Source organism: Fictibacillus sp. WQ 8-8 (genome assembly GCF_024494405.1).
GTDB classification, from domain to species: domain Bacteria; phylum Bacillota; class Bacilli; order Bacillales; family Fictibacillaceae; genus Fictibacillus_C; species Fictibacillus_C marinisediminis.
Genome location: NZ_JAMXKG010000003.1, coordinates 685,156 through 742,826, shown reverse-complemented (window position 1 = coordinate 742,826; position 57,671 = coordinate 685,156). Strand labels below are relative to the sequence as shown.

At 44.3% G+C, this 57,671-nt stretch carries 60 protein-coding genes (1 of these 60 running past the window's edge); all 60 read right to left on the bottom strand.

The genetic code is table 11. The annotated features are described in order from the left end of the window. Positions 1–307, bottom strand: the start of a protein-coding gene (locus M1K46_RS09215) for a polysaccharide deacetylase family protein (protein ID WP_256225796.1). The gene continues 677 nt to the left of window position 1, outside the view; only the first 307 of its 984 coding nucleotides appear in the window; the start codon lies at positions 305–307; the stop codon falls past the left edge of the window. A gap of 99 nt (positions 308–406) precedes the next feature. Then, a complete protein-coding gene (gene pnp, locus M1K46_RS09210) occupies positions 407–2,527 on the bottom strand; it encodes a polyribonucleotide nucleotidyltransferase (RefSeq protein ID WP_256225795.1) in 2,121 nt (706 codons plus the stop codon). A 172-nt stretch (positions 2,528–2,699) separates the two neighbouring features. Next, entirely contained in the window at positions 2,700–2,969 is a 270-nt protein-coding gene (gene rpsO, locus M1K46_RS09205; protein WP_053354452.1) for a 30S ribosomal protein S15, read from the bottom strand. Positions 2,970–3,111: 142 nt separating this feature from the next. Then, positions 3,112–4,050, bottom strand: coding sequence for a bifunctional riboflavin kinase/FAD synthetase (ribF, locus tag M1K46_RS09200; protein WP_062231806.1), 939 nt, complete (start codon positions 4,048–4,050; stop codon positions 3,112–3,114). 24 nt (positions 4,051–4,074) lie between these two features. Beyond that, a complete protein-coding gene (gene truB / locus M1K46_RS09195; RefSeq protein ID WP_256225794.1) occupies positions 4,075–4,998 on the bottom strand; it encodes a tRNA pseudouridine(55) synthase TruB in 924 nt (307 codons plus the stop codon). A 73-nt stretch (positions 4,999–5,071) separates the two neighbouring features. Then, on the bottom strand, positions 5,072–5,425 hold the full coding sequence (gene rbfA, locus M1K46_RS09190; protein ID WP_053354455.1) for a 30S ribosome-binding factor RbfA: 354 nt from the start codon (positions 5,423–5,425) through the stop codon (positions 5,072–5,074). 26 nt (positions 5,426–5,451) lie between these two features. Continuing rightward, positions 5,452–5,730 (bottom strand): DUF503 domain-containing protein, encoded by a 279-nt coding sequence (locus tag M1K46_RS09185; protein ID WP_053354456.1) that lies wholly within the window; start codon positions 5,728–5,730, stop codon positions 5,452–5,454. Further along, positions 5,727–8,015, bottom strand: a complete 2,289-nt coding sequence (gene infB, locus M1K46_RS09180) for a translation initiation factor IF-2 (RefSeq protein WP_256225793.1) — start codon at positions 8,013–8,015, stop codon at positions 5,727–5,729. The genes M1K46_RS09185 and infB overlap by 4 nt, the downstream gene beginning before the upstream one ends. Before the next feature lie 19 nt (positions 8,016–8,034). Then, on the bottom strand, positions 8,035–8,337 hold the full coding sequence (locus M1K46_RS09175; RefSeq protein WP_369795759.1) for a YlxQ family RNA-binding protein: 303 nt from the start codon (positions 8,335–8,337) through the stop codon (positions 8,035–8,037). 1 nt (position 8,338) lies between these two features. Continuing rightward, positions 8,339–8,599, bottom strand: a complete 261-nt coding sequence (gene rnpM, locus M1K46_RS09170; RefSeq protein ID WP_062231800.1) for an RNase P modulator RnpM — start codon at positions 8,597–8,599, stop codon at positions 8,339–8,341. Between the two features lie 27 nt (positions 8,600–8,626). After that, a complete protein-coding gene (gene nusA / locus M1K46_RS09165; RefSeq protein ID WP_256225792.1) occupies positions 8,627–9,718 on the bottom strand; it encodes a transcription termination factor NusA in 1,092 nt (363 codons plus the stop codon). Positions 9,719–9,735: 17 nt separating this feature from the next. After that, positions 9,736–10,209 (bottom strand): ribosome maturation factor RimP, encoded by a 474-nt coding sequence (gene rimP, locus M1K46_RS09160; RefSeq protein WP_053354460.1) that lies wholly within the window; start codon positions 10,207–10,209, stop codon positions 9,736–9,738. A 161-nt stretch (positions 10,210–10,370) separates the two neighbouring features. Next, a complete protein-coding gene (locus tag M1K46_RS09155; RefSeq protein WP_256225790.1) occupies positions 10,371–14,666 on the bottom strand; it encodes a PolC-type DNA polymerase III in 4,296 nt (1,431 codons plus the stop codon). A gap of 100 nt (positions 14,667–14,766) precedes the next feature. Beyond that, positions 14,767–16,479 (bottom strand): proline--tRNA ligase, encoded by a 1,713-nt coding sequence (locus M1K46_RS09150; protein WP_091005467.1) that lies wholly within the window; start codon positions 16,477–16,479, stop codon positions 14,767–14,769. Between the two features lie 20 nt (positions 16,480–16,499). Beyond that, on the bottom strand, positions 16,500–17,777 hold the full coding sequence (gene rseP, locus M1K46_RS09145; protein WP_053354463.1) for an RIP metalloprotease RseP: 1,278 nt from the start codon (positions 17,775–17,777) through the stop codon (positions 16,500–16,502). Positions 17,778–17,793: 16 nt separating this feature from the next. Further along, positions 17,794–18,942, bottom strand: a complete 1,149-nt coding sequence (locus tag M1K46_RS09140) for a 1-deoxy-D-xylulose-5-phosphate reductoisomerase (protein WP_256225787.1) — start codon at positions 18,940–18,942, stop codon at positions 17,794–17,796. Positions 18,943–18,965: 23 nt separating this feature from the next. Next, positions 18,966–19,760, bottom strand: coding sequence for a phosphatidate cytidylyltransferase (locus M1K46_RS09135; RefSeq protein ID WP_053354465.1), 795 nt, complete (start codon positions 19,758–19,760; stop codon positions 18,966–18,968). A gap of 15 nt (positions 19,761–19,775) precedes the next feature. Then, the gene (locus tag M1K46_RS09130; RefSeq protein ID WP_256225785.1) at positions 19,776–20,534 is read right to left on the bottom strand and encodes an isoprenyl transferase; all 759 of its coding nucleotides are present in this window, start codon (positions 20,532–20,534) and stop codon (positions 19,776–19,778) included. Positions 20,535–20,620: 86 nt separating this feature from the next. Continuing rightward, positions 20,621–21,178: a ribosome recycling factor gene (gene frr / locus M1K46_RS09125; RefSeq protein WP_053354467.1), complete on the bottom strand. Its 558-nt coding sequence runs from the start codon at positions 21,176–21,178 to the stop codon at positions 20,621–20,623. After that, positions 21,178–21,903, bottom strand: a complete 726-nt coding sequence (gene pyrH / locus M1K46_RS09120) for a UMP kinase (RefSeq protein ID WP_053358273.1) — start codon at positions 21,901–21,903, stop codon at positions 21,178–21,180. Before pyrH ends, frr begins: the two co-directional genes overlap by 1 nt. Positions 21,904–21,998: 95 nt before the next feature. After that, complete coding sequence (gene tsf, locus M1K46_RS09115; RefSeq protein WP_256225784.1) at positions 21,999–22,883, bottom strand: translation elongation factor Ts; 885 nt, start codon at positions 22,881–22,883, stop codon at positions 21,999–22,001. 102 nt (positions 22,884–22,985) lie between these two features. Beyond that, positions 22,986–23,711: a 30S ribosomal protein S2 gene (gene rpsB, locus M1K46_RS09110; RefSeq protein ID WP_053354469.1), complete on the bottom strand. Its 726-nt coding sequence runs from the start codon at positions 23,709–23,711 to the stop codon at positions 22,986–22,988. A gap of 175 nt (positions 23,712–23,886) precedes the next feature. Beyond that, positions 23,887–24,315, bottom strand: a complete 429-nt coding sequence (locus M1K46_RS09105; RefSeq protein WP_256225783.1) for a DUF6115 domain-containing protein — start codon at positions 24,313–24,315, stop codon at positions 23,887–23,889. Positions 24,316–24,343: 28 nt separating this feature from the next. Further along, positions 24,344–25,111, bottom strand: a complete 768-nt coding sequence (locus M1K46_RS09100) for a FliA/WhiG family RNA polymerase sigma factor (protein WP_256225782.1) — start codon at positions 25,109–25,111, stop codon at positions 24,344–24,346. Positions 25,112–25,137: 26 nt separating this feature from the next. Next, positions 25,138–25,626 (bottom strand): chemotaxis protein CheD, encoded by a 489-nt coding sequence (locus M1K46_RS09095; RefSeq protein ID WP_256225781.1) that lies wholly within the window; start codon positions 25,624–25,626, stop codon positions 25,138–25,140. Next, the gene (locus tag M1K46_RS09090) at positions 25,619–26,260 is read right to left on the bottom strand and encodes a chemotaxis protein CheC (protein ID WP_053354473.1); all 642 of its coding nucleotides are present in this window, start codon (positions 26,258–26,260) and stop codon (positions 25,619–25,621) included. The genes M1K46_RS09095 and M1K46_RS09090 overlap by 8 nt, the downstream gene beginning before the upstream one ends. Further along, positions 26,260–26,727 carry a chemotaxis protein CheW gene (locus M1K46_RS09085; RefSeq protein ID WP_091005455.1) on the bottom strand — a complete coding sequence of 156 codons (468 nt, stop codon included), beginning with the start codon at positions 26,725–26,727 and terminating at the stop codon, positions 26,260–26,262. Before M1K46_RS09085 ends, M1K46_RS09090 begins: the two co-directional genes overlap by 1 nt. 22 nt (positions 26,728–26,749) lie before the next feature. Further along, on the bottom strand, positions 26,750–28,750 hold the full coding sequence (locus M1K46_RS09080) for a chemotaxis protein CheA (RefSeq protein ID WP_256225777.1): 2,001 nt from the start codon (positions 28,748–28,750) through the stop codon (positions 26,750–26,752). Between the two features lie 15 nt (positions 28,751–28,765). Then, on the bottom strand, positions 28,766–29,818 hold the full coding sequence (locus M1K46_RS09075) for a protein-glutamate methylesterase/protein-glutamine glutaminase (protein WP_305584588.1): 1,053 nt from the start codon (positions 29,816–29,818) through the stop codon (positions 28,766–28,768). After that, positions 29,806–30,690 carry a MinD/ParA family protein gene (locus M1K46_RS09070; RefSeq protein WP_091005449.1) on the bottom strand — a complete coding sequence of 295 codons (885 nt, stop codon included), beginning with the start codon at positions 30,688–30,690 and terminating at the stop codon, positions 29,806–29,808. The genes M1K46_RS09075 and M1K46_RS09070 overlap by 13 nt, the downstream gene beginning before the upstream one ends. Next, on the bottom strand, positions 30,683–31,807 hold the full coding sequence (gene flhF / locus M1K46_RS09065) for a flagellar biosynthesis protein FlhF (protein ID WP_256225776.1): 1,125 nt from the start codon (positions 31,805–31,807) through the stop codon (positions 30,683–30,685). The genes M1K46_RS09070 and flhF overlap by 8 nt, the downstream gene beginning before the upstream one ends. Beyond that, positions 31,804–33,837, bottom strand: coding sequence for a flagellar biosynthesis protein FlhA (flhA, locus tag M1K46_RS09060; RefSeq protein ID WP_053354479.1), 2,034 nt, complete (start codon positions 33,835–33,837; stop codon positions 31,804–31,806). The genes flhF and flhA overlap by 4 nt, the downstream gene beginning before the upstream one ends. Positions 33,838–33,867: 30 nt before the next feature. After that, positions 33,868–34,941 carry a flagellar biosynthesis protein FlhB gene (gene flhB / locus M1K46_RS09055; protein WP_175501852.1) on the bottom strand — a complete coding sequence of 358 codons (1,074 nt, stop codon included), beginning with the start codon at positions 34,939–34,941 and terminating at the stop codon, positions 33,868–33,870. Between the two features lie 5 nt (positions 34,942–34,946). Beyond that, the gene (gene fliR / locus M1K46_RS09050) at positions 34,947–35,717 is read right to left on the bottom strand and encodes a flagellar biosynthetic protein FliR (RefSeq protein ID WP_053354480.1); all 771 of its coding nucleotides are present in this window, start codon (positions 35,715–35,717) and stop codon (positions 34,947–34,949) included. Positions 35,718–35,721: 4 nt separating this feature from the next. Further along, complete coding sequence (fliQ, locus tag M1K46_RS09045; RefSeq protein WP_053354481.1) at positions 35,722–35,994, bottom strand: flagellar biosynthesis protein FliQ; 273 nt, start codon at positions 35,992–35,994, stop codon at positions 35,722–35,724. Positions 35,995–36,011: 17 nt separating this feature from the next. After that, complete coding sequence (gene fliP, locus M1K46_RS09040) at positions 36,012–36,632, bottom strand: flagellar type III secretion system pore protein FliP (RefSeq protein ID WP_231689253.1); 621 nt, start codon at positions 36,630–36,632, stop codon at positions 36,012–36,014. A gap of 52 nt (positions 36,633–36,684) precedes the next feature. Continuing rightward, positions 36,685–37,362 carry a flagellar biosynthetic protein FliO gene (locus tag M1K46_RS09035; protein WP_256225775.1) on the bottom strand — a complete coding sequence of 226 codons (678 nt, stop codon included), beginning with the start codon at positions 37,360–37,362 and terminating at the stop codon, positions 36,685–36,687. Positions 37,363–37,380: 18 nt separating this feature from the next. After that, positions 37,381–37,743 carry a response regulator gene (locus M1K46_RS09030; RefSeq protein WP_256225773.1) on the bottom strand — a complete coding sequence of 121 codons (363 nt, stop codon included), beginning with the start codon at positions 37,741–37,743 and terminating at the stop codon, positions 37,381–37,383. Between the two features lie 18 nt (positions 37,744–37,761). Next, positions 37,762–38,904, bottom strand: coding sequence for a flagellar motor switch phosphatase FliY (gene fliY, locus M1K46_RS09025; RefSeq protein ID WP_256225772.1), 1,143 nt, complete (start codon positions 38,902–38,904; stop codon positions 37,762–37,764). A gap of 1 nt (position 38,905) precedes the next feature. Next, entirely contained in the window at positions 38,906–39,892 is a 987-nt protein-coding gene (gene fliM, locus M1K46_RS09020; RefSeq protein WP_256225850.1) for a flagellar motor switch protein FliM, read from the bottom strand. 30 nt (positions 39,893–39,922) lie between these two features. Further along, on the bottom strand, positions 39,923–40,366 hold the full coding sequence (gene fliL / locus M1K46_RS09015; protein WP_256225771.1) for a flagellar basal body-associated protein FliL: 444 nt from the start codon (positions 40,364–40,366) through the stop codon (positions 39,923–39,925). Next, positions 40,367–40,582: a flagellar FlbD family protein gene (locus tag M1K46_RS09010; RefSeq protein WP_062231759.1), complete on the bottom strand. Its 216-nt coding sequence runs from the start codon at positions 40,580–40,582 to the stop codon at positions 40,367–40,369. Positions 40,583–40,631: 49 nt separating this feature from the next. Next, a complete protein-coding gene (flgG, locus tag M1K46_RS09005; RefSeq protein ID WP_062231757.1) occupies positions 40,632–41,423 on the bottom strand; it encodes a flagellar basal body rod protein FlgG in 792 nt (263 codons plus the stop codon). A 33-nt stretch (positions 41,424–41,456) separates the two neighbouring features. Beyond that, positions 41,457–41,924, bottom strand: coding sequence for a flagellar hook assembly protein FlgD (gene flgD, locus M1K46_RS09000; RefSeq protein ID WP_256225769.1), 468 nt, complete (start codon positions 41,922–41,924; stop codon positions 41,457–41,459). A 3-nt stretch (positions 41,925–41,927) separates the two neighbouring features. Continuing rightward, entirely contained in the window at positions 41,928–43,145 is a 1,218-nt protein-coding gene (locus M1K46_RS25740) for a flagellar hook-length control protein FliK (RefSeq protein ID WP_256225768.1), read from the bottom strand. Between the two features lie 19 nt (positions 43,146–43,164). Further along, positions 43,165–43,782 carry a MotE family protein gene (locus M1K46_RS08990; protein WP_256225767.1) on the bottom strand — a complete coding sequence of 206 codons (618 nt, stop codon included), beginning with the start codon at positions 43,780–43,782 and terminating at the stop codon, positions 43,165–43,167. A 15-nt stretch (positions 43,783–43,797) separates the two neighbouring features. Further along, complete coding sequence (fliJ, locus tag M1K46_RS08985) at positions 43,798–44,235, bottom strand: flagellar export protein FliJ (protein WP_053354493.1); 438 nt, start codon at positions 44,233–44,235, stop codon at positions 43,798–43,800. Position 44,236: 1 nt separating this feature from the next. After that, complete coding sequence (gene fliI, locus M1K46_RS08980) at positions 44,237–45,553, bottom strand: flagellar protein export ATPase FliI (protein ID WP_256225766.1); 1,317 nt, start codon at positions 45,551–45,553, stop codon at positions 44,237–44,239. Then, entirely contained in the window at positions 45,543–46,325 is a 783-nt protein-coding gene (gene fliH / locus M1K46_RS08975; RefSeq protein WP_197275462.1) for a flagellar assembly protein FliH, read from the bottom strand. The genes fliI and fliH overlap by 11 nt, the downstream gene beginning before the upstream one ends. Beyond that, entirely contained in the window at positions 46,318–47,331 is a 1,014-nt protein-coding gene (gene fliG / locus M1K46_RS08970) for a flagellar motor switch protein FliG (RefSeq protein WP_256225765.1), read from the bottom strand. The genes fliH and fliG overlap by 8 nt, the downstream gene beginning before the upstream one ends. Positions 47,332–47,341: 10 nt before the next feature. Further along, complete coding sequence (fliF, locus tag M1K46_RS08965) at positions 47,342–48,931, bottom strand: flagellar basal-body MS-ring/collar protein FliF (protein WP_256225764.1); 1,590 nt, start codon at positions 48,929–48,931, stop codon at positions 47,342–47,344. Between the two features lie 115 nt (positions 48,932–49,046). Then, positions 49,047–49,349, bottom strand: coding sequence for a flagellar hook-basal body complex protein FliE (gene fliE / locus M1K46_RS08960; RefSeq protein ID WP_091005427.1), 303 nt, complete (start codon positions 49,347–49,349; stop codon positions 49,047–49,049). Between the two features lie 17 nt (positions 49,350–49,366). After that, a complete protein-coding gene (gene flgC / locus M1K46_RS08955; protein WP_256225849.1) occupies positions 49,367–49,822 on the bottom strand; it encodes a flagellar basal body rod protein FlgC in 456 nt (151 codons plus the stop codon). A 3-nt stretch (positions 49,823–49,825) separates the two neighbouring features. After that, positions 49,826–50,212, bottom strand: a complete 387-nt coding sequence (gene flgB, locus M1K46_RS08950) for a flagellar basal body rod protein FlgB (protein WP_256225848.1) — start codon at positions 50,210–50,212, stop codon at positions 49,826–49,828. 301 nt (positions 50,213–50,513) lie between these two features. Further along, on the bottom strand, positions 50,514–51,293 hold the full coding sequence (codY, locus tag M1K46_RS08945; RefSeq protein WP_053354500.1) for a GTP-sensing pleiotropic transcriptional regulator CodY: 780 nt from the start codon (positions 51,291–51,293) through the stop codon (positions 50,514–50,516). Positions 51,294–51,306: 13 nt separating this feature from the next. Next, positions 51,307–52,704 carry an HslU--HslV peptidase ATPase subunit gene (gene hslU / locus M1K46_RS08940; RefSeq protein WP_053354501.1) on the bottom strand — a complete coding sequence of 466 codons (1,398 nt, stop codon included), beginning with the start codon at positions 52,702–52,704 and terminating at the stop codon, positions 51,307–51,309. 17 nt (positions 52,705–52,721) lie between these two features. Further along, on the bottom strand, positions 52,722–53,264 hold the full coding sequence (gene hslV / locus M1K46_RS08935) for an ATP-dependent protease subunit HslV (protein WP_062231737.1): 543 nt from the start codon (positions 53,262–53,264) through the stop codon (positions 52,722–52,724). 24 nt (positions 53,265–53,288) lie between these two features. Continuing rightward, positions 53,289–54,191 carry a tyrosine recombinase XerC gene (gene xerC, locus M1K46_RS08930; RefSeq protein ID WP_256225762.1) on the bottom strand — a complete coding sequence of 301 codons (903 nt, stop codon included), beginning with the start codon at positions 54,189–54,191 and terminating at the stop codon, positions 53,289–53,291. Positions 54,192–54,251: 60 nt separating this feature from the next. Then, positions 54,252–55,556, bottom strand: coding sequence for an FADH(2)-oxidizing methylenetetrahydrofolate--tRNA-(uracil(54)-C(5))-methyltransferase TrmFO (trmFO, locus tag M1K46_RS08925; RefSeq protein WP_256225761.1), 1,305 nt, complete (start codon positions 55,554–55,556; stop codon positions 54,252–54,254). Positions 55,557–55,574: 18 nt separating this feature from the next. Then, positions 55,575–57,650 carry a type I DNA topoisomerase gene (gene topA, locus M1K46_RS08920; protein WP_256225760.1) on the bottom strand — a complete coding sequence of 692 codons (2,076 nt, stop codon included), beginning with the start codon at positions 57,648–57,650 and terminating at the stop codon, positions 55,575–55,577. Positions 57,651–57,671 lie beyond the last annotated feature (21 nt).

The following is a 57,671-nucleotide window of genomic DNA, read 5'->3' as shown; positions in this document are numbered from 1 at the left end:
TCTTATCATCAATTGTTTTTAAACCTCTCATCTTTTTATAAGAAGCATCGACATCCAGTTCAACTCCGTTGTATCCCGGTACAGCCTTCCACACTCTGTCCACGGCTGCATTGATCGGCGGTTTGTTTACTTCACCGGCTTTTTTTTGCAGCTGCTCAAATAAACTGTTGTCCTGCATTTTAGACACCATTGTTGTCTGTGCTTTCATACTATCTAAATAGGTGGAGGTAAACGGGTTTTGCACCGTCCCGACAGTTACTCCAATTATTAGAATGAACATACTCACATGCAGCAGATTTCTTTTCATTGAACTCCCCTCCTGTAAAAAGGGTATGTCCAGCAATGGCTTGTTAGAACATCGCCAAATCGGTGAAAGCCATAAAAAAAAACCGGTTAAACCGGTTTTTTATTGCTCGCTGTTCTTTTGTTCTTGTTCTTTTTTCTGTTCTTTTAAAACGACTTTTCGGGAAATGTTGACACGTCCCTGGTTATCAATCTCTGTAACCTTGACGCGGATCACATCGCCTAATTTCACAACGTCTTCCACTTTTCCGATTCTTTCTTCTGCAAGTTCTGAAATATGAACCAGTCCATCTTTGCCAGCGAACAATTCAACGAAAGCACCGAACTTTTCAATTCGTTTTACTTTACCGTCATAGTACTCGCCGACTTGAACTTCACGGACCAGATCAGCAATAATTTTTTGTGCTTTCTCGTTCATGGTCTGATCAGCAGAAGCAATGAATACCGTACCATCTTGTTCGATATCTATTTTTACGCCGGTTTCTTCAATAATCTTATTAATGACTTTTCCGCTCGGCCCGATAACATCTCTGATCTTATCAGGATTGATTTTCATTGTAATAATCTTAGGTGCGTAAGCAGATAGCTCATTTCTAGGCTGATTCAGTGTTTCCATCATGGAAGAAAGAATATGCAGACGGCCATCTTTTGCTTGCGTTAACGCCTGTTCCAAAATTTCACGGTTGATACCAGAGATCTTAATATCCATTTGCAGTGCCGTTACACCTTTTGACGTACCGGCAACTTTAAAGTCCATATCTCCCAGATGGTCTTCCATTCCCTGAATATCAGTAAGAACGGTCACATCTTCTCCGTCGCTGACCAATCCCATAGCGATTCCAGCAACCGGTGCTTTAATCGGAACACCTGCATCCATCATCGCCAGGGTGCTGGCACAGATGCTCGCTTGTGAAGTTGATCCATTGGATTCAAGGACTTCAGACACAAGACGAATTGTATATGGAAAGGATTCTTCAGAAGGAATGACAGCCTCAAGTGCACGTTCCCCAAGTGCTCCATGTCCGATTTCTCTTCGACCTGGGCCCCTCATAAAGCCTGTCTCGCCGACACTGAATGGAGGGAAGTTATATTGGTGCATGAAGCGTTTTGATTCTTCAACTCCCAATCCGTCAAGCACCTGAACATCACCAAGCGCTCCAAGTGTACATACACTTAATGCTTGAGTTTGTCCGCGGGTGAACAAACCGGATCCGTGCGTGCGTGCCAGAAGGCTGACATCTGAAGACAATGGGCGGATCTCGTTGCTCTTTCTGCCGTCCGGACGAATTTTTTCCTTGAGAATTAAGCGGCGGACTTCTCCTTTAATGAGAAGCTGAAGAACTTCTTTCGCTTCATCTACTTTTTCCTCGTCAGTTTCTTCGTAATGAGCGACAACTCTATTTTTCAATTCATCAAGAGCAGTCTGTCTTTCCTGTTTATCAAAAACACTGACAGCCGCTGTTAAATCTGCAGCAATAAAGCTGCGGACTTCATCAACCAATTCCTGATCGACCTGGTGAAGCTGTATTTCCATCTTTTCTTTCCCAAGTTCCTCTACAATCTTTTCTTGGAAAGCAATCAGCTTTTTAATTTCTTCATGTGCGAACATGATTGCTTCGAGCATCACTTCCTCAGGAACTTCTTTCGCTCCTGCTTCAACCATGTTGATGGCTTCTTTCGTACCTGCCACGATTAAGTTGATATCACTTTTTTCATTTTCTTCGATTGTTGGGTTCACAACAAATTGGCCGTTAATGCGTCCGATGGTCACACCTGCAATCGGTCCTTCAAAAGGAATGTTAGATATAGATAACGCGAGAGATGATCCGATCATCGCTGCCATTTCAGAAGAACAATTCTGATCCACGCTCATTACCGTGCTCACTACTTGAACTTCATTTCTGAAGCCGTCGGCAAACAGCGGACGGATTGGACGGTCAATGAGGCGGCTGGCTAGAATCGCTTTCTCACTAGGCCTTCCTTCACGTTTAATAAACCCTCCAGGAATCTTACCAACTGCATAAAGGCGTTCTTCGTAGTTGACAGTCAGCGGGAAAAAGCTTAAATTTTTAGGCTCTTTAGAAGCTACTGCTGTAGAAAGCACAGCTGTATCTCCGTAACGTACGAATACCGCTCCGTTAGCTTGCTTTGCAAGGTTTCCAATTTCGAATGACAGTTCTCTGCCTGCCCAGTCCATAGAAAAAATACGTTTCTCTTGTTCCATTTCTTTTGGTACTCCTCTCGACAATAAAACAAATAATTTATGTCTATATTATATCCTAAACACATCTTTCCTAAAAAGGAAAACTAGGCTTCTTCTTTCAGTATACAGCCAATCTATTATGTATGGGTTTTTTTACAGAAAAAAAGCGGGAAAATTTTCCCGCTTTTTCCGATTAACGACGTAATCCAAGCTTATTGATAAGCTCACGATAACGCGTAATATCTTTGTTACGAAGATATGTTAGCAAGTTACGGCGCTTACCTACCATTTTCAAAAGACCACGGCGTGAGTGGTGATCTTTTTTATGGGTACGTAAATGGTCATTAAGAGTGTTAATCTGCTCTGTAAGGATAGCGATCTGAACTTCCGGAGATCCTGTATCAAGATCATGAGTTTTGTACTCGCCAATAAGTTCATTTTTACGTTCTTGAGAAATTGCCATCCTGTTCACCTCCTTTGAAATATAAACCCCGGCAACCGAGCATGCGTCGGTGAAATCGCGATGCCAAGCAGCGGTTTTTTTAGTGTACAATGAAGTACAAATATTAGATTACCTCTTTTTTAAGGATATTGCAAGAGTAACCCTATTTTTCATAAAAAAAATCCAAGGCAGCCTGTTTGTCAGCAGCTATTTGCTTTACAAGACTGTCAACTGAGTCAAACTTTCTTTCATCACGGATCCGTGACAGCCATGAAACTTCAACCATTTTCCCATAAATGTTAGAAGAGAAATCAAACAGATGAACTTCAATCGACGCTTCACGGTCTTCATGGAAAGTCGGCTTCTTGCCAATGTTCGCCACTCCGTTATAAACCGTATCTCCGATCTTGACCTGCACAATATATACTCCATTCGCAGGAATGAGGAAATCTGCGCTGCTGCTGATGTTCGCAGTGGGAAATCCGATGGAAGTCCCCCTGCTCTCACCGTGGATTACCATACCTGTGATGGAATAAGGCCTGCCAAGATATTCAGGGATCTGATCAACCGTACCTTCCTTTAGAAGGTTTCGAATCAAGGTCGAACTTATTTTCTGGCCATTGATCTGCATTTTTCCAATGACTGTCTGTGAAAATTGGCCGTTGGCATACTCCGCCATCTTGGCCATATCTCCTTTTCCGAACTTTCCGTACGTATAATCGAAGCCTGCGACTACATGGCTGACGTTAAGGCCGATCAAGTATTCCTGTATGAACGTCAGCGGTGCGAGTGAAGCAAATTCTTCATTGAACTCCACCAGATAGAAGATGTCAATGCCCATATTACGAAGCAGGGCTTCTTTCTTCTCCAGAGGCGTTAAATAGGATACATGTGCTTCTTTCTTCCCTAAAACAACAGAGGGGTGCGGATGAAACGACATCACTGATGATACCGCCTTTTTCTCTTTGGCAATTTCAGCCGCAGTTCCGATCACTTTCTGATGTCCTTTATGAATACCGTCGAAATACCCTAAAGCCATGACTGTAGGGGGAAGTTCGTTCTTATTCAGCTGATGAGGATGTGACAGTGTAATTGTTTTCAAAAATCCACCTTCTAACTCTTTGCCTTACTCTACGGCTAAAATTTTTTCTGGTTTCATTAAATGAGGTTTATCGGGATGCTGTTTATAAATCGCAAGGCACAGCCCTTTTTCATTATAAACGGCAAACCTGTTATTTTGCACATCTTTTGCCATAGGCAGTACGGATCCGTGCTTGATCCTGCGTTCCATCTCTTCATCAGCGACGATGGACTCAAAGTGGCCTATCGCCTTTTCAATGGGCAGGAACAGCTCGGCGACCGTCCCGTTTTCTGCGGCTGTCTCTATTTCCTCAAAGGTATAGCAGTCCTTTAGCTGAAACGGACCTGAAGCTACTCGCACCAATTTGGACATATGTGCAGGATAGCCCAATTTTCTGCCCATATCTACCGCCAGGGTTCTGATATAGGTTCCTTTGCTGCATCTTACAAAAAACGAGAAGGCAGGGTAAGGTCCCGGAAATTGACGATCATGTGAGAGAAGCTTGAGTTCGTAAATGTTTGCTTCACGGACAGGACGCTCCACTTCGATCCCTTCACGGGCATATTGATAAAGCTTTTTACCATTAACTTTTACAGCAGAAAACATGGGAGGAACCTGCTGGATAATCCCCTTAAAAGACTGTAAGACTGTTTCAACCTGCTCAGCACTGATCTCTCCGGGAACTTCTTTTGTTTCAACGGTTTCTCCATAAGCATCTTCAGTAGCCGTTGCTTTGCCTATCGTAGCTTCCGCTTCGTATGCTTTCGGATAATCGGTCATATATTGGGCTATCTTTGTGCCTCTTCCGACACAGACCGGAAGAACCCCAGTCACCTCAGGGTCTAAGGTTCCTGTATGCCCTACTTTTTTTGTTTTTAAAATTTTTCTTAACTTTGCCACACAGTCATGAGATGTCATTCCTGCAGGCTTTAATAAAGGCAAAACGCCCTCTGGCTGGTGTGCCGGCATATCCTTACCACCTATCTGCATGAAAAAAGAAGAGACAGACAAACCACTGCCTGTCTATCTCTTTTTGTAATCACTATTCCTCATCAGAACCTTTTATATCAGTCAGCAATGTTTCAATTCGGCTTCCATATTCGATGGATTCATCGAATTTAAAAGAAATTTCCGGCGTTTTGCGCAATCGGATTCGTTTGCCGATCTCTGTTCGGATAAAACCTGATGCTTTTGCCAGACCACGAAGTGTCTGTTCTTTTTGTGCATCATCTCCAAACACGGAAATATAAACAGTTGCCTGCTGTAAATCTCCCGTTACTTCAACACCTGTTACAGTTACAAAGCCAATGCGGGGATCTTTTAGCTTCCGGCCAATAATATCGCCAAGTTCTTTCTTCATTTGTTCTCCAATGCGATTGGATCGGATTTTGCTCATTCTTCCACCCCGTTTCTATCTGTACATTATAACCACTCTATTGCAGTTGTTGTCACTTCCAGCTCAGGAATGCTGCTGATCAGCTTGATCGCTTTCTGAAGTTCCTGTTCTACAATTAGTTTGTCCTTAGAGATGGTTACAATTCCAAGTTCAGCTCTCTGCCATAAATCATGAAAGTCGGTCTCGGAGACAGCAAGATTAAATTGCTGCCTTAACCGAGTAACGATCTTTTTAACTACCGAGCGTTTATCCTTTAGTGAATGCGATTCATAGATGAAACATTCAACCGTCAGGAAACCAATCATGCCCGTTTAATTTCTTCCATGATGTACGCTTCGATGACATCTCCCTCTTTGATGTCATTGAACTTTTCTAATGTTATTCCACATTCATACCCTGCACTAACTTCTTTTGCATCATCTTTGAAACGCTTTAACGCATCGATTTTACCTTCATAGATCACGACACCGTCACGGATGAGCCTAACAGTTGAATCACGTGTTATTTTTCCATCGGTAACGTAACAGCCTGCGATCGTTCCTACTTTTGAAACTTTAAAGGTTGTTCGGATCTCAACTTGGCCGATTACTTTTTCTGCAAACTCAGGATCAAGCATCCCTTTCATCGCAGATTCGATTTCTTCGATAACGTTGTAAATGATACGGTGAAGACGAACATCGACTTTCTCCGCTTCAGCTGTACGTTTGGCATTATTATCAGGGCGAACATTAAAACCGATAATGATCGCGTTAGAAGCAGAGGCTAAAATAATATCAGATTCAGTAATTGCACCCACTCCGGTATGAAGGATCTTAACCTTTACGCCTTCTACATCGATCTTTTGAAGGGAGCCGGCAAGCGCTTCTGCAGATCCTTGTACGTCAGCTTTAATGATCACGTTGATCTCTTTAATGTCGCCTTCTTTGATCTGGTTGAACAGATCTTCAAGATTTAGCTTCGATGATTCTTTACGCTGTGCTTCAACCTGTTTCTTGGAGCGAGCTTCACCAATCTGGCGAGCCTTTTTCTCATCAACAAATACCATAAACTGGTCCCCGGCTTGAGGAACTTCGTTTAGGCCCGTGATTTCTACAGGAGTTGAAGGGCCTGCCACTTTTACACGGCGCCCAATATCGTTAACCATCGCTCTTACACGTCCGAATGTGTTTCCGACAACAATCGGGTCACCGACATTCAATGTTCCGTTTTGAACGAGAAGGGTAGCCACTGATCCGCGGCCTTTATCAAGCTGTGCTTCGATAACGGTACCTTGTGCGGCACGCTTCGGATTCGCTTTTAGCTCTTCTACTTCAGCAACAAGCTGGATCATTTCGATCAGGTCATCAATTCCTTCACCTTTTAGCGCGGAAACATTGACGAAAATGGTATCGCCGCCCCAGTCTTCTGGAACAAGTGCATGCTCGGTTAATTCCTGCATGACGCGGTCAGGGTTCGCCGCCTCTTTATCCATTTTGTTAACAGCAACAATGATCGGAACTTGGGCAGCCTTCGCATGATTGATCGCTTCCACAGTCTGTGGCATAACACCATCATCAGCCGCAACGACAAGAATCGTGATGTCTGTAACCTGTGCTCCCCTTGCACGCATTGTTGTAAACGCGGCATGTCCAGGAGTATCAAGGAAAGTGATTTTCTTTCCTTTGTCTTCGATTTGATAAGCGCCGATATGCTGCGTGATGCCTCCAGCTTCACTTGCAGTTACTTTCGTATCACGAATAGAGTCTAACAGCGTTGTTTTACCATGGTCAACGTGCCCCATGATCGTTACAACTGGAGGACGGACTTGAAGATCTTCTTCTTTATCTGCGTTGTCAAAATTTTCGAATTCAGTTTCGTCGATGATGATCTCTTCTTCTACTTCAACGTTGTAGTCGCTCGCAATCAGCTCGATAGTTTCTTTGTCAAGTTCCTGGTTAATTGTTGCCATAACACCTAGGAACATTAATTTTTTAATGATTTCAGATGGCTCTTTTGCCAGTTTTTTAGCCAGTTCACTTACGGTCAGAGAACCTGAGAAGGTAATCTTCTCTGGAGTGACGGGTAATGGTTTTGGTTGTGGTGCAGGTGCAGATTTGCCTCGGTTGTTGTTATTCTTGTTGTTTCTGTTCTTATTATTATGATTGCTGTTATTATTTTTGTTTCCAGGCTTGAAGTTGCTGCCGCCTTTTTGTCCCGGCTTGGCATTCTGGCTGTTGTTCCCGCTTTTCGGGGCTGGCTTGCTGTTCTGGCTATTGTTTCCGCTCTTTGGAGCCGGTTTGTTGTTTTGGCTGCTGTTTGGCTTTTTAGGTGTTTCGTCTTTTTTTATTTTCATAGTATTCTCTTTTTTACTTTCATTTTTATTTTCTACCTTGTTCACATTGGATGTATTCTTTTTCTGTTCTATTTTATGTTTCTCCTCTGTCATCTTATTTTTGGGCTGATATGCATCGTTTAATTTACGGATCGCGTCTTCATCAATCATTGACATATGATTGGATACATCGACGTTCATCGTTTTTAATTTATCAATGATATCCTTGCTTTGAACATTTTGTTTTTTTGCATATTCATACACACGCATCTTACTCATATGTTCACCCCCGATTGGTTTAATCAAGTAAAGCAGTTAACTTTTTCGTAAAACCAACATCTGTCACGGCAACCACTACCCGCTGGTCTTTGCCGATAGCACTGCCGAGACTATAGCGGTCATCTACCCATCTTACTTCTACTTTATAGTAAGCGCATTTATCGGTAACTTTCTTCCTTGTGTTTGCCGATGCATCCTGTGAGAGGATAACAAGCTTTGCGTTCTGCCGCTGTACAGCTTTAACAACAAGCTCCTCTCCGGAAATGCATTTACCTGCCCGGTTTGCCAACCCCAGCAGTGAAGCCCATTTAGATGCAGTCAAATTAGAGGACTCCTTTTTCGAGTTCTGAAAACACATCATCCGTAACAGGAGCTTTCAGTTGATTGCTCAAGCTTCCTTTTTTTTTCGCAAGTGCAAAACAGGACGCCTGGTTGCATAAATACGCGCCTCTGCCCGATTTCTTTCCGGTTCGATCAACGAAAACTTCGCCTTCAGGAGAACGGACCACACGCACTAACTCTTTCTTGGGTTTCATTTCCTGGCAAGCCACGCATTTACGCATAGGAATTTTACGGGTTTTCATCCAGCCCCACCCCCATCTTCATTAAAACTATTCTTCGGAAACTTCGAAATTCCCCTCTGCTTCTTCACCGTTATAAAGCCCTGATTCTTCAGCATCAGACTGGCTTTTAATATCAATCTTCCAGCCCGTCAATTTCGCTGCAAGCCTCGCATTTTGTCCACGCTTGCCGATTGCAAGAGACAGCTGATAATCAGGAACGATGACAGTTGTCATCTTTTCTTCTTCATTGACAAGCACTTCAAGCACCTTTGCGGGGCTTAGAGCATTTGCCACATAAACGACCGGATCTTCAGACCAGCGGACGATGTCGATCTTTTCACCATTAAGCTCATTTACGATAGTTTGGACACGGCCGCCTTTTTGTCCAACACATGAACCCACTGGATCCACTTCGGGGTCAGCAGCATGGACGGCAATCTTGGAACGGTCTCCTGCTTCCCTCGCAATGGATTTCACTTCTACTGTTCCATCATAGATTTCAGGAACCTCAAGTTCAAATAGGCGCTTCAGCAATCCCGGATGTGTTCTTGAAACAAGGATCTGCGGCCCTTTCGTTGTTTTTTCAACTTTTGTAATAAAAACTTTAATTCGGTCATTCGTCGTGTGTTTTTCACCCGGCATCTGTTCTGTTGCAGGAAGCAATGCTTCAACTCGGCCAAGGTTCACATAGATGTATCGGTGGTCTTGTCTTTGAACCACTCCTGTAATGATATCTTCCTCGCGGTCGATGAATTCAGAGAAAATAATGCCGCGTTCAGCTTCGCGGACTCTCTGGGTAACAACCTGTTTTGCCGTCTGTGCAGCAATTCTTCCAAAATCACGCGGAGTGACTTCCAGCTCCACAATATCTTCAAGCTCATACTGCGGATTGATCTTTTGAGCTTCTTCAACTGAAAGTTCCTGCCTTGGATCCGTTACTTCTTCAACAACGTTCTTTCGGGCAAAAACCCTGATGCTTCCAGTCGTTGTATTAAAATCAACTCTTACATTCTGTGCTTGGTGAAAGTTTCTTTTATAAGCTGAAATCAGTGCAGCTTCGATCGCTTCAATTAATATATCCTTGCTGATTCCTTTTTCTTTCTCCAAAAACGTCAGTGCATCTAATAGCTCGCTACTCATCCATCTTCTCCCCTTTATTAATTGAACACAACCGCAAGTCTGGCACTTGCTATCTTGTTATATGGCAGTTCTACCTCGGTATTCCGGGTTTTAACTTTTACCTGCAGTTTTATAGTTTCTCCGTCAAATCCTAGCAGTTTGCCCTCAAACTCCTTTACACCATCAACCTGCTCATACATTTTAATGTGGACATTTTTCCCTATCGCTTTTGCAATGTCTTCCGGTTTTTTCAAAGGCCGTTCAACGCCGGGTGAAGAAACTTCCAAAAAGTATGCCTGTTCAATCGGATCAGAAGCGTCCAGCTTTTCGCTGAGCCGTTCACTTACCGTCCCGCAATCCTCAATGTCTACACCTGTTTCATTATCAATAAATACGCGAAGGAACCAGTTTTTTCCTTCTTTTACAAACTCGATATCTACCAGCTCAAGGTTCAACTCATCAAGTATCGGCACCACAAGCTCTTCGGTAGTTTCAGTGATTTTCTTACTCATTAGAATCCTCCCTTCTACCAAAAAAATCCTTTTCCAAAACGAAACGAAAGAGTGGGTTTCCCCACTCTTTTCCCGAAAGGTATTCATAAGTATTTCCAAATTTACTATATCATAATCTAAGGGTTTATGCAACTTGCCTTACCATCAGCGCTATGCTCATTTTAGAAGAGAGAGAGCTGGTTGGCTTCAGGCATGCCTGCAAGACAGCCCTGTTCATCCAGATAGTCGATGATCGTTTTAGATAGGCGAGCCCTCTGCTGAAGATCCTCTTTCGAGAGGAACTCACCGTCTTCGCGCGACTTCACGATATTGAGAGCCGCATTGGTACCAAGGCCGGCAATGGAGTTGAACGGCGGGATAAGCTGGTTTCCTTCCACCAAAAACTCGGTTGCGCTTGAGCGGTAAAGATCCACTTTTCCAAAAGAGAATCCTCGTTCGCACATTTCCAACGCCAGTTCGAGAACTGTCTGCAAGTTCTTTTCCTTTGTAGAGGCATCCAGCCCTTTAGAAGAGATCTCTTCAATTTTAGCTTTGATGGCGCTTGAGCCTCTTACCATGGCGGTGATGTCAAAATCGTCGGCACGGACCGTAAAATAAGCAGCATAGAAAAGAATGGGATAATGCACTTTAAAGTAAGCGATTCTAACAGCCATCATAACATAGGCTGCAGCATGGGCTTTCGGGAACATATACTTGATCTTCAAGCATGAACCTATATACCAGTCCGGCACATCATTCTTTTTCATCTCTTCTACCCATTCAGGGATGAGTCCTTTTCCTTTACGAACGCTCTCCATTATCTTAAAGGCGAGTGAAGGATCAAGGCCTTTATAGATCAGATACACCATGATATCGTCACGGCAGCCGATTACGTCTTTCAGTTCGCACGTTCCATCAGCGATAAGCTCATTGGCATTATTGAGCCATACATCCGTTCCGTGAGAGAGGCCAGAGATCTGCACAAGCTCTGAGAACGTGCTCGGCTTCGTCTCTTCAAGCATCTGCCGGACGAACTTTGTCCCAAATTCCGGGATCCCTAGAGTACCGGTCTTACATAGAATCTGATCTTCTGTTACACCGAGTACTTCAGGCCCGGAAAATATTTTCATAACTTCCTGGTCAGATGCTGGAATCGTCTTCGGATCAATGCCGCTTAAATCCTGGAGCATCCGGATGACGGTCGGATCATCGTGTCCCAGTATATCGAGTTTCAAAAGGTTGTCATGGATGGAATGGAAGTCAAAATGCGTCGTCTTCCACTCGGAGTTCTTATCATCAGCAGGAAACTGGATCGGACAGAAGTCATAGATATCCATGTAATCCGGAACAACGATTATTCCGCCAGGATGCTGGCCGGTCGTCCGTTTTACACCGGTACAGCCAGAAACCAGCCTGTCCACTTCTGCAGAACGGAGATTGATGTTATGGTCAGATGCGTATCCTTTTACATAGCCATACGCTGTTTTCTCAGCAACTGTGCCAATTGTCCCCGCTCGATATACATACTCTTCTCCAAAAAGTTCCTTCGTATAGTTATGGGCTCGCGGCTGGTATTCACCTGAAAAGTTTAGATCGATATCTGGTACCTTATCCCCTTTGAAGCCAAGGAACGTTTCAAATGGAATATCCTGCCCGTCTTTTCTGTAGAGCACAAGGCATTGCGGGCATTCTTTGTCGGGAAGGTCGAAGCCTGATCCGACAGAACCATCATCAAAAAAGATCGATTCCTTACATTCCGGACAAACATAATGTGGCGGAAGGGGATTAACTTCCGTAATTTCTGTCATCGTCGCCACAAAGGATGACCCGACTGACCCCCTCGAACCAACAAGATATCCGTCAATCAGTGATTTTTTAACGAGCTTATGAGAAATGAGATAGATAACAGCGAACCCATGCCCAATGATGCTGTTCAGTTCTTTTTCCAGCCGTTTTTCCACGATATCAGGCAGTTTCTCGCCATAGATGCTGCGAGCCATCGAATAACTCATGTTCCGCACGTCATCTTCAGCACCAGGAATTTTTGGCGTGTACAAGTCATCAGGTATCGGCTTGATCTCTTCGATCTGGGCGGCAACTTTTTGGGTATTCGCTACAACAACCTCAAACGCCTTCTCTTCTCCCAGGAACGAGAAACAATCGAGCATTTCGTCTGTTGTCCGAAAATGGACTTCAGGCAAGCTTTGCCTATTAAGCGGGTTTGCCCCACCCTGGCTTGAAATAAGAATTTTTCGGTAGATGGCATCATTTTGTTCCAGATAATGGACATTACCTGCAGCAACTACAGGCTTTCCAAGCTTTTCACCAAGTTTGACGATATTCCCGATAATCTCCCTTAACGCCAGCTCATCTTGTATCAGCTCTCGTTCGATCAGATGATAGTAGTTGGATGGAGGCTGGATCTCAAGATAATCATAAAACTTTGCGATTTCTTCCACTTCTGCCGGAGCTTTCTGCATCATGCCCTCGAAGACTTCTCCCTTGTCACAGCCTGAACCGATAAGCAGTCCTTCCCGGTATTTCGCCAGACGTGAGCGAGGAATCCTTGGTGTTCTGTAAAAATAATTCAAATGAGACTCAGATACGAGCTGGTATAAATTTTTCAATCCCTGCTGGGTTTGGGCGAACAGAATACAATGAGAAGGCCGGCTCCTCATATAGCCACCCTGCCCCATGTTTTCATTCAGCTGGTCATGAAACTCTATCCCTTTTTGGAATGATTCTTTTAATAGTTTCCATAATAGATACCCGGTAGCTTCTGCATCGTAAATGGCCCTGTGGTGCTGGGTCAGTTCAATATCAAACTTTTTACAAAGTGTGTTCAGTCTGTGATTTTTCAGTTCGGGCAGAATAAAACGCGCAAGTTCCAAGGTATCAATGACCGGATTACGAGCCTCCTGGATTCCGATTTTACGAAATCCTTCGTTCAAGAATCCCATGTCGAAGCTGGCATTGTGAGCTACAAGAATATCATTGCCCATGAACGTTTCAAAACGCCTTAAAACTTCCTCGATCTCTGGAGCGTCTCTCACCATATCGTCGGTGATTCCCGTCAGATTGATCGTAGTGTCTGAAAGCGGCTCATGCGGATTCGCAAACGACTCAAACCGATCAATAATCTCCCCGTTTAGCACCTTAACGGCAGCAAGCTCAATGATCTTATTGTAAACGGCCGATAAACCTGTCGTCTCTACGTCAAAAACGATATAGGACTCATCGGCGAGTTTACGATGCTGCTCATTGTATGCGATCGGCACTCCGTCATCCACTAGATTTGCTTCCACACCATACAGGACTTTAATTCCATTCTTCTTCCCGGCAGAGTAAGCCTCCGGAAAGGATTGAACGCCAGCATGGTCGGTTATCGCTACTGCTTCATGGCCCCATTTGCTCGCTTGGCCGATCAGCCTGGATGCCGATGTTACGGCGTCCATCTGGCTCATTGGGGTATGAAGATGAAGTTCTACCCTTTTCTTTCCTTCTTCAGCAAGATCTTTCCTTGTTTCAGGTTTGATCTCGTTGATGTCGTTAGCGATCATTACTAGATCACGAACGAACGTATCATTTTGGATTCCGCCCCGGACCTTCACCCAGATTCCTTTTTTAACAGCTTGTAAAATCGGTATATCCTCTTTATCTCTTGAGAAGATCTTCACCATGATTGAATCGGTGTAATCGGTAATCTTAAACGTAAGCAGCGTTCGGCCGCTTCTAAGTTCCCGTGTCTCCGCATCAAAAACGAATCCCTGCAGAGTAACCTTCCGTTCTTCATCTTGAATCGTTTCAATGGAAACAGGGTCATCGGGAATCTTGTAACCTATCATGATCTCTGATGGAGCAGAAGAAGCATCTCGTTTATCTGCTTTCTCCTTCTCAATAAGCGCAGCGAGCACTTTATCTGCGTCTTCCTGCTTTTTCTGATCAACGAACTTTTGAAATTCCTCTTCACTGTGTTTTACTTCGATCTCGAGAGACACCGATTCCATACCGAACGAGCGGTAGACTTCTGTCATCGCTGAAGAAAGCTTTCTTTTGATGAGCAAGCCTTCAGCCTCGTTTCTTACCGTAACTTTTATTTTGTTCCCCGTCACTTCTGGTGTCTGCCCTAAGAGGCCAGGTATAAGAGAGCTCGCTGTTGTTTTAAGCTTCTCACAGCATATCTCCCAATATTGGCTCAATAATGCTTCTTCGCAGTCTTTCGTTTCGCAGCGGACGGAAAACGATACTTTTGCAATATGTTTAAACGCCTGAGTTAATTTCGCGGTAAAAAACGTATAAACATTGGCAGGCATTGGCTTAGGCAATGAAAAATAAAAATGCCAGCTTCTGTCGTTCTTATCGATGGCGAGCTTTTGAACGCTGCCTTCGCCAAGGTGCTGGCGCAGTTCGTCCGGGATGCCAATCTGGTCCAACAGCAGAGCGAAGCGTTCTTTTCTTACCTGATCGTCACTGTTCATGATGCCCTCCTTCCATAAATAAGAGGATGACTTAGGTTGGAAAGCCCAATTCCCCAAAGAATTCCTTCGGGTGTCAGGCACATAAGTCATCCCCTGGATGCTAGCGCGCTAGTATTTCGCGGCGGCTTTTAACGGCCTCCACTAGTTCTGAAACATGTATCTCGGCAACTTCACCGGTTTTTCTGATTTTCAATTCCACAATTCCTTCGCCTGCTTTTTTTCCTGCAGTAATGCGGATTGGAATTCCGATTAGATCAGCATCGGCGAATTTGACACCTGCACGCTCTTTTCGGTCATCATAAAGACAATCATAGCCTGCATCCTTTAACTCATCATACAGCTTTTCGCTGAGACTTGCCTGAATGTCGTCCTTGCTGTTGGCCGCAATGAGATGCACATCAAACGGAGCAAGTGAAACTGGCCAGATGAGCCCTCTTTCATCGTTGTTCTCTTCCGCTACAGCAGCAAGTGTACGTGAAACCCCAATCCCATAGCAGCCCATTGTCATGATCTGATTTTTTCCGTTCTCATCAAGAAATGCTGCGTTTAATGGTTCACTATAGACTTGTCCGAGCTTGAAGACATGCCCCACTTCAATTCCTTTTGCGAACCGGATCGTTCCATTTCCGTCCGGTGAAGCATCACCTTCCTGGATGAAACGGAGATCAGCATATTGAGAAACACTGAAATCTTTACCCGGATTCACATTTTTATAGTGATAGCCTTCTTCATTAGCACCAATGACGGCGTTCACCATATACTCAACTGCTTCATCTGCGATGACCTTCACATTCTCAGGTGCTGAAACAGGGCCGATATTGCCCGGCTTGCAGCCCATCATAGCTTCTGTCTGCTCAGCAGCTGCCAGTTCCACTTGTTCTGCACCAAGCGTATTTTTAACCTTGATATCATTTACCTCATGATCTCCGCGGACGAGAACGAGTACAGGTTCATCGTCTGCCATAAACAGAACAGATTTGATGATTTGACCTGATTCTACATTTAAATAGGCAGCCACTTCTTCAATGGTTTTTGCATTATCGGTTTGAATTTTTTCCGATTCTTTTTTTGCTTCATCAGATGTTTCATAAACCTCGCTGACAGGAGCCATTTCAATGTTCGCTGCAAAATCGGATTCGGTAGAATAAGCAATCAAGTCTTCACCAATCTCAGAAAGTACCATAAATTCATGATTGTCTTTTCCGCCAATCGCTCCTGAATCTGCAAGGACCGCTCTAAAGTTTAAGCCGCATCGGCTGAAAATAGCTTTATAAGCTTCTTTCATTCCTTCATAGGTATCATCCAGGCTTTCCTTGTCAGCATGGAAAGAATAGGCATCTTTCATGATGAACTCGCGGCCTCTAAGAAGCCCGAAACGAGGACGTTTTTCATCTCTGTATTTTGTTTGGATCTGAAAAAGATTAAGTGGCAGCTTTTTATAAGACTTTACTTCATCGCGAATCAGGCTCGTGATGACTTCCTCATGGGTTGGACCAAGCGCAAATTCACGCCCGTGACGGTCTTTTAAACGCATAAGTTCCGGGCCATAGGAATACCATCTTCCTGATTCCTGCCATAGTTCAGCAAGCTGAAGCGCCGGCATGCCAAGCTCATTGGAGCCTGCATTCTCCATTTCTTCGCGAATGATTGCTTCTACTTTATGAAGTACCTTTTTCCCTAAAGGCAAAAACGAATAGATTCCAGCTGCATTCTGACGGATAAAACCCGCTCTGAGCAGCAGCTGATGGCTGACAACATCGGCATCTGCCGGAACTTCTCTTAATGTTGGTGCGAACAACCTGCTTTGCTTCATCTCTCCACCTCAACTAAAACTTATTGATCAATTTTATCTAAAAAGAATTTATGAATATCATTCCATGTAACGACCAGCATCAGGAGCATCAGAAACGCAAATCCGATAAAGTGGACGAGCCCTTCTTTCTGCGGATCGATAGGCTTTCCTCTTAATGCTTCAAGTGCCAGGAATAGGAGTCTTCCGCCGTCTAGTGCGGGCAGCGGCAATAGATTAAAGATGGCCAGGTTGATGCTAAGTACAGCCGCCCACTGCAGGAGCATAGGAATTCCGCCCTCTGTTGCTTTATTCGTATACTCGTAAATTCCAACCGGTCCGGAAAGCTGATCAAATCCATGTTTTCCTGTAATCAGGTCACCTAGGCCAATAAAGATCATCTTCGTCATGAACCATGTCTGTTTTGCTCCGTAGGAGACAGAACCCAATAAAGAAAACTCAGTGGACGGATAAGCCCCGATAAACCCTTCCTTGTTCCCTTTGTTATCCATATCCCTTTCGCCTGGAGTGACTGGCTTTTTAAGAGTCTGTCCGTTCCGGTCAATTTCGAAGGTCAGTTCTTCTCCCGGATTCTGTTGTATGAATGAAACCAGCTCTTCCCAGTTACTGACTTTATCACCGTTGACCGAAACGATCTTATCACCCTTCTGCAGGCCAGATTTTATGGCAGCTCCATCCGGTGCCAGATTACCCAGCCTCGCTTCTTTCGTCGGGATGCCCTGAAACAGTGAAAAACTCATCAATACGATGAACGCAAGCAGCACATTCATGAACGGACCGGCAAAGATTGCAAGCGTCCTCTGCATTAGCGTCTTGGAACCAAACTGTCTGTCATACGGTGCGATCTGCATTTCCTGGTGGTCAGCTGCATACATCGCTTGCGGATCTACTTTATAGATAAGACGTTCGCCTTCCTCATTTTCAAATCCGCGGATAATCAGATCCCTTTCCAGATCGGCACTTTCTACGGTAATGACTTTTTGAATCTCATATTTTTCTTTATGGTTCACGATAATCTTCTGTACATTGCCTTCCGGGTTAAAAATCAAACCAACCCTGTAGCCCGGTTTAAGCTCGATGCCTTCAGGATCTTCCCCAGCCATTCTTACAAATCCACCAAGGGGGAGAAGGCGAACCGTGTATGTCGTTTCGTTCTTCTTGAATGCAAAAATTTTAGGACCGAACCCGATGGCAAATTCTCTGCATAGAATACCTGCTCTTTTGGCAAGAAGCAAATGGCCAAGTTCATGAAAGAACACAAGTGCACCCAGGATAATAACGATGGCAATGACTGTATTCATAACCTTTTACCCACCTTTAATTTAGTAATGACTGAACATACTGCCTTGTAAGTCTATCGATTGCCTGTATCTCTTCCAGCGTTGGCCGTTCGATGAACTCATGCTGCTCCATAGCCTTTTCAATAAAATCTTCAATCCTTAAGAAAGGAATCTTCCGGTCTAGAAAAAGTTGAACAGCTTCTTCGTTTGCAGCATTCATGGCTGTTGTCATCGTACCGCCCTTCTCACCGGCAATGTATGCCAGCTTCAGGCAGCGGAACCGTTCCTGATCCATCTTTCCAAAGTGAAGTTTGCTTATTTCCCATAAGTTTAACCTTTTGGATGAAGGCAGTTCAAGTCTGTCGGGATACGTAAGAGCATATTGGATAGGAACCCTCATATCAGGGTTTCCAAGGTGAGCCAGTGTGCTGCCGTCCTTGTACTCTACCATAGAGTGTATGATACTTTCTTTGTGTAAGATGACGTCTATTTTTGAATACGGGATATTAAACAGCCAATGTGCTTCAATAACTTCTAATCCTTTATTCATCATCGTAGCAGAATCAATGGTGATTTTGGCACCCATCGACCAGTTTGGATGGTTCAGCGCTTGATCTACTGTTACATCAGCCAGCTGGTTTCTCGTATAATCACGGAAACTTCCGCCGGAGGCCGTCAAGATCAGGCGTTCGATCTGCTTGGGATTTTCTCCATTCAAACATTGGAAGATCGCTGAATGCTCACTGTCCACGGGCAGAATTCGGACACCATGCTTTTCTGCGAGTTCCATCACGATATGCCCCGCCGTCACTAGTGTTTCTTTATTAGCGATCGCAATGTCTTTGCCGGCTTTTATTGCATGGATGGTAGGCAGGAGCCCTACACTCCCCATCACAGCGCTGACGACGATGTCTGCTTCGGTCGCAGCAGCCGCTTCGATTAAGCCTTCTTCTCCAAAAACGATGCGGAAGCTGTTCCCCAGCTTCAACCGAAGCCGGTCAGCATCCTCCTTTTTCTGGACAGCAATCACTTCTGGCTCAAACTTTTGGATGATCTCCAAGCCTTTTTCCATATTCTTCCCAAAAGAAATGGCTGTTAACCGAAACTGCTCAGGGTGCTGCTCGATCACATCAAGAGTCTGTACTCCTATTGAACCTGTAGCACCCAACAAACTGATTTTTTTCATAGATTACTCCTTGTCCTTTTCTCTTAAGCAAGCAAGTGCAGAATATGCAGGAGAGGAAGAACGAACAGCCAGCTGTCCGTACGGTCTAAAATCCCGCCATGCCCCGGCAGCAGATTGCCAGAGTCCTTCACCCCGTAATGCCGTTTAAATGCAGACTGCGCAAGATCCCCGATTTGTCCAAAAATACCCGCGATAACCGCCATTAAAATGACTACTGAGAGCGTAAAAGGAATAAAGTTAAACGCATAGCACAGCAAACCTACAGCAATGCTGGTGATAATTCCGCCTACAGCCCCTTCCACGGTCTTATTCGGGCTGATTACAGGCCATAGTTTTGTTTTCCCTATCGATTTCCCTGTAAAATAAGCTCCCGAATCTGCACCCCAGATCATGAATAGGATGAAGAATAAGATCGGCAGGCCTTGATCCATCAGCCTCGTTTCAAGAATATAGTGAAATCCATATCCGACATATAAAGAAGAGAGAATGACGAATCCAGCATCATCAAATGTAAATCTGTTCTTCGTTATAACCGTTACCACCAGGATCAGCAGCAAAGCAAGAACAATCGGTTCAGCACCTGAGAAATAGCCAAGATACGTTTCTTTCCAATTTTCAGGAATAACGGTCGCCAGAGTCAGCAGCAGCCCGATGAGCCCCTGAACAGACAGAATCGTTATCTTTTTCATTCTAAGCAATTCATGCAAACCAATCACTGCCAATGCGATGATAACGAGAGTAAAGGGCAATTTGCCATAAACGGTAACTCCTATAAAAAGAAGAGCGGCAATAATACCCGTGATGATACGTTCCTTCATAAATCCTCCTTCTTATTATACACCGCCATAACGCCGACCGCGATTTTGATAGTCGTAAATGGCTTTTTTTAAATGTTCCTCAGTAAAATCGGGCCAATTGATGTCGGTAAACCAAAATTCACTGTAAGCCAGCTGCCACAGCATAAAATTGCTGAGACGGATTTCTCCGCTTGTTCTGATGAGCAAATCAGGATCAGGCAGGCTTGCACTCATCAAATACTGGCTGATCAGTTCTTCGCTGACGTCCTCCTGATCCACTGCACCTTTGCCGATGTCTTGGATAATTTGAGTAAGAGCGGTTGTAATTTCGTTTCTGCTTCCGTAATTCAAGGCAAAATTCAAAACGAGTCCCGTGTTGCTCTTTGTTTTTTCAATCGCCTCGTCAACAGCCTGGATGGTATGTATCGGCAATACTTCTTTATGCCCCATGATCGTAACGCGCACATTCTGTTCAATCAGTTCAGGCAAGAAGCTATTCAAGAATTCACCGGGCAGCTTCATAAGAAAATCCACTTCATCCCGCGGACGCTTCCAGTTCTCTGTTGAAAAAGCATAAAGTGTAAGAACTTTTACGCCAAGATCACTTGCGTGCTTGACCACTTTTTTAACAACCTTCATTCCTTCATGATGTCCGGCAATCCTTGGGAGACCGCGCCGTTTTGCCCAGCGTCCGTTGCCGTCCATAATAATAGCGACATGGGCGGGTATTAAATCATCTTTTATATCCATCACAGATTTTTCGTCTTTTTTCCAGAATGTAATTCTGTCAAGCATGGCAGAGCCCCCATTTAGTCCAGACTTAACAAAAAAACCCCCTGTATAAAGAGGGCTTTTCTTATTTTATTTTACATGGAAATCAATTATACTTCCATAATTTCTTTCTCTTTATTTACAGCGACAGAATCTACTTCGCTAATGTATTTGTCTGTAAGCTTTTGTACGTCCTCGCTGTAGCGGCGCAGTTCGTCTTCTGTGATCTCACCGTCTTTTTCTGATTTTTTCAAATCATCGTTGGCATCACGGCGAACGTTTCGAAGAGCTACCTTTGCTTCTTCACCGTATTTTTTAACGAGCTTAACGAGTTCTTTGCGTCTTTCTTCTGTCAGAGGAGGAATCGCAATCCTGATCACTTGGCCATCATTAGAAGTCGTCAGCCCAAGATCAGATTTTTGAATCGCTTTTTCAACATCATTCAAGGCGGATTTGTCATAAGGCTGAATGACCAATAAACGGGCCTCCGGCACAGATATTCCCGCTAATTGGTTAATCGGAGTCTGTGCTCCGTAATAATCGACATGAATACGATCCAAAAGCGCAGGGTTAGCTCGGCCGGCACGTATAGTTGAAAGTTCACGCTGAAAAGATGAAATGCCTTTTTTCATTCGGTCTTCTGCGTTTGTCAAAATTTCCTTTGCCATTAATTATTCCCCCTAATCGTCGTTCCGATTTCTTCACCTATAACTACACGCTTAATGTTGCCCTCTTCCATGATGGAGAATACGATAAGCGGTATATCATTGTCCATACATAAAGAAGAAGCTGTTGTATCCATTACTGCAAGTCCTTCTTTCAGAAGATCAAGGTAGGATAAAGTATTGTATTTTACAGCTGTTTGATCAATCGTCGGATCAGCAGAATATACGCCATCCACATTGTTTTTAGCCATCAGTATGACTTCAGCCTCAATTTCCGCAGCGCGTAGAGCAGCTGTCGTATCCGTTGAAAAATATGGATTTCCCGTTCCTGCTGCAAAAATAACAACACGTTTCTTTTCAAGGTGACGAATAGCTTTTCTGCGAATATACGGTTCAGCTACCTGACGCATTTCAATTGAAGTCTGTACCCTTGTCTGAACACCGATGTTCTCCAGGCTGTCCTGCAACGCCAGGGAGTTCATGACGGTCGCAAGCATTCCCATGTAATCAGCGGAAGCACGATCCATTCCCATTTCACTTCCCGCTTTGCCTCTCCATAGATTACCGCCGCCAACAACTACAGCAACTTCTACACCAAGCTCAACGATGTCTTTGACTTGGTTGGCTATGGACTGAATGACAGCCGGGTCAATTCCGCTGCCTTTTCCGCCGGCAAGTGCTTCTCCGCTTAGTTTTAGGACTACTCGTTTGTATTTTGAAGTACTCATAATTCCCTCCGTATCCATCACCTTATTATAGCTTGCTTCTTCCGTTCTGAAAAAAAGGGAACACACTGTGCTCCCTCATTCTGCTTTTTACTGCATTACTTTTTAACTTGAGACATTACTTCTTCAGCGAAGTTATCTTCGCGTTTTTCCATTCCTTCTCCAACTTCAAAACGAACGAATGCTTTTACAGTTCCGCCTTTAGAAGCCACATATTTACCTACTTTTTGATCTGGGTCTTTGACGAAAGACTGGTCGTTCAAGCAGATCTCTTCGAAGAACTTGCCAAGGCGTCCTTCTACCATTTTAGCAACGATATTTTCCGGCTTTCCTTCGTTTAGAGCTTGTTGAGTAAGAACTTCACGCTCACGCGCTACTTCTTCTTCGCTTACCGCATCACGGGAGATGTAGCGAGGGTTGACTGCAGCTACATGCATAGCTACGTCTTTTGCAACTGCTTCGTCAGTAGTTCCTTCTACTACAGAAAGTACGCCGATGCGTCCGCCCATGTGAAGGTAAGCTCCAAATACAGCATTTTCGCCTTTTTCAATGATTTGGAAACGGCGAAGAGAGATTTTCTCTCCAATTTTAGCGATCGCATTGTTTAGGTAATCGTTAACGGAAATGCCTTCACTTTTGATTTCTGAAGAAAGTGCTTCTTCTACAGAAGAAACGTTCGCTTCAAGAAGGTGCTTAGCAAGCACAGAGATCAATGCTGTGAAGTTTTCGTTTTTCGCAACAAAGTCAGTTTCTGAGTTCACTTCAAGGATTACAGCTTTGTTTCCGTCTACAACAACAGAAGTTAAACCTTCTGCAGCGATACGGTCAGCTTTTTTAGCTGCTTTCGCGATTCCTTTTTCACGAAGGAAGTCGATTGCTTTTTCCATGTCACCGTTTGTTTCTGTCAAAGCTTTTTTGCAATCCATCATCCCCGCGCCTGTTTTTTCGCGCAATTCTTTTACCATTTGAGCTGTTACTGCCATAATGTAATTCCTCCTTTGGTTTATGTAAAGCATGGTTGACTTTAGCATTAAAAAAGGGCGTGAAAGGGCTTATCCCCTCCATCACCCTTCTGTTTATATTGCTTATGCAGATGTTTCTTCGTCGTTTTGAGCTTCTTGCTCTTCTCCGCCTTGGTTAGCTTCGATAATAGCATCAGCCATTTTTCCAGTAAGAAGTTTTACTGCACGAATCGCATCATCGTTACCAGGAATCACGTGATCAACTTCGTCAGGATCACAGTTTGTATCCACGATAGCGATAATAGGAATGTTCAGCTTGCGAGCTTCTGCTACAGCGATTCGCTCTTTGCGAGGATCTACGATGAATAGCGCATCTGGAAGGCTGTTCATTTCTTTGATTCCGCCCAAGAACTTTTCAAGACGATCCATTTCCTTTTTAAGAAGGATAACTTCTTTTTTAGGAAGAACATCAAAAGTCCCGTCTTCTTGCATTCTTTCAAGTTCTTTTAAACGGTTGATACGTTTGCGGATAGTTCCGAAGTTTGTTAATGTTCCACCTAACCAGCGTTGGTTGATGAAGTACATGCCAGAACGAGCTGCTTCTTCTTTAACAGAATCCTGAGCTTGTTTTTTAGTACCTACGAAAAGAATTTTACCGCCGTTTGCAGCGATGTCTTTCATTACGTTGTAGCACTCTTCAACCTTTTTCACTGTTTTTTGAAGATCGATGATGTAAATGCCGTTACGCTCAGTGAAGATGTAACGAGACATTTTCGGATTCCAGCGACGTGTTTGATGTCCAAAGTGTACGCCGGCTTCCAATAGTTGTTTCATTGAAATGACTGCCATGATGGCACCTCCTGATGGTTTTGTTTTCCTCCGCCTGCTTCGCCTTTAGCCAAAACTGCAAATATGCAGCACCAATGGTTAAATCCGCAGACGTGTGTGATTAACACCGAAAGTAAATATACCATACTTCGGCACAGAGTAGCAAGATAAAATATAATTTCTTGTCGATAAATCCTTATCTAGCTCCATGAAACTTTAGGATCAGCTCGATCTCACCCTTGCCCCTGTCAAGCATTTTCGCAATCTCATCTGCAGTATAGCCACTTTCCGCATAATTTAAAACATCTTGATGCAAAATGGCGTCCTGAATGTCTTCTGTTGCGGCAGCTGGATTGCCATTCTCGGCATCCTCTATATGATTTTCAGCAGCAGGCTCGGTTTTTACAGGGCCTGTGCCGCAGTTTTCTTTGATCAGGTTCATGATCTCATCGTTCTGTTCTTTCATCTCGCTGGCATAGGCAAGGAGCAGATCTTCAAGCTCTCTTTTTACCTGTTCATCCTGAAGAGCAGCTCCACCGCCGCTCTGTTTCTGCCATAACACGGCAATCAAATAAAAACATAATACATTCAGCACTAAACTGACAGTGGTTAGAAAATACAGCATGTGATCCCCGCATTCTGAAAAAGAAATTTTATAAATACCGTTTTAACACCTGTCTTAGCCGGAAAAGAGCCTTGGAATGAATTTGTGATATCCGTGAAGTTGATAATCCGAGCACTTGGCCGATCTCTGTGAAAGTCAGTTCTTCGAAATAGAATAAACTGACCACAAGCTGTTCTTTTTCATTCAATTCCGTAATGACTTCTGCCAATTCCTTATGCAGTTCGGACTGTACGATCTCTGACTCTGGAGACAGACCCTTTTTATCTTCTATTGTATAGCCGATCTTTTCTTTGTTCTCACTATCCCTGTTATCTTCATCGATGGAAAGTACATTCGCAAAAAAACTTTCGGAGATGACGGAATTCACTTCGTCTTCTTCAATTCCAAGTTCTTCAGCCACTTCAAAAGAACTCACCGTCCTGAGATTCTGCTGTTCGAGCTTCTCGATGGCCGTTTCAATTCTTTTTGTTTTTTCCCTCAGCGACCGCGGAAGCCAGTCCTCTTTTCTCAACCCGTCAAGTATTGCTCCTCTGATTCGAAAGGAAGCATACGTATCAAATTTAAGATCCCTCTCGGGCTCGAATTTTTCCAGAGCATCAAACAAGCCGAGCATGCCCAGGCTCTTTAACTCGTCACGGTTAACGTTCTTTGGCAGACCGACTGAGATTCGCTGCACATGGTATTGAACCAGCGGAATATACGCTCTTAAAAGTATATCTCCGGCTTCGCTGTCCCTGTCTTCATGCCATTTTTTCCACGTTTCCTGCTCTTCTACAACAGAAGATGAAGATGTCATGCCTACTCCCCCTGAATTTCAGTTTTTTAAATGATGAACTCTTTTTGGTGTACGGTTTTGATCATCAGCTCAAATGTGTCTGTGTTAAACTCAATCGTTCTTCCTTTGTTTCCGCCCGTATCCTCAGCGACCAGCGGTATCCCTAAATCCGCCAGTCCGCTCTTCACAGCTTCCACATTCCTCGGGCCGATCCGTATGGATTCCTGGCCTGAAGAAAATTGAAACATCTGTGCCCCGCCTGCTATTTTAGCTTTCAGCCGGATCTTCTTGACACCTTGTGTCTCCAGATTTTTCACAAGAGCTTTTACAGCCGTATCTGCAAACTTCCCTTCATTAACTTCAGGTGTTCTTGACATTGATGAATCCGGCAGCATGACATGTGCCATACCTGCCATCCTTGTTATCGGATCATAAAGGATAATGCCTACACAAGATCCAAGGCCGGTTGTCCGGATAAACGCGGCCGGTCCTCCATAGGAGATTTCTGCTATGCCAACTTTAATCACTTCACTCATGCAAAGGCACTCCAAGCGCATCAAATATTTTTTCAAACGAATCAGGATCAGGCAGCAGAAAAAAGTATCCGTGTATACTGTCCGAGTGCATGTTTTCCGGTTCGGTAAGTGACGTGTTAATAATAATTGCGTAATCACTTGATTTCGATATTTCAATCAATCCATAGCCCAGGATAGCACCTGCCATATCTATACTCAGTGATGGAACAGATGGCTGTATGTTCATTCCTGTAAGATCGGATAAGGCCGACAAGTAAGATCCGGAAAGGATATTGCCCGCCTCTTGCAGGGCAGACAGGGTCAGTTCGGAATACACACCTTCAGCCGGGTCATATGGTTCTCCGGCTAACAGATGGCTGACAAGCTTTTTTGACTGATTCAGGGGAAGCATGAAGAACATCGATCCTGGAGCGTCACCAAGCATCCGCAGGTAGACTGCAGCCACAACCGTTTCTGTTCCTCCAAGGAGTTCTGTCATCTCCTGAAGGGAGACAATATTCACTGAAGGTACCCTCATATCTACGGTTTTCCCGAGAAGTTCTGAGAGAGCGGTAGCCGCATGCCCTGCGCCTATGTTTCCGACTTCCCTCAGTACATCCAAATGAAAACCCGTCAAGCGTGCATATCCGGCCATTATCCCTGATTACCGATTAAATGTAATTGTGTGACTTCTTCTTTGTTCAGCACTTTGTCTAACTGGAGTAGAATCAGCAGTCTATCCCCAATCTTAGCAACACCGTCCAGATATTCTGCGTTTATTCCGCCTGCCACCTCTGGTGTAGGCTCAATATCCGCAGTAGGAATGTCAAGCACATCATTTGCGGAGTCAACGATCAGGCCGACTTCCATCTCATCCGTATTTACAATAATAATTCTCGTGTTCTCATCCGTTTGTTTTTCTTCCATTCCGAATCGGCTGCGAAGATCAATAATCGGGGTTACAATTCCTCTAAGATTAATCACACCTTTTACAAACCCGGGAGTTCTTGGAATTCTTGTAATATGAGAAACTCGCTCGATCGATTTCACCTGGTGTACATCTACGCCGTATTCTTCGTTTTCTAATTGAAATACAATGACTTTTATCTCTTGTCCGTTCATGTCAGACTACCTCCGTATATGGTTATTTTATAAGTGCGTTACAATCTAGAATAAGAGCAACTTGACCATCACCCAGAATGGTTGCGCCCGAAACTGCAAAGACGGATGCCAGGTAATTCCCAAGCGATTTCAAAACAATCTCCTGCTGGCCGATCAGGGAATCCACAGCAAGCCCCGCCATCTTGTCTCCTTTTTTAACAATGACTACAGAACTTCTGTCCTTTTCATCCCAGCCCGGTCCAGGCACTTCAAACAGTTCGCTCAACGAAATAAGCGGAACTACTTTGCCCCTGAAATCAATCATTGGCTGATGATGGACGGTCATGATATCGCTCTGTTTTATCAGCGCCGTTTCTATAATAGAGGAAAGAGGAATGGCATACGTTTCTTCCCCTGCCTTCACGAGCATGGAAGAAATGATGGAAAGCGTCAGGGGAAGCTGGATTGAAAATAAAGAAGAACCGCTGCCTTCCCTTGAATCTACAGTGACGAAACCGCCTAACGATTCAATTTTATTTTTCACTGCATCTAAGCCGACCCCTCTTCCAGATATGTCAGAGATAACGTCCGCTGTTGAAAAGCCAGATGCGAACAATAATTCAAAAACTTGTTTATCTGTGAAATCTTCTGATAATTCCCGGTTTACAATTCCTCTCTCAATGGCGCGTTCGAGTACTTTGTGCCTGTTAATTCCTGCTCCATCATCTTGAATTTCGATAAACACATGATTTCCGCTATGGTACGCCCTAAGATGGATCGTACCGATCTCGCTTTTCCCCGCTTCAGCCCTCTTTTCGGGTTTCTCGATTCCATGGTCAATGGAATTTCGCAGCAGGTGAACAAGCGGGTCACCGATCTCATCGATCACCGTCCGGTCAAGTTCTGTTTCTGCCCCCGTTATCTCAAGAGAAACTGATTTTCCAAGGTCTTTTGCCAATCCCCGTATCATACGCGGAAAGCGGTTAAACACCTGGTCTACAGGCACCATTCTCATGTTTAAAATGATGTCCTGCAGATCAGATGAAATTCTCGACATCCTTTCGACCGTTTCATTCAAGTCATTGCTTTTCAAGTCTTTTGATATCTTCTCAAGGCGTCCCCTGTCGATGACCAGTTCCTCAAAAAGGTTCATCAGGCGGTCCAGCCGGTCTATGCTAACTCTGATTGTTTTACTTCCGGCCGATGCGGAAGATGTTTTTTGAGCGGGCTCGCCCTTCATATCAGTTCCAGTCTTTTCTTCCTCCGGATCCGCCTCTTCTGCTTCGTTCTGAACAATGTGTTCTGCCATAATACTTTCTATTGAAACCTTATCAATCTCAGACACCTTCAAAAGGTTGTTTTGAATGGTCTCAGGCTGTTCTTTTGAAATGAGGGTTACTTGAAATTCCCGTTCGAATTTTTCCTGTTCGATAAGATCTACCGAAGGGACTGATTTCACCACTTCACCCATCTGCTCCAATGTTTCAAATGCCATGTACGCCCTTACGGCTTTTAGCAGACAATCATCGCGAAGTTCGACAGATATTTGGTATACGTGGAAGTTTTGCTCAAGTGACTGTTTCATGATCGTCAATTCATATTCATCAAATATCGCTTGTCCTGCCTTGCTCTGTTCTTGTTTATTTTGAGGAGGCTCCTCGCTCTTTCCGGACTCGATGGCATGAAGAAGGCGTACGATATCTTCCACGTCTTTTTTTCCATCTCCTCCGTTGCCAATGGATAACACCATCTCTTCCAGGTGATCAATGGAAACGAACAAAGCATCCAGGAGGTCCTGCGTAACGGTCAGCTTGTGATTCCTTATGCCATCGAGCACGTTTTCCATAATATGAGTCAGGTTCGCTAGATCTTCATAACCCATTGAAGCAGACATTCCTTTCAGCGTGTGGGCTGAACGGAAAATTTCCTGAACGATCGATAATTCATCAGGCTGTTTTTCCAAAAGCAGAACCTGTTCATTCATTGATTGTAAATGTTCTTTACTTTCTTCAATAAAAATATCCAAGTATTGACTCATTTCCATCTGGTTTCACCCTGCCTAAACAAAATTTAAAATACTGTCAGCAATATCTTTAATATGAACAACTTGATCTACTACACCGGTAGCAGCGGCTGCTTTTGGCATGCCGTATACGACGGAAGACTCTTCAGACTCCGCAATGATCAGCGATGGCCCTGCTTTTTTTATTGCTAAAATGCCGGAAGAACCATCCGAACCCATACCCGTTAACACAACAGCCATCGCATGGCACCTTACAGCAGATGCACTGTTAAACAGAACATCCACAGAAGGCCGGTGTCCTCTTACGGGATCACTCGTATTTAATGATATAGCCAGTCCTTCTCTATCCTGCCTCAGTTCCACATGATACCCTCCTGGTGCCAGATAAGCTGTTCCCGCCCTTAACATCTCGCCGTCCACTGCTTCTTTTACCTTCACTTTTGATATGGAATCAAGCCTGTCGGCAAGCGAAGCCGTAAATCCTTTCGGCATATGCTGGACGATAACGATAGGCAGGGATAAGTTACCCGGCAGCTTGGAAAACACGTGGTGAAGAGCTTTAGGGCCCCCGGTAGAAACACCGATTAAGATCACCTTTTGGCCGGCCGGCTTATGTAATGTTGAAATCATCTTTCCGGTATTGAAACAATGATTTGAATGTCTATCCGTTGAGCTGTCGCCAATTTTTCTATTCTTGAGCGCCGACCTTACTTTAAGAATCAGTTCCACCTTCACTTTTTCGATATCCAAGGAAATCGCTCCCGAAGGCTTTTCAATAAAGTCAAACGCCCCGGCCTCCATTGCAAGAATCGTATTGTCTGCCCCAGTTTTTGTTGTGCTGCTGAGCATGATGATCGGTATCTCTTTCAAGGCTGTAATTTTTTTTACCGCCTCTATTCCGGTAAGCACCGGCATCTCGACATCCATTGTTATGACGTCCGGATTAAGATCCATCGCCTTGCTGAACGCTTCTTCCCCGTTTCTTGCTGAGCCGACAACCTCAATGCCTTCTGCAGAATTCAGCATATCTCTGATCATCTTTCGCATAAAAGCAGAGTCGTCAGCCACCAAAACTTTTATCTTTTCCAAGATTCATCTCTGCCTTTCTTAAAAAAAGCCGTGAGCCTTTCAATAAAACGCTGATAGCTAATAGACTGTTCTTCTTTCACATTCCCTGAGAACTGATGTGCCGCTCTGATGATCCCAGCACTTGCTGGTGACCGGGGCTGGTGCAGCAGAAACGGTTTCTGCCGCTTTACAGCGAGCTGAACGGAAGGATCAAAAGGAACAGATCCAAGATTCTTAATCTCTTTGTTAAGAAACTCACTTGTAACCTTTGCCAAACGCTGATGAACTTCCATTGCCTCCCGGGTACTCCGGCATTGATTGACTACCGTAAAAACCGGAAGTTCAGGGCATCTGGCATGAAGCATTTTGATCATAGAGTAGGCATCGGTAACAGACGTAATCTCCGGGGTTGTAACAAGGATAGCTTCATGCCCGGCCATGATAAAATTCAGGCTTGTCTCTGAAACACCCGCCCCGATGTCAAAAACGATATATTCATAGATACTGGAAAGGTCCTGGAGCTGCGCAGCAAAGAATGCTGATTTTCTTTCGTCCATATCAACCATCCGGGTGAGGCCGCTCCCCCCGGCAATAAAGCTTAGATTGCCAGGGCCCTTTTCAATGATTTCCCAGATAGAAAGCCGCTGGTCCAGAAGGTCAACGATCGTTCTACGAGAAGGGGACCCTAGCAGAAGATTGACATTTCCCATCCCGATATCAAGGTCAACCAGCAGCACCCTCTTTCCCAGCTTGCTAAGTGCCAGCGAAAAATTCACCGCTACGTTGGACTTGCCGACTCCGCCCTTTCCGCTCAAAACGGAAAATACTTTCGTCGGCTGATCAGATGAAGCCGCTTCTATCTTCAAACGCAGAATTTCAGCTTGATCACGCATTCACTTTTGCCTCTAAGAACATTTCAATGATATCTTCCGGTTTTGGTTCAAATATATCGTCAGGAACATTTTGTCCATTTGTAATATAAGCGGCTGATATACGCTCCTCGATCAAGAGGTTCATCAAGGAACCGAGCGATGACGTTTCATCCTTTTTTGTAAAAATATATCGATCAATACCCGCTTCTTTAAATTGCTCGATCGTCTTTTTCATATCTTCAAATTTGGAAGTTAATGATAAGACCAAATAGTTCGTCATCTCAACTTTTGATTCCAGAAGGCCCTGAAGTTCATGGACGTACGTGCTGTTCAGAAAATTGCGGCCCGCACTGTCGGTCAATACCAAATCACACTCGCTGAACTCCCGTTTTGCCAGCTGAAAATCTTCTGCACTGTGCGCTACTTTTATCGGCACATCTAAAATGGCGGCATAAGTTTTCAACTGCTCAATCGCAGCGATCCGGTAAGTGTCTGTTGTGATAAAAGCAACCTTTTTCCCATCATTCAGCTTGGCTTTTGCTGCCAGCTTCGCCAAGGTAGTCGTCTTGCCAACTCCCGTCGGTCCCATGACGTTTAAATATTTTGTTTCATAGTTAAAACCGTTCCATCCATCATTCGTGATCCGGCTGAGCATCCAATCTGAAATCCAGGGAAACCAATCAATGTCTTTCTTTTCGCTGCCATGCAGCAAGTCACACTTCTCTGCCATCTCTGAAACGATTGAGGCAATCACAGATTCACTCAGACCGCGATTCCGTAAGAAACCTTCCCAGAACTGGATGGATTCATGGATGACAGGGCCGGAATCCCCAGATGACAATCGTTTTACCATCTGTTTCAATTCATTGATGTCTTGGGTTAAACTCTTCGCAATTTTGTCTGGTTCATTCTGCAACGGAGGACTATCTTGCCTGTTCACCGGATGTTTTTTGGTGGCAGGCACCGGTTCTGCATCAAGAAGAGCAACTACTTCAATGCTCGTCTTTGTAAAGAACCCCATAAAACCACCGGTCTGGACCTCCCGGCTTTGCAAAATGACCGCTTCACTTCCAAGCTCTCCCCGAATTTTTTTCATAGCTTCCTGAATGGTAGGAGCGCTGTATTTTTTCACCTTCATATATTCACTACTCCTATGCTTTGAACCTCCAGCTCCGGCTCCAGCTCGTTATACGATAAGATGACAAGATCAGGCATGTACCGTTCGAGCAGCTGCCTTACATACATGCGCACTGCGGGCGAACAGAGGAGGACCGGCGTTTGCCCAAAACTCCTGCTTTGTTCAAGCTCTTTTGAGATATGGTCAAAAATAAGCTGAGAATCTTGCGGATCTAGCGACAGATAATTGCCATGCTCTGTCTGCTGTACGTGATCTGCTATTCTTTTCTCGACCGATCCGCCCAGCGTAATGACTTTTAATGGCTGATTATCCTGTCCGTATTGTTTTGATATCTGTCTTGAAAGGGCCTGCCTTGCATATTCAGTCAATAGATCAATATCTCTGGACATTTTTCCGAAATCAGCCAGCGTCTCAAAAATAACAGGGAGATTTCGGATGGATATTTTTTCTTTTAATAATTTAGACAGTACTTTCTGAATTTCCCCGACAGAAAGCGGATCAGGTGTTACTTCCTCGATCAGTGTAGGATAGCTTTCTTTCATATGGTCGATGAGCTGCTTTGTCTCCTGGCGGCCGATCAGTTCATGAGCGAACTTCTTAATGATTTCGGTCAGATGGGTAGAAACGACGGACGGGGGATCCACTACGGTATATCCCGACATTTCTGCCCGTTCCTTCATGTCTTCGGAGATCCATTGGGCTGGGAGTCCAAACGCGGGCTCCACTGTATCTATCCCTTGAATCGCTTCATCTTCAATTCCCGGGCTCATCGCCAGGTAATGATCCAGAAGCAGTTCCCCTTGCGCCACTTCATTGCCCTTGATCTTAATTCTGTATTCATTCGGCTGAAGCTGAATATTGTCACGAATCCGGACAACCGGAACAATCATGCCAAGTTCAAGTGCCAGCTGCCTTCTGATCATGACGACCCGGTCCAGCAGGTCCCCGCCCTGATTGGTATCTGCCAGAGGAATCAGGCTATACCCAAACTCAAATTCAATCGGGTCGACCTGCAGCAGGCTGATGACACTTTCCGGACTTTTAAGCTGTTCTGTTTGAATGTCTTCTTCGATGACTTCATTCATTTCCTTTTGTTGATTTTCTGCTTTTATCAGCAGATATCCGCCAATCGCGATAAGGCCTCCAATGGAGATGGTAACAAAATCGTTAATCGGTGTGAAAAGCCCTAAGGCGATGATGGTAGCTGCTGCCACGATGAGCATATGAGGATAGGCTAGAATCTGTCTTGAAATATCATATCCCAGATTTCCTTCAGAAGCGGCTCTTGTAACGATGATCCCGGTGGCGGTAGAAATAATCAATGCCGGAATCTGGCTCACAAGCCCGTCACCCACCGTCAGCAATGTAAACGTGTGCGCGCTTTCGGCAAAACTTAATCCCATCTGCGTCATGCCGATAATAATACCGAACAGCATGTTGATCAGGACGATAATGATCCCGGCAATGGCATCTCCTTTTACAAACTTACTTGCACCGTCCATCGCCCCGTAGAAATCTGATTCCCGCTCTACCTTTTCTCGTCTTTCTTTCGCTTCACGGTCTGAGATCATCCCTGCGTTCAAGTCAGCATCGATACTCATCTGTTTCCCAGGCATCGCATCCAAAGTAAACCTGGCCGCCACTTCAGAAACACGTTCTGATCCTTTTGTGATAACGATAAATTGAATGACTACTAGTATAAAGAAGACGACAATTCCGACTAAAATATTGCCTCCTACCACAAACTCTCCGAATGTATGGACCACGTTCCCCGCTTTTCCGTACCCCAGAATAGACCTCGTCGTCGATACATTCAGACCGAGCCGAAAAAGTGTTACGAGCAGCAGCAATGAAGGAAAAATGGAAAACTGCAGCGGCTCCTGCATATTCATAGAAATTAATATGATGATAAGCGCCAATGTGATGTTGATGATGATAAAGAAATCGAGCAGCCATGTAGGCAAAGGAATGATCAACATGGCGATGATCATGATTACCCCGACTAAAATGCTAATATCTCTTGCTTTCATTTTTTCCTTCTCTCCTTACATTTGCTGCACTTATTTCTTTAAATGGTAGACATAAGCCAATATTTCAGCGACTGCCTTAAACAGATCTTCAGGTATAACATCACCGATCTCAGCCCGGCTGTAGAGGGTTCTGGCGAGCGGCCTGTTCTCGACTAAAGCCACCCGGTTCTCCGCACCTATTTTTTTTATTTTTTGCGCGATCAAATCTACTCCTTTAGCTACGACGACAGGAGCTTCCATTCTCTGATCGTCATATTTTAATGCGATTGCATAGTGGGTAGGATTGGTGATGATCACATCGGCTTTTGGCACTTCCTGCATCATCCTTCTCATGGCCATCTGTCTCTGTTTCTCTTTAATCTTTGACTTGATTTTCGGGTCACCCTCTGATTTTTTGTATTCATCCTTGATGTCCTGCTTGGACATCCGGATGCTCTTCTCAAAATCAAATTTCTGGTACATAAAATCAAGCAAAGAAAGAAAGAGAAGAACGAGAGAAGCATAAAACCCCATTTGAAAAGCCAAACCGCCAAAGATGCCAAGTGCAGATTCCAGGCTGACCTGCGATAATTTCATCAGCTGGTCTTTTTTATTCCAGATCACCAGAAAGGTAACTGTACCGATAATGGAAATCTTCAATATGGATTTAATTAGTTCGACCACTGCTCTCATGGAATAGATTTTTTTAAACCCTTGCAGCGGATTGAGCCTTTCAAGCTTCATCTGGACAGCTTCTGCCGAGAACAAAAATCCGGTCTGGATAAAACTCGCAAAAACACCAGCGGCTAGAACAGTCAGCAATACAGGAAGAACGATGCCTGCTGACTCCTCGACGAGATGGACAAACAGCATTTGAACATTTTCTTCTGTCGGCTCGAGCGACAAACCGTTCTGCAGCGAATAGTTCACGAGGTGAAGCAGTTTCCCGGCGGCCGTCTTGCCGGTGAACCAAAGCATTAAAAAAGCGGCGAATAAGGTAACCGCAGTGTTCACGTCCGCGCTTTTGGCAACCTGTCCTTTTTTCTTGCTTTCTTCTTTTTTCTTTGGAGTGGCTTTTTCGGTTTTCTCGCCTGAAAAGTACTGCAAATCAATGTGTAATGGCATGGGTATCACTCCTGAAGCAACATGAGCAGCTTCCTCATGGCCTGTGACATCTCATCACTCAAGTACTGTACGCTCATAAAAAACGCCGGCATGATGACGAACAAGATGCAGAATGCTGCAATAATTTTTATCGGAAGGCCAACTGCAAAAATATTGACCTGAGGAACAGTCCGCGCAACTACTCCTAAAGCGAGATCGACGAGAAACAACGAGCCTACGATCGGGAGCGCCATCTGAAATGCGATAACAAACATGGCAGAAAACACGGAGACTGCGTGCCTTGCAACTTCTCCATCTCCCCATCCAAAATGCATGTCAGTGAGAGGTACAAAAGAATAGCTGTAAAATAATCCGTCGATCAGCATGTGATGGCCGTTCAGTGCAAATAGAAACAAGATGGCCAGATTGTATAAAAATTTACCAATCAGCGGTGTCTGAACTCCTGTTTGCGGATCAAACACCCCGGCGATGGCGAACCCCATCTGCAGATCGATGAATCCCCCTGCAACCTGAATCGAAAAGAGCAGGATGGAGGCGATCAGACCAAGCGACAGGCCGACAAGCGCTTCCTTAAAGATCAGGACGATGAAGTCGCTGTTAACTGAAACTTCAGGGGATCCAAGGGCGTAAAGCATGATCCAGGAAAGGAAAACAGCCAGCCCTGCCTTATGTACGTTCGGTATGTTTCTATAAGAGAAAATCGGTACGGTTGCAAAAAAGGAACCGACTCTGACTAAGATTAATAGAAAAGCAGGGAACGAATTCAAAAAATCCATGCTGTTACAAGCCTACAAAGTGATTTAAATTATTAAATATTTCATACGTGAACGTTACCATTTGAGAAAGCATCCACGGCCCGAAAAATATGAGTGCGATCAGCACCGCTGCTATTTTAGGGATAAAAGCCAGTGTCTGCTCCTGAATCTGGGTGGTCGCCTGAAAGATACTGACGATGAGACCGACAACCAGGGCGATTACGAGGAGCGGACCACATAACAGGAGTGTCGTGTAGACCCCTTTTTCAGCAATGGATATAACAAATTCTGAATTCATACGATACACCTACTTGTTTAATAGCTTAATAATAGAGATTTCACAATCAAGTACCAGCCGTCAACGAGAATAAACAGCAGGATTTTAAAAGGGAGCGAGATCATGACCGGCGGAAGCATCATCATACCCATCGCCATCAGAACACTTGCCACTACCATATCGATAACAAGAAATGGAACAAAGATCATGAATCCCATCTGGAAGGCCGATTTCAATTCACTGATCGCATAGGCAGGGACGAGGGCCAATAACGATATATCCTTTATTTTTTCTGGCTTCTTCGCACCGGAGTAATTCAAGAAAAGCTGGAGATCCTTTTCCCTCGTATGCTTTGTCATGAATTCCTTTAAAGGCAGAGTCCCTTTATCAAAGGCTTCCTCCTGTGTAATCTTTCCTTTTATGAGCGGGCCGATCGCATCATGGTTGATCTCCTGAAAGGTGGGGGCCATGATGAAAAATGTCAGGAAGAGTGCGATGCCGACAAGTACCTGGTTGGGAGGCATCTGCTGGGTCGCCAGTGACGTTCTTACAAAAGACAGAACGATTACGATTCTAGTAAAACACGTCATGAGAATTAAGATGCTGGGTGCCAGTGATAAAACCGTCAGCAGAAGCAATAACTGTATCGTGGTTTCCATGCCGCCAGAGCTATGATTGTTTAATAGATCCAGGTTGAGTCCTGGCAGTAGATCACTCATCCGCTTTTCCTTTCTTGCCAAGCATTTTTAACACTGATTTCCTCTCGGTTGTCATTTCTTCAAGCTGCGCTTTCATGACACTGGAAAAATCAGCGGAAGGTGAAGCCGACTGTCTTTTTTTCTTAAGGCTGTTCCACATTTCTCCCGCCCTCATCGGCAGTTTCGGCGTTTCTGCCGGATCCTGCCTTAGCAGTTTCTCAACTTCCTCCTCGTCGGTTACTTCCTTCAAAAGAGTGACCGATTCACCGACCCCGACAATAAGGACACTTGAGCCGACTTTGACAGCCTGTATGGATCGGTTGGCACCGACACCGATACCGGCAACAGACTGCAGAGCCTTTCCTTCTTGAAAGTTCTTCGTTCTGCGCTGAATAAATTTCAGTAAATAAATCAATAGAAACAGTACAAATCCCAGGGCGATAATAACCTTAACAAACGTGAGAAAACTGCTTCCTCCGCTCGTAAGGGAAGACTGTTCCTGAACATTTTCCTGCTTCTTACCGCTTTCGCTTTTTTCTGCCTTCTTATCCAGACATTCATAAACGGTCTTGCATTCTGCAGAAGAGGCTCGGGAACTTCCTCCTTCTTCTGCAGAAACAGCTTGATATCCGTTAAAAAGGAGCAGGAAGGAGAAAAGTACGATTGTCGTGCACCTTATAAACTTGCTCAATTGCTGCACCACCTGATGTTAACTTAATGTTTTATTGATCGCTTCAATAACCCTGTCAGCCTGAAACGGTTTGACGATAAAATCTTTTGCCCCAGCTTGGATTGCATCGATGACCATCGCTTGCTGTCCCATGGCTGAGCACATAATCACTTTCGCGTTCGGATTGATCTTCTTAATTTCTTTTAAGGCTGTGATGCCGTCCATCTCAGGCATTGTGATGTCAAGAGTAACAAGGTCAGGAGCCAGTTCTTTAAAGCTTTCAACCGCCTGCAGCCCGTCTCCAGCCTCTCCGCAAACCTCAAAACCGTTCTTGACAAGAATGTCCTTTACCATCATTCGCATAAATGCTGCGTCATCTACTACTAAAATACGTTTAGCCATTATTTTGCCTCCTTGTTATTATCTTAAATTTTGAAGTCTGTCTCTTCTGCTTACGATTTCGGTGACTCTCACCCCGAAGTTTTCATCAATGACGACCACTTCACCCTTGGCGATCAGCTTCTGATTCACAAGAATATCAACCGGTTCTCCTGCAAGCTTGTCCAATTCCAGAATAGAACCTGGTGATAATTCCAGAATATCCTTTATGCTTTTCTTCGTTCTTCCCAGCTCGACTGTTACCTGAAGCGGGATATCCAGCAGCATATCAAGGTTTTTCGTTTCTGTGAACGTGCTGCCGCTTTCTTCAAAGTCAGAAAAGATGGCCGGCTGTACTGAAACGGTTCTTTGCTGAGGTGCTGGTTCAACAGCCTGCTCTGCTCTTGGAACTTCGTTGGCCACAGGCTGCTCATTATGGATGGAAACTTGCTCTTCCATTACTGGATGCGCCACCGGAACACTCTCCGGAATATCAGACGGACCAGCTGCCATCGGCTCAGGATTCATGAGCTCTTTTACTAGATTTTGTGCAAAATCTGTATGTACGAGCTGCATAATATTCGAGTCGATGAGGCCACCTACTTTCAGGCGGAACGAAACTTTTATAAGGATGTCTTCATTCGAAATGACAGGAGCGGGGGAATCGATGTCTAAAAAGTCAATTGTAGGCGGTGAAATATCCACCCGCTTATTAAAAATCGTAGAAAGCGACGTGGAAGCTGATCCCATCATCTGATTCATCGCTTCACCCACCGCACTGAGCTGCAGCTCCCCAAAGTCAGGTGAAGGATTTGTTCCGTCTCCTCCAAGCATGAGGTCTGCGATGATCTGAGCATCAGAAGTCTTGATCACAAGGAGGTTTGCTCCCTGAATGCCTTCCACATATTCCACCTGTACTGCCACGTGGGGAATCGGGAATTCATCCTTTAATTTTTCTTTCGTTACAATCGAAACAGCCGGAGTTGTAATCTGCACTTTCTGGTTCAGCAAGGTTGAAAGCGCTGTTGAGGCACTGCCAAAAGATATATTTCCGATCTCTCCTAGTGCATCCTGTTCCATTGGACTCAGGTAATCTTCTATCGAGACATCGTCTTCTGAAGAAGAGTCTCCTCCGTTCAGCAATGCATCAATTTCATCTTGCGAGAGCATATTTCCGCCTACCATGTCACTCTTCCCCCTCTAATTGCTCTATGATCTGCACAGCCATCCGGTTTTTCGATTTACCGGGCTGGGCTAAGAATTTCTTGTTGTTTTCCACAAAAACGTCCAATGGTTCATGGATTCCTTTGTTTAGCTGGATGATGTCACCTGAGTCAAGCTGTAAAAACTCCTCCACCTTCATATTTGCAGAACCAAGTTCTACTACCATCGGCAGCGGTGTCTGCCTGATTTTCTGTTCGATCAGTGCTGCCTCTTCCGGCATGCTGGCTTTTTGATTGTTCTGCATCCAATAATGAACAGAAAGCTTCGGTATGATCGGCTCCAATACGACATGAGGAAGACAGACGTTCATCATCCCGCTCGTTTCTCCGATCGTTGTTGTCAACGAGATAACAACCACTGTTTCATTAGGCGAGACCATCTGCAGGAACTGAGGATTCACTTCAAAATCCAGTACAACGGGATCGATTTCCATCACATTGTTCCAGGCTTCCTTGTAATTCGCCAGTGCACGTTCAAAAAGCTGAGAGATGATCTTCGTTTCTATTTCTGTCAGGCTGTCTACCTTGTTCATGCTTGCCCCGTAGCCGCCCATCAGTCTGTCAAGCATCGAATAAGCGATGTTGGGGTTGACCTCAACGAGCAGCCTGCCCTCGAGCGGATGGGCTTCAAAAATATTTAAGATTGTCATCCGCGGAATGGAGCGTATAAATTCTTCATAAGGCAGCTGATCGACTGACGCCACTGATATTTGCACATAGGTTCTGAGCTGAGCTGAGAAATATGTCGTCAGCAGCCGGGCAAAGTTTTCATGAACCCTCGTGATGCTTCTAATCTGATCTTTTGAAAAGCGCAGTGCCCGTTTAAAATCATACGTTCTGACTTTTTGTTCTTTCTCTTTTCTCTTCAGCTCTTCCGCATCCATTTCACCTGTGGAAATTGCAGAAAGCAGCGCATCAATCTCATTCTGGGAAAGTACTTCCGCCAACAGCCTCACCCCTTTTCTATGATGAATTTTTTTCTATTGAATAATCTTTTCAATCGTATAAACTCTTTTAATCTTGCCTTCCTGCATCAGTTTACTAACCTTGCCTTTCAAGGTCCCTTCAAGATGGTTGATCCCTTTTTGGCCTTGCAGGTCACCGGTTTTCATTCCAGACAATTCATAGATAATAATGTTGTTTACTTGGAACAGCCTTTTTTCCAGCTCAGCTTTTGCATCTTCAGTGTCAGCCTGAATTCTGAACTTGATCTTGATGAAGGATTGGTCAGCCAGATTCGTCGTGATCTCTTCCGTCTCAACTGTTACCTTATCCAATTCTTCAGCTGAAGGTTCGGCAACCGCTACGGTTTTTGATGGCATCTGGAAGAAAACATAATAGCCGATCCCCCCCATGATGACCAAAGCGGCCAGCATGGCGATAAGAATTGATTTGCCCTTAGACTTTTTAACTTCTTGTTCCATTTACAAATCCTCCTTCTTCAACCCCTGAAGGTGAAACGGAGAAATCTTCCGGTAAAAGGAGACGGCTTTTTCTGCAACCTCAGTTTCTGATTCTTTCACCACAAACTTTTTTCCAGAAGTCAGTGTAATGGTCGTATCAGGAAAAGACTGGACTTGTTCAATAAAGACAGCGTTTAAAGTAAATGTCTCTCCGTTTAATTTAGTTAACATAATCATATTATGGGATATAAGTAAGAGGTTATCTTACTCCATCCTCCCTTCCAGCTTATCGTTTGAGATTGACTAGCTCCTGTAAGATCTCATCAGATGTTGTAATAATCTTTGTATTTGCCTGGAATCCCCTTTGGGCGACAATCATCTCCGTGAACTCTTCTGACAAATCAACGTTGGACATTTCAAGAGCACCAGATACGAGGTCACCAGCTCCATCAATACCTGGTCCCGAAAAAGATGCAGGCAATGAGCCTGAATTGGTTGATGTGCGATATAAATTACTACCTGCCTTTTCAAGCCCTGCTGGATTAGAAACTTTAGCAATAGCAATCGTATTAACAGTCGACGATGTACCATCACTTTGAACGACATTAACGGAACCATCTGCTCCAACGCTAAAACTCTTTGCAGTGGATTCAATCGTAATCGGTAAATTATCTGTTCCTAACAATTCATAGCCGTCTGCATTCACGATTTTACTCTCTGTATCTGAAGTTGGTGTTAAATAAAAGTTACCCGCACGTGTCAAAAACTGCTGAGATCCGTTTTGTACAACAAAATACCCATCTCCAGAAATCCCTAGATCAAGTGCTCTCCCTGTTGTCTGCAAGCTTCCTTGTGTGTCAACCGTGTCGATTGAAGCCAACTGAGAGCCAAGACCCACCTGCTTAGGGTTCGTTCCGGCACCCGCTCCGGAAATCTGCTGGCTTACAAGATCTTTGAACGTCGTCCGGCCTTTTTTGAAGCCATATGTATTAACGTTGGCAATATTGTTGCCGATCACATCTAGTTTGGTTTGAAAGTTTTTCATTCCGCTGATTCCTGAATACATTGAACGTAGCATTATTTGTTCCTCCCCTTAATTAACGGATTGCCTTTATTTACTTGCCTGTACATCTTCATTCGAGACTTTGGTGATCGAATTACTTCCGATTACGTTTCCGTCGGCCAGCTGGAATTTAGCTTCTCCGTTTTCAAACAAGACGGCTTTTACCTTACTTTCTTTTGATTCTGTTTTTACCGCCCCTGACTCATCCTGTGTTTCTTGCAGATACGTAATGTTCTTACCGATTAAACTGCTCTGCTGGATGAAAAGATTGTCATACTGCTGAGCGATAAATTTATCGAAGCTGCTGCTCATATTGGTCATCTGCTCCAGAGAAGAAAAGGTCGCCATCTGCGAGATAAACTCTTTATCTTCCATAGGGCTCGAAGGATCCTGATTCTGCAGCTGCGTCATCAATATTTTCATGAAATCGTCTTTCCCCAAAATGTTCGAACCCGTTTGGCGCTCTTTTTTTTGAAGGTTTGACAGGTAAAGATCATTGCTGATTGATGATGCCATCTTTTATTCCCCGCTCTCTAATTCATCCAACAGGTCACTGAACAGTTCATCCTGTACACCGTCATCCTGCGGCTGTTGCTGATGTTGATGCTGCTGATGAGGCTGCGGATTCGTATCCTGCTGCTGAAATTTTTGTTCCTGCGGCTGTTCCAGGACAGCGATCCGGTCCAGCTGAATGCTGTTTCCATGCAACGCGTTCTTTAATACATGAATTTGGGATTCCATCATTTCTTTTGCACCGACGCTGCTCGTAAGAATTCTGGCTGAAAGCTCACCATTCTTTGAGATGAGCTCAATGTTCAATGTGCCTAAATGCTCCGGAGTCAGCCTGATGTTCAGCTTTGCCATACCGTTTGAAGAAGCCGCAAACTTCCCTGACAAAATAATGTTTTGAAACTCTTTTACAAATTGCTGCTGAGCTGCCTCACTGTTTCCTGATCTCGGCGCGTGCAGAACAAATTGTTCCAGAGGCGGCATATAAGCAGGGGTCTGAGCAGCTGAGAAAACCGGTCGGTCGGTTTGTTTAGTTGCCGTACTATTCCATTGAAACGGAATAACCGGCAGTTCTTTTTTCAGAACAGCACGTTCCATTTTATCGAAAAAGGTTTGAGGATCCAGCGCCTTAAATGGTTTGCCACCGTTTTTCGTCTCCTGTTTATGCAGTTGTTCTATGAGCCCTATTAAAATAGCTTTTGCTGACTTTACTTCCTTTTGGTCTCGTAAAATCGGAAACAGATGCTCAATGCTTTTTTTAATTTCAGTTATTTCAAATTTAACAGGGTCACTCGTCTTGATTGGATCTGTATTCTGTGTTTCTTTGCTGAACTGATGAATCAGTACCGTGATAGCTTTTACTGCAGGCGGAGATTCACTCTTTATCATTTCTGCAACACTCGTTCCGCTTTGGAAGAGCTGTTCGATCTGATGTACGAGGTCCGAAGGCAGCTTCGCTAATAAAGCCTGTACGTCCGGTAAAACCAGGTCCCCTTTCTGAAGAGGCTGATCCTCTTTGTCCAGTGCATGAAGAATGGTTTTAAGCAAACTTTCTAACGATACATTCTCCTGCTTATGCGGAACAGCTGATGCTAAAGCTTGCAGCGCGCTTTCTGACTGTGCAAGACTCATAGAAAACAGAGAAGCCTCCATCTTTTTTCCAGGTTGTTGAGAACCAGACTGCTGTATAACAGATCGATTTCCTAGTAAAGCAATGGGTAAATTCACGTTGAATCACCTCCTCTAATTACTTTGTTTTCAGCATGAGAGTAAGCTCAGCAGCCTTGGAAGGGTCCATTTTCGCAAGAATGCTTCCTGTCACTTCGTCATCAAGCATCTGCAAGATTTCCACTGCATCTTTACTTTTCATTTTAGAGAGGATATCGGCTGAATTTTTTGGTGACATCGTGTTATACCATGCCGCTATTTTCTTTTTATCCGGATTCTGCTGTGAGGAACCTGCCCCTGTATTGCTTGAGTTCTGTGTCTCGCTTGAACTTTGTGCAATTCCTGATTCCGATTGCTTTTGTGCGGCAGCAAGATCTGATTTCAGGCCCTCTGCCTCGGTTTCTTTCTTATCAACATCACGCTGCAGAAGCTTGATCATTCGGTCGCGGTCGCTCACCTTCTTTTTCCAGTACGCCTCCGATTGTGCGTTCTGATCAGCTGGATTTACGGAGCTGTCACCTTTATCGATGAGGGATGACACAACAGGGATGCCGCTTCCGATCTCTTTCGCTTTATCACCGATATTCACACCCATGAACAAGAGGATCAGTGCCAGGATGACGATAACAAATATCACGGGCACTACGATGACGAGCAGGATCCAGGAGAACCGGTTTGTCTTTTCTTTTCTTTCCAACGAGTTCACCTAATTTCATTGGTTAATGTAGCGCAGAATGGAAAACTCATCATTTTGCTGATTTTCTATTCCAGTCACGAACCGCTGGTAATCAGCATGTTGTTTTTCCTTCAGCTTTTCATATTTCTTTACTTCGATGGTTTTTTCGACCAGTTCTTGCTGTGTGATATTCATGATCTCCCGGGCCTTCTGCACCTGTGATTGAACCATGCTGATCTTTTGAGTCAGAGAAAGCAGAAAACGCTGTGTCTGCTGAAGCTCATTGATCACCAGCCTCGTCCTGAACTGTTCATCCGAATGCTGTTCTATTTCCTCTTTTTTCCTGAGAAGATCATAGAGTGATTGCGCCAAGCTCTCAAACATTCTTACGCTCTCGCCGTACTCAGACTCCACAGCTTCTTTTTCTTTCGTTTTTAGAGCCAAGATTTTTTCCATCTTAAACTGAAATGCCATGTTACTGTTCTCCTCCAAACTCACTCAGCAAGCGATAAATCGAGTCATAGTATGAAGCCTTTTCATCAACTTCCTGCTTTAAGAAAGACAGGATTTTAGGGTAAGCTTCAATGGCTTTGTCTATTTTTTCTGATGATCCTCTTTTATAGGCTCCGATGGTGATCAGATCCTCCGCATCCGTGTAGGAGGCGAGAAGTTCGCGAAACCGGCTGGCTGCTATCCGATGGTCGCTGTCTACAATATCACTCATTACCCTGCTGACACTTTTCAGCAAGTTTACCGCAGGAAACTGGCCTTTATTAGCCAGGTTCCTGTCCAGTACGAGGTGACCGTCAAGTATCCCTCTGACAGTGTCAGATATGGGTTCGTTCAGATCATCTCCATCTACAAGCACTGTATAAAAAGCTGTTATGGATCCCTGGACATCCGTACCGGAACGCTCTAAAAGCTTCGGCAGCATTGCGAATACCGATGGTGTATATCCTTTCGTTGTTGGCGGTTCACCGACAGCAAGCCCGATTTCCCTCTGAGCCATGGCAAAACGGGTGACCGAATCCATCATCAGCATGACTTCTTTTCCAAGGCTTCTGAAGTATTCCGCAATGGCCGTGGCGGTCAGTGCACCTTTAATCCTCATCAGCGCCGGCTGATCAGAGGTGGCGACAACAACCACTGATTTTCTGAGTCCCTCTTCTCCAAGATCTTTTTCGATAAAATCCATAACCTCTCGGCCACGTTCCCCGATAAGGGCGATAACATTGAGATCGGCAGTAGAGTTTCTAGCGATCATCCCCATCAAGGTTGACTTTCCGACCCCGCTTCCAGCAAAGATACCGACCCGCTGGCCTTTGCCAACCGTGAGGAGACTGTCGATGGAACGCACCCCAAGTTCGATGCTTTCCTGTATCCTCGGCCGTCTCATCGGGTTTGGCGGGTCATTCTCAGAAGGGAAACTGCTTAACCCTTTCAGCATTATACTTCCGTCCAATGGGTTCCCTAAACCGTCAAGCACCTGTCCGATCAATGCGTGGCCCGCTTTAATCTGAACCGGGCGCCGCGTCGCTTCTACGAGGCTGCCTACTGATATGGATTTTAGTGCCGTAAACGGCATGAGAAGTACATTTTCTTCATTAAACCCAACGACTTCCGCCTTTATCTTCTGATGGTTGCTGCCGCCCGTATGGATATAACACATATCCCCAATTGAAGCTTTCGGGCCACGGGATTCAATCATTAAACCTACCACTCTCGTAACCTTTCCAAAGCGCTTGTAGCTGTCGATCTGATCAATACTTTCCAGGAGGTCATCAGTGTTCATCGTTTTGATCACCTATCGTTTCTATCAGCTTTTCTTTCAGTTCATTGAGCTGGCTGTCCATGCCTCCTTCAATTCTGCCAAACGGAAATTCAACAACGCAGCCGTTTTCGCTGAGTTTTTCATCCGGATAGATATACAGGACGGATGTGTGCATCAAAACGTTTTGTATTTCCTGTTTGGCGTTCAGTGTCGTTTCATACCAGTGCGGATGGACATATAATTTTACTTCAGGATAATCTCTGACTTCTTTTATGAGACCCTTTAAGACCACGGTCCATGCTTCTTTATTTTCTGTCAAAAGTTCACCAACAAGTTTTCTGGCCATCTTTGCTGCCAGTTCGATAATAACGGGTTCAGCAGACTCAACTTGCTGCTGATAATCCTGCTTTGAGCGCTCTACCGTTTCCCTTGCATGACCCAGTAAACTCTCATAACTTGTTCGTCCTTCTATCAAACCAGCCTCAAACCCCTCATGAAAGCCTTCTTTTCTAGCTTCATCGCGCTCTATGATGATCTGTTCGTTCCATTCTTTTTTGCTGTTTTCCAGGAAAGCTTCATGTTCCCTGCGTTCCTTTGCCATTCTTGCGGTCATCTCTTCATAGCTTCGTTCCGCTTCCTCCAAAATGTTCTGCGCTTTCTGCTTGGAGATCTCCATCCTGGATTCAGGCGTAAGATGTTCCTGTTCCATTATTTTTTGCTGTATTTTTTTGATTCCGATTGTACGATTCAAGTCCTGGGTCTCTGCAAAAGAAGATTTAATGATCCTAGACAATAATGTCATCTCCTCCGCCTCTTGCGATTACAACTTCACCAGCATCCTCCAGTTTCCGGATGATTCCGACAATTCTGGATTGTGCTTCTTCTACATCACGCAGCCTGACTGGACCCATAAATTCCGCCTCTTCTTTGAAATTCTCCGCCATACGCTGGGACATGTTTTGGAACAAAATTTCTTTAACTTCTTCACTTGCTGCTTTAAGTGCAAGAAGCATATCTTCGTTCTGCACTTCTCTGATCACGCGCTGTATTGCACGGTTATCAAGGATGACAATATCTTCAAATACAAACATTCTCTTCTTGATTTCTTCTGCAAGCTCCGGGTCTTGAATCTCAAGCGCATCAAGAATGGTTTTTTCCGTCGCCCGGTCTACTCCGTTCAGCACATCCACAACAGATTCTACACCGCCAGCCTGCGTGAAGTCCTGGCTTACGGTAGCAGAGAGTTTTCGTTCGAGGATTTGCTCTACTTCATTAATGATCTCAGGAGAGGTGCGGTCCATGATGGCGATCCTTCTCGCGATGTCCCCCTGCAGCTCCTGAGGAAGTTCTGAAAGAATCTGTCCTGCCTGTGATGAATCCAGATAGGACAGGATCAAAGCAATAGTCTGTGGATGTTCATTCTGTATGAAATTAAGAATTTGTCCAGGATCCGCTTTTCTTGCAAAATCAAACGGCCTTACTTGCAGGGTGGATGTAAGCCGGTTGATGATATCCATCGCTTCCGACCGGCCTACAGCCTTTTCCAGGACAGTTTTAGCGTAACCGATACCCCCCTGAGAAATATAATCCTGTGCAAGAGCTATTTGATGGAATTGTTCAATAATGTTCTCTTTCACTTCTGAATCTACTTTTCTAATTTGTGAGATGTGTAGCGTCAGGCGCTCGATCTCATCTTCATTTAAGTGCTTGTATACCTGGGCTGCCACATCGGGTCCCATAGAAATCATCAGCATGGCAGCTTTTTCTTTTCCATTCAATTCCTTGGCGGCTTTTGCCATAACTAACCTCCTATTCTTCGGATAGCCACGTGCGGAGCAGCTTGGCAAACTCTTCAGGCTTTTCCTTTGCCATTTTTTCAAGTTGTTCTTTTCGGACTTTTCCCTCAGATTCCCGGTCCATGTTCACATCTGGTATATTAAAGAACTCTTGCTCGAACACGACATCTTCTGATACCGGCTCTTCTTCTTGCTTCCTTTTCCTGAGAAGAAGGATTAAGAGAAGAATGATAACGACCAGCAGAATTCCGCCAGCAATGTAGATCCAAAACGGAATAGCTGAGTTAGCCGATGCCGCCGTTCGCTGCTTGCCATTAAACGGTTTGGCTGAAACAAATATCTTTTGGTTGACCTGCTGCTGCGACAGGTTTGCGGCTGTATCTTTTGAGATGCTGGTCCTGACAATATTTCCAAGCATCTGCTGGATGTCATTCAGTGTTCCTTGCTGCAATGAAGTTGGATCGTTTGGCTTAGGCGGCTCTACCATAACCTGAATGCCCAGATCTTTAATCTCGTAAGGACTTTTAACGATCTGTCTTTTTATCCGGTTAACCTCGTAGTTGATTCTGTCTTCTTCTTTTTCATAATCGCCGTTGGATCCGTTCGCTCCGCCCTGATAGGTTGGCACATCGCTCTGGCCTGTGTTGTCGACCCCTCCAGGAACCGTTCCGTTCCCTGTGAACGTTTCTTTGACTTTTTCAGCACTCAGCTTTATGCCTTCCATCTTGTCCTTATCGACAGGCTCAACGAGTTTTTCTTCTCTTTTTTCTTTTGTAAAATCAATATCAGCTGTAACGGTGGCCACCACTTTATCCGGCCCCATGATCGTACCGAGCATCTGCTGCACCCTCGTTTGCAGATCACGTTCGATATCCTGCTTGATCTGGCGCTGTTCTTCGTATGCCGTCATATCGGAATTCGAGTTTGTCTGGTCAAGCGAAAAGGTATTGGAATATTGATCGGATATCACGATATTCTCGACCGGCAGATTCGGAACGCTTTTAGAAACAAGATGGTACAGTGATTTAACTTGGCTTTGATCAAGTTTATACCCTGCCTTCAGTGTTAGAACGACTGACGCTGAAGAGGTATCTTTCTGGTCATTCACCCAGATGCTCTTATCCGGTGTTGTGATCATCACACTGGCTTCTTCTACACCATTTATGCTTTTGATCAACTTTTCGATCTCTGTCTGTGTTGCTTCTTTTTCTAAAACGCTGAACTCGTTGTCCGTCATCCCGAACCCTTTGTTCTCTCCGAAGTAAGAGTAATCAATGCTTCCACTTTTCGGTATGCCCTCTGAAGCAAGTTCGACTTTCAGCTGGTCAACTACACCTTGAGGAACAGAGATGACCTTGCCCCCATTAGAAAGCTCGGATGTGATTCCTTTTGAATCAAGGCTTTCTTTAATTTGACCGGCTTCCTGGGGAGATAGGTCAGAATATAACGGGACTAGCTTCGGTTTTGCTATAAACGTAAACAGAAATGCGGCTGCTATAATAACAAATGCGATGGAACTGATCAAAATGATCTTTTGCTTTTTAGGGCGCTCTTTAAAATTCACATAGATTCTGTTCAAAGTGCTCTTCAGTTTTTCAATCATCGTTTCCCCCGATTAACAATCTCCTCAAGGAAATTCTCTTCTTTTTTTATTTTAAAAAAGTGTTTTCTTCCTACCCCTATAAACCAGCCTGACTATCCGAAAAATTTATTGAATGCTATATTTGTGTACGCATTATCTCTTGATAAGCCTCTATGACCTTATTTCTGATTTCCAATGTTGTTTGCAAGGTTAAGCTGGCTTTCTCCGCAGCAATCATGACTTGATGAAGATCGGTAGTCTTGCCGGTTACCAGATTTTCAGTAGCAGTGTTGGATGCCGTCTGTGAGTCATTGACTTTATGGAGCATGTTGTTCAGCATGCCCGCGAATGATTTCTGAGCATCTGCAGGAGTTTGCTTTCCGGCGGAATACGCATTCTTTACCAGGCCTGCTGCTGATGTAACATTGATAGTATTCATATGTATCTCCTATCCTTCTATCTACCTATTTCCAAAGCTTTTAAATACATTCCCTTAGCTGCATTCAATGCCGTCACGTTGGCTTCATAAGACCGTGTAGAACTCACTAGATCTACCATTTCTTTTAAAGGATCCACATTAGGAAGTTTTACATAACCGTTCTTATCCGCATCCGGATGATCAGGCTGATACACCATTTTAAATGGTGTTTGATCATCTACTATACCATCAACCTTTACTCCTCCACCTGTACCTCCTGAGCGGCCGTCCACGGCTGTTTGAAACATCGTGCTGAATGAAGACCCATTCGGTTCTGTGACGACCATTTTCCTCCGGTAAGGCTCCCGCTTTCCATTAACCAGTTTTCCTCTCGTTGAATCTGCGTTTGCAATGTTAGAGGACACCACATCCATTTTCAGGCGCTGTGCTGTTAGAGCTGAAGCGGAATTGTTTAACGCATCGAACATACCCATCAATTACTTGCCCCCTTTAATAACCATTTGCAGTGAATTGAATTTTCCGTTCAGCCTTTGAACCAGGGCCTGGTTCAAGATCTGGTTCTTCGCCAGATCGGCCATCTCTTTATCTAAATCCACATTGTTCCCGTTGTTGTTCATCATTGTACTGCTGTCCCTTGTCACGGCCATGCTTTGGCCTCCAGACGTACTGAATGGAACATGCCTGCTGCTCGTGCGGTAAGCTGTTAAACTTCCATCGAGCTCAGTTTGAAACTCTACCTTCTTTGCTTTGTAGTTTGGCGTATTGATATTTGCCAGATTGTCAGTGATTGTTTTTTGTTTTAACGCTGTGGCATCTAAGCCTCTTTCAAGCATTTGAAAAATAGAACTTGAAAACATTACTATATCCCCTCTTTTTTACTACTAAATTTTAAAAAGAGTACCAAAAGTTACCGATATTCCATATTTTAAGGCATAAAACCAAAAAGTGTCTATGTATTTTTTACCAAAGTGACTTTTTTCGATAAAAAGAACTACTTTATGTCCAGGTCTTTAGACCTAATAAGTTCTTACTAGAAGCCTGATACACAAGGATTTATTGGATCTGAAATGTCTTGGGACCTCTGCACGGTTCGACAATTTCATCCGATACAAAAAACCCATCCTGCTTTTTAGCAGAATGGGCTCCTTGTGTATGACATGATCTTCAGCTTGTTTTAAGTTTTGATAATTCGAGTAAAAATTTATCGTTAAGCACTTTAATGTATGTGCCTTTCATCCCGAGAGAACGGGATTCGATAACACCTGCACTTTCAAGTTTACGAAGAGCATTTACGATAACAGAGCGGGTAATCCCAACACGGTCAGCGATCTTACTTGCGACAAGCAAGCCTTCGTTTCCTTCAAGCTCTTCGAAAATGTGCTCAATTGCTTCTAGTTCACTATATGAGAGTGAACTGATCGCCATTTGAACGACAGCCTTATTTCTAGCTTCTTCTTCAATCTCTTCTGCTTTTTCATGCAGAATCTCCATTCCAACAACAGTGGCTCCATATTCTGCCAGCAACAGATCATCGTCATTGAAAGAATTGGAAAGGCGGGAAAGAATCAGCGTCCCAAGACGCTCTGCTCCACCGATAATGGGAACAATGGTCGTTAATCCAGAAGAGAAGAGTTCTTTGTTCTCGACCGGAAAAGCCGTATATTCACTTGCAATATCCAAGTTAGATGATGTTTCTGTAACATTAAACAAACCTTTTGTGTACTCGGAAGGAAATTGTCGTTCCTCGAGCATTTTTTTCATTCTCTCATTTTCAATTTCTTGTTTCAAAGAAATTCCAAGAAGCTTTCCTCTTCTGCTGACAACAAAAACATTCGCTTCGATAACATCCCTGAGAGTTTCCGCCATTTCTTTAAAATTGACGGGCTTTCCTCCGGATTGTTGCAGCATCGCATTCAGCTTTCTTGTTTTTTCTAATAAATTCATTTTTCATTTCCTCCTACAGGATATACTGGCTTAAATCCTTATTCTTTGCGATTGTCGCAAGTTTTTCTTCTACGTACTCTGGTGTGATCTTTATGGCATTCATTGTTACATCAGGTGCTTCAAAGGAGAGATCTTCAAGCAATCGTTCCAGGATGGTATGAAGTCTTCTTGCACCAATATTATCGGTTTCCTGATTCACTTGGAAAGCAATACTTGCAATCTTAGAAATAGCTTCGTCAGAAAATTCAAGATTTATACCTTCTGTTGCAAGCAACGCTTTGTATTGTTTTAAAAGGGCATTATCCGGCTCTATTAAGATCCGGGTAAAATCCTCAACAGACAGCTTTTCAAGTTCTACCCTGATTGGAAAACGGCCCTGCAGCTCAGGTATGAGATCTGAGGGTTTTGCCATATGAAACGCACCTGCTGAGATGAACAGAATATGATCTGTCTTGATGGATCCGTATTTCGTCATGACGGTAGATCCTTCAACGATCGGCAGGATATCACGCTGTACACCTTCTCGGGAAACATCAGCGCTGTTTTGGTTCTTACCTGCAATCTTATCAATCTCATCAATAAATATAATACCTGTTTGTTCGGTTTTGTAAACCGCATCACTTGTAACTTCATCCATGTCGATCAGCTTGGCAGCTTCATCCTGCGTGAGCACTTTTCTGGCCTCGGAGACCGCCAGTTTGCGTTTTTTCTTTTTCTTGGGGACGATGCCTCCAAGCATATCTTGCATGTTAATGCCGAGCTGATCAAGTCCTGCGCCTTGAAACATATCCATCATGGAATGGTTCTGTTCTTCCACTTCAACGGTTACAAGATGGTTCTCAAGCTCTCCAAGAGCGAGTTTATGGGCCATCTGCCTGCGCTGCTGGCTGATCGATGCATCATCTTCTTTGTCGCTTGGAGCTTGGGCATTATTGCTGTTGTTAGAACCAAAAAACATTTCGAGCGGATTTTTATAGGATGATTCTTTTTGTTTTCCAGGAACCAATAGTTCAACTAGCCGTTTATTGGCGTTCTCTTCCGCTTTATCTTTTACATCATGCATTTTTTGTTCTTTAACAAGACGGATCGATGTCTCCACAAGGTCCCGGACCATGGATTCAACGTCCCGGCCGACATAACCTACTTCTGTAAACTTGGTAGCTTCCACTTTAATAAAAGGGGCATTCACTAGCTTCGCCAGCCTTCGTGCAATTTCGGTTTTTCCGACACCGGTCGGCCCGATCATCAGAATGTTTTTAGGAGAGATCTCGTCTCTAAGCTTTTCATCGAGTAATCCTCTTCGATACCTGTTCCTTAAAGCAACAGCTACCGCTTTTTTCGCGTCTTTTTGGCCGATGATATACTGATCAAGCTTCTCAACAATCTGCCTTGGAGTTAAATGTGTGTTCATCTCTTCCCACGCTCCTTCTACAGCTCTTCCAAAATAATTTGGTCGTTTGTATAAACACAGATTTCACCGGCAATTTCCAAAGCCGCTCTTGCGATTTCGGCAGCTGACAGATGAGGAGCATTTCTTTTCAAAGCCCTTCCCGCAGCAAGCGCATAGTTACCGCCGGATCCGATCGAAAGAATGCCATCATCCGGTTCGATGACCTCCCCGGTTCCAGAAATGAGCAGGAGACTTTCTTTGTTCATGACGATCAGCATGGCTTCAAGCTTCCTCAGCACCTGGTCGGTACGCCATTCTTTAGCGAGTTCGACACTGGCGCGTGCGAGGTTACCACTGTATTCCTCCAGTTTGGCTTCGAATTTTTCATACAGCGTAAAAGCATCCGCAACTGAACCTGCAAATCCGGCGAGTACTTTTCCACCGAAGAGTCTTCTAACCTTCTTGGCAGAATGTTTCATGACTACGGCATTGCCAAAGGTAACCTGGCCATCGCCTGACATCGCAAACTGTCCATTATGGTGAACGGCAAAAATAGTCGTTGCATGGAATGTATGGGTCATTAAAAAATCCCTCCTTACTTTCATTTATGCACGAGGATGAGCGTTATTATAAATTTTTTTCAAATGTTCTTTTGTGACATGAGTATAGATCTGTGTAGACGAAAGATGAGAGTGTCCGAGCAATTCCTGCACGGCCCTCAGATCAGCGCCTTCGTTTAATAAATGGGTCGCAAACGTGTGGCGCAGGACGTGAGGGCTGATATGTACGGTTAACGTCGTTTGCTGAATCATGCTGTTTAATACATTTCTGACGGAACGTGCAGAAAGAGAACCTCCTTTATAGTTAAGGAATAGTGTTTTTACAGGCTGGCCGGCTTTCTCTGCAAGCTGTTTTCTTCCATCTTCAATATAACGAGTCAATGCTTCTATCGCATAGCTGCCCAGAGGCACATACCTTTCTTTTTTACCTTTTCCTTTAATGAGCACCGTTTCTATGTAAAAATCGATGTCATCGAGCTGGATCTGGCAGCATTCACTCACCCTGATCCCTGTCCCGTAAAGAAGCTCCAAGATGGCCTGGTTTCTCTGACCCAGCGGATCAGACAGGTCACTGACATGAAAAAGCTGTGCCAGTTCTTCCTCATAGATAAAATGGGGAATGCTCTGGCCTTTTTTGGGCAGAGATGCGGCAGCAAACGGATTATGTTCAACAATCTTTTCCCGGTTAAGAAAACGATAAAAGCTGCGGAGAGACGAAATTTTTTTGGCGACCGTCCTTCTGGAATAGGACTGCTCGTGAAGCCACGTCAAATAATGTCTCACCAAAAGATAAGAAACAGCAGCGAATCCTTCGATTGCTTGCTGTTTCATAAACGTCTTGAAGTGTAAGATCGCTTTTTCGTAATTTTCCGTTGTATGATGTGAACTATTTTTTTCTATTTGCAAATACTCGATAAACATCTTCAAATAGCGGTCATTTAAATCCACTTATCACACCTCACAAAGCCCCTAAATCGTATCACAGATTAGGGGCAATGACAAGTAAGTTCACAATTTTGTTATAAAATTCTGAATTGTTTCCAGCGCTCGATCAGCCAATGCTTCATAACGCTCTTTCTTGTTTCTAATGCGGGTTTCAAGAGCAGGAAGCAACCCGAAGTTCGCATTCATCGGCTGGAAGTTCTTCGCATTAGCCGTTGTAATGTAATGGGCCATGCTGCCGATTGCTGTTTCCTGAGGGAACTCCAGAAGCTCTTTTTCTTCCATAAGCCTTGCCGCATTGATTCCGGCGATCAGCCCCGATGCTGCGCTTTCCACATAGCCTTCAACACCTGTCATCTGGCCTGCGAAGAAAAGATCCTGTCTGTCTTTAAACTGATAGGTCTTCTCTAAAAGATTCGGGGAGTTGATAAATGTGTTTCTGTGCATCACACCATAGCGGACGATCTCCGCTTTTTCAAGCCCGGGAATCAGCTGAATGACTTCCTTCTGCGGTCCCCATTTCAGATGCGTTTGAAAACCTACTATATTATAGAGAGTTCCTGCGCTATTATCCTGTCTTAGCTGAACGACTGCATATGGCTGTTTGCCGGTTTTTGGATCCTCAAGCCCTACTGGCTTAAGCGGGCCGAACAGCATCGTTTTCTTGCCTCTGGAGCCCATGACTTCGATCGGCATGCAGCCTTCGAAGAAAATCTCCTTTTCAAACTCTTTTAAAGGCACCGTTTCAGCAGAGATCAACGCTTCATAGAAACGGTCAAATTCCTCTTCTGTCATCGGGCAGTTTAAATAAGCAGCCTCACCTTTATCATAGCGGGATTTTAAATAGACTTTGTCCATATCGATGCTCTCTACATCGATGATCGGTGCTGCCGCATCATAAAAATACAAATAATCCTCGGATGTCAGTGTTCTTAATGACTCTGATAGTTCCTTTGATGTGAGCGGGCCTGTAGCGATCACAGTCGGCCCTTCAGGAATTGACGTTACTTCCTCTTCAAAAACCGTAACGTTCGGATGGTTCTTAACCCGATCTGTAACCATCGCAGCAAATTCGTGGCGGTCGACGGCAAGGGCCCCTCCAGCCGGCACCGAACAATCATCCGCTGAAGCAATGATCACCGAATCCAGCTTTCTCATCTCTTCTTTCAGCACACCAACCGCATTGGTCAATGTATTGGAGCGAAGAGAGTTGCTGCAGACAAGCTCTGCAAACTTATCTGTATGGTGAGCTGGTGTCTGTTTCTTTGGCCTCATCTCATATAAGTGGACTTTAATTCCTCTTTTGGCGAGCTGCCAGGCTGCTTCACTTCCCGCTAGCCCGGCGCCGATTACATTTACAAAATCGTTCATTCTGTGAAAAACTCCCCTTTAACCTTGCTCCTCAGTGTAATCACAAGAGATACACTGTACAACTTTTCCTTTTTTCGTCTTCTTTTCAACAAGAATTTTACTGCATTTCGGGCATGTTCGGCCGACAGGTTTATCCCATGAAACAAATTCACACTCTGGATACCTGCTGCAGCCGTAAAAGATTCTCCGCTTTTTGCTCTTACGTTCGACGATTGTTCCTTCATGGCATTCAGGGCATTCAACACCCGTGTCTTTTACAATTGGTTTTGTGTTCCGGCATTCCGGAAAATTGGAACAGGCCATAAACTTGCCATAGCGCCCCATCTTAAAGACCATTTCGTGCCCGCACAATTCACAGTTCTCACCGGCAGGTTCATCTTTGATCTCGACTTCCTTCATTTCCTCTTCTGCGACAACCAGCTGTTTTTCAAAGCTTTTATAAAACTCATCAATAACTTCGTTCCAATGCTTGTCGCCGTCTTCGATTTCATCGAGATCCGTTTCCATCTGAGCAGTGAATTCTACGTTAAACACTTCTGAAAAGAATTCAAGTGTCAGTTCAAGAACGACTTCTCCCAGCTCGGTCGGCTGAAACTTCTTGTCATCGAGCATAACGTAGCCTCGCTTTTGGATCGTATCCAATGTCGGGGCATACGTTGAAGGGCGTCCAATACCGAGTTCTTCCATTGTTCTGACGAGCCTTGCCTCACTGTACCTTGGAGGCGGCTGTGTAAAGTGCTGAGTCGGTTCGATTTCTTGTTTTTCGGCCGTCTTGCCTTCTTCAAGATTCGGGAGTAAACGGTCTTCATCTTTCTTGCCGTCATCGTTTCCTTCAATATATACCTTCATGAATCCAGGAAATTTCACTTTTGAACCATTGGCACGGAAAATTACTCCCTGATTCTCGAGATCAACAGTCATGGTGTCCAAAACAGCTGAAGACATCTGGCTCGCAATAAAACGCTCCCAAATTAATCGGTATAACCGGAGCTGGTCACGGCTCAAATACTCTTTTAATTCTTTAGGATGTTTGGAAGCAGAAGATGGTCTGATCGCTTCATGGGCATCCTGTGCATTTTTGCCCTGTTTTTTCTCTGCGCGATTACCTTGGTCCGCATACTCCTGACCATATTCTTCTGTAATGAAAGTTTTCGCTTCCTCTTTTGCAAGATCTGAGATCCGGGTGGAATCCGTTCTCATATACGTGATTAGACCGACCGTGCCTTCTTTTCCGAGGTCGATTCCTTCATACAGCTGCTGTGCAAGCATCATCGTTTTCTTCGCTCTGAAGTTCAGCTTTCTTGCTGCTTCCTGCTGCAATGAAGAAGTAATGAAAGGCGGTGCAGGATTACGTTTTCTCTCCTTCTTCTGAACCGAAGCGATTGAAAAGGTATTTCCTTTTAGCTTGCTTAAGACTTCCTTGACTTCCTCTTCATTCGATAACTCTTTCTTCTTGCCGTTGATACCATAAAAATTGGCTTCAAACTCTTCTTTGCCATAGGAGAAAGCGGCTTTAATCTTCCAGTATTCTTCAGGAATAAAAGCCTTGATTTCTTTTTCTCTCTCCACGATCAAACGAAGAGCTACGGTCTGTACCCTTCCGGCACTGAGGCCTTTTTTCACTTTCTTCCATAATAAAGGGCTGATCTTATAGCCTACGAGACGGTCGAGTATACGGCGAGCCTGCTGGGCATCAACGAGATCCATGTTTATCTTTCTCGGTCGTTTAAACGAGTCTTTAATAGCATTCTTTGTAATCTCATTAAAAACAACCCGGCATTCAGAATCCAGATCAATATCCAGGCTGTGGGCAAGGTGCCAGGCGATCGCTTCGCCTTCTCTGTCGGGGTCAGATGCGAGAAAAATCTTTTTTACTTTTTTGGCCGCTGTCTTCAACTCTTTTAAAACAGGCCCTTTTCCCCTGATCGTTATATATTTTGGATTATAATTCTCACTAATTTCTACTCCCATTTGGCTTCGGGGCAGATCTCTAACATGGCCCATCGACGCCTTAACGATATATTTGCTTCCCAAATACTTCTTTATCGTTTTTGCTTTGGCGGGAGATTCAACGATTACTAAATACTCTTCCATTTTCAGTGCATCCCCCTTTAA

What these genes read in the sequence shown, in the direction of transcription:
- frr (WP_053354467.1), bottom strand. Translation starts at nt 21,178, where the DNA reads ATGGCAAAGGAAATTTTGACAAACGCAGAAGACCGAATGAAAAAAGGC.
- codY (WP_053354500.1), bottom strand. Translation starts at nt 51,293, where the DNA reads ATGAATTTATTAGAAAAAACAAGAAAGCTGAATGCGATGCTGCAACAA.
- rimP (WP_053354460.1), bottom strand. Translation starts at nt 10,209, where the DNA reads ATGAGTAAGAAAATCACTGAAACTACCGAAGAGCTTGTGGTGCCGATA.
- M1K46_RS09150 (WP_091005467.1), bottom strand. Translation starts at nt 16,479, where the DNA reads ATGAAGCAAAGCAGGTTGTTCGCACCAACATTAAGAGAAGTTCCGGCA.
- M1K46_RS09070 (WP_091005449.1), bottom strand. Translation starts at nt 30,690, where the DNA reads ATGCGTGATCAAGCTGAAATTCTGCGTTTGAAGATAGAAGCGGCTTCA.
- flhA (WP_053354479.1), bottom strand. Translation starts at nt 33,837, where the DNA reads ATGAAAGCAAGAGATATTAGCATTTTAGTCGGGGTAATCATGATCATC.
- pyrH (WP_053358273.1), bottom strand. Translation starts at nt 21,903, where the DNA reads ATGAGTACTTCAAAATACAAACGAGTAGTCCTAAAACTAAGCGGAGAA.
- M1K46_RS09085 (WP_091005455.1), bottom strand. Translation starts at nt 26,727, where the DNA reads ATGAACGGACAAGAGATAAAAGTCATTGTATTTCAATTAGAAAACGAA.
- flgD (WP_256225769.1), bottom strand. Translation starts at nt 41,924, where the DNA reads ATGGCATCATCAATCAGCAATGATCTTTACCTGTCAAACCTTCAAAAA.
- fliJ (WP_053354493.1), bottom strand. Translation starts at nt 44,235, where the DNA reads ATGGCATTTCAGTTTAAGATGGAAAAAATCTTGGCTCTAAAAACGAAA.
- fliQ (WP_053354481.1), bottom strand. Translation starts at nt 35,994, where the DNA reads ATGAATTCAGAATTTGTTATATCCATTGCTGAAAAAGGGGTCTACACG.
- nusA (WP_256225792.1), bottom strand. Translation starts at nt 9,718, where the DNA reads ATGAGTAGCGAGCTATTAGATGCACTGACGTTTTTGGAGAAAGAAAAA.
- M1K46_RS09105 (WP_256225783.1), bottom strand. Translation starts at nt 24,315, where the DNA reads ATGCTGTATTTTCTAACCACTGTCAGTTTAGTGCTGAATGTATTATGT.
- fliF (WP_256225764.1), bottom strand. Translation starts at nt 48,931, where the DNA reads ATGATTGAAAAACTGAAGAGCACTTTGAACAGAATCTATGTGAATTTT.
- flhF (WP_256225776.1), bottom strand. Translation starts at nt 31,807, where the DNA reads ATGAAGGTGAAAAAATACAGCGCTCCTACCATTCAGGAAGCTATGAAA.
- M1K46_RS09185 (WP_053354456.1), bottom strand. Translation starts at nt 5,730, where the DNA reads ATGATTGGTTTCCTGACGGTTGAATGTTTCATCTATGAATCGCATTCA.
- fliY (WP_256225772.1), bottom strand. Translation starts at nt 38,904, where the DNA reads ATGGTAGGCGGAAATATGCTCTCGCAAGATGAAATTGATGCATTGCTG.
- truB (WP_256225794.1), bottom strand. Translation starts at nt 4,998, where the DNA reads ATGCCGGCACACCAGCCAGAGGGCGTTTTGCCTTTATTAAAGCCTGCA.
- M1K46_RS09130 (WP_256225785.1), bottom strand. Translation starts at nt 20,534, where the DNA reads ATGCTTGACAGAATTACATTCTGGAAAAAAGACGAAAAATCTGTGATG.
- flhB (WP_175501852.1), bottom strand. Translation starts at nt 34,941, where the DNA reads ATGCCATTACACATTGATTTGCAGTACTTTTCAGGCGAGAAAACCGAA.
- fliR (WP_053354480.1), bottom strand. Translation starts at nt 35,717, where the DNA reads ATGGATTTTTTGAATTCGTTCCCTGCTTTTCTATTAATCTTAGTCAGA.
- M1K46_RS09080 (WP_256225777.1), bottom strand. Translation starts at nt 28,750, where the DNA reads ATGGAAATGAGTCAATACTTGGATATTTTTATTGAAGAAAGTAAAGAA.
- M1K46_RS09155 (WP_256225790.1), bottom strand. Translation starts at nt 14,666, where the DNA reads ATGAACAGTGACGATCAGGTAAGAAAAGAACGCTTCGCTCTGCTGTTG.
- M1K46_RS09135 (WP_053354465.1), bottom strand. Translation starts at nt 19,760, where the DNA reads ATGAAGGAACGTATCATCACGGGTATTATTGCCGCTCTTCTTTTTATA.
- fliL (WP_256225771.1), bottom strand. Translation starts at nt 40,366, where the DNA reads ATGGAACAAGAAGTTAAAAAGTCTAAGGGCAAATCAATTCTTATCGCC.
- hslV (WP_062231737.1), bottom strand. Translation starts at nt 53,264, where the DNA reads ATGACCCATACATTCCATGCAACGACTATTTTTGCCGTTCACCATAAT.
- infB (WP_256225793.1), bottom strand. Translation starts at nt 8,015, where the DNA reads ATGAGTAAGATGCGTGTGTATGAATATGCAAAAAAACAAAATGTTCAA.
- fliE (WP_091005427.1), bottom strand. Translation starts at nt 49,349, where the DNA reads ATGAATACTATCAATGTTACATCAGCAGCAGGCCTGGTAAAGAATGCG.
- M1K46_RS09030 (WP_256225773.1), bottom strand. Translation starts at nt 37,743, where the DNA reads ATGGCTAAACGTATTTTAGTAGTAGATGACGCAGCATTTATGCGAATG.
- pnp (WP_256225795.1), bottom strand. Translation starts at nt 2,527, where the DNA reads ATGGAACAAGAGAAACGTATTTTTTCTATGGACTGGGCAGGCAGAGAA.
- fliP (WP_231689253.1), bottom strand. Translation starts at nt 36,632, where the DNA reads ATGGAAACCACGATACAGTTATTGCTTCTGCTGACGGTTTTATCACTG.
- topA (WP_256225760.1), bottom strand. Translation starts at nt 57,650, where the DNA reads ATGGAAGAGTATTTAGTAATCGTTGAATCTCCCGCCAAAGCAAAAACG.
- M1K46_RS09090 (WP_053354473.1), bottom strand. Translation starts at nt 26,260, where the DNA reads ATGGCCGGATATGCACGCTTGACGGGTTTTCATTTGGATGTACTGAGG.
- rpsB (WP_053354469.1), bottom strand. Translation starts at nt 23,711, where the DNA reads ATGGCAGTCATTTCAATGAAACAACTATTGGAAGCCGGCGTACACTTT.
- flgC (WP_256225849.1), bottom strand. Translation starts at nt 49,822, where the DNA reads ATGGGTATGTTCGATGCGTTAAACAATTCCGCTTCAGCTCTAACAGCA.
- rseP (WP_053354463.1), bottom strand. Translation starts at nt 17,777, where the DNA reads ATGAATACAGTCATTGCCATCGTTATTATCCTGGGTGCACTTGTGTTC.
- rpsO (WP_053354452.1), bottom strand. Translation starts at nt 2,969, where the DNA reads ATGGCAATTTCTCAAGAACGTAAAAATGAACTTATTGGCGAGTACAAA.
- M1K46_RS09010 (WP_062231759.1), bottom strand. Translation starts at nt 40,582, where the DNA reads ATGATTATGTTAACTAAATTAAACGGAGAGACATTTACTTTAAACGCT.
- fliG (WP_256225765.1), bottom strand. Translation starts at nt 47,331, where the DNA reads ATGGCAAAAGCCGCCAAGGAATTGAATGGAAAAGAAAAAGCTGCCATG.
- rnpM (WP_062231800.1), bottom strand. Translation starts at nt 8,599, where the DNA reads ATGAAAACCCGTAAAATTCCTATGCGTAAATGCGTGGCTTGCCAGGAA.
- M1K46_RS09095 (WP_256225781.1), bottom strand. Translation starts at nt 25,626, where the DNA reads ATGAGTGAAGTGATTAAAGTTGGCATAGCAGAAATCTCCTATGGAGGA.
- M1K46_RS09140 (WP_256225787.1), bottom strand. Translation starts at nt 18,942, where the DNA reads ATGAAAAAAATCAGTTTGTTGGGTGCTACAGGTTCAATAGGAGTACAG.
- flgG (WP_062231757.1), bottom strand. Translation starts at nt 41,423, where the DNA reads ATGCTACGTTCAATGTATTCAGGAATCAGCGGAATGAAAAACTTTCAA.
- tsf (WP_256225784.1), bottom strand. Translation starts at nt 22,883, where the DNA reads ATGGCAGTAACAGCTCAAATGGTAAAAGAATTGCGCGAAAAAACAGGC.
- fliI (WP_256225766.1), bottom strand. Translation starts at nt 45,553, where the DNA reads ATGAACACTGATGACCTCCTGGAAAGTATTGATCAGATCGACAGCTAC.
- hslU (WP_053354501.1), bottom strand. Translation starts at nt 52,704, where the DNA reads ATGAACACACATTTAACTCCAAGGCAGATTGTTGAGAAGCTTGATCAG.
- rbfA (WP_053354455.1), bottom strand. Translation starts at nt 5,425, where the DNA reads ATGAGCAAAATCCGATCCAATCGCATTGGAGAACAAATGAAGAAAGAA.
- trmFO (WP_256225761.1), bottom strand. Translation starts at nt 55,556, where the DNA reads ATGAACGATTTTGTAAATGTAATCGGCGCCGGGCTAGCGGGAAGTGAA.
- M1K46_RS09100 (WP_256225782.1), bottom strand. Translation starts at nt 25,111, where the DNA reads ATGACATCTTCATCTTCTGTTGTAGAAGAGCAGGAAACGTGGAAAAAA.